The following is a 40,980-nucleotide window of genomic DNA, read 5'->3' as shown; positions in this document are numbered from 1 at the left end:
GATACCGAGGAGGAAGAGGAAGCGCAGCGGCTGTCCGACACGCTCGTCCGCGACCTCACCGCGCACCGAACGTTGGGACTGCGGCTCGATTTGAGCGAGCAGCCGGACGTCGCCATCGTGGCGGTGACCCATGCACTGGCCGCTCAAATCTTCTATCTCGGGGCCAATGCGCATGTGGTCGGCATCCAGCCGGTGAAGACGGATTTGGCCGTGCATGCGGTCGGAATCGAGGACACTCCGGCCGGAAAGGCGTGGTCGGATCGCCATACCAATTGGGCAAGACAGATGCCCAAGGACGTCGCCGGGCTATGGGAATTCGTGGCCGAACTTGACCACGACGGCCGCATGGCGTTGTTCGCGCATTGTGTCGCCTTGACCGTCAATGCGGTCAAACTGCCATTCGACCGGAGGCCGCGCGCCCTTGCGGCGGCCGGGTATTTGGCCGAGGCCGTGGCCCTCGACATGACCTCTTACTGGCGGCCGACCGTGCGCAGTTATCTCGGTCGCGTGACCAAGGCGGGTATTCTGGAAGCCGTGCGCGAAGGCGTCAGCGAGGAGGCGGCAGAGCGCATGTCGGACATGAAGAAGGCCGACATGGCGCAAACCGCCGAGCAGCTGTTGGCGGCAACCGGCTGGCTGCCGTCGTTGCTGCGGACGGCCACGCCAGAGAGCCAAATCGATCTGCAAAGCGAGGCGCAGGGCAGCGAACTTCGCTCGCAGGCTGCGGAGTAAAGGCAGTCCCGGGGCCGCATGAGCGGCCCCGGGAGGCTCTAAAATTTGCAGCCGCGCACCTGACGGCGCGCGGCCGGTTCAATCAGTGCACAGCGGCGACTGTGCACGCTGGCCCTTCTCCAAATGCGGGCCACGATCCGTCCGAGTCACGCCGTCTGCAGCAGCCGATCTGGTTGTACCGCGCCCTCTTTTTGCAGGGGCGAGGCTAGCAGGCTGGTAGCTTCGGTCGTGTCCAGAGCGCACGCGGCGAGAGCGCAAAGCGGGCGGACAGTCCTGGCGGCGACGTCGGTTACCCACGCGCAAATGCGCTCCGTTCGCTTTCGTTTGTTCGGCGCATCGTTCTTACGATTGATGATCAGACGTTGGCTTTTTTGATCGATCCCGCCGTTTTCCGATGCTGCGGGGGGCGCCGGCAGTCGCCATGATAATCCCCGTCAGTCGGGGCACAGGCTCGCGTCCAACGCACCCTCGATTGGGCTGATCAGGCCCGGGGGACGGAAAGAGCCTCGATCGCCTTCCCGCAACAGCTCGCGCCTGCTTTTTTCCCCTGCCGCGAAGCGCGGCATTCCTCGCGGGAAGACAAAAAAGCAGGCTTTCGCTGTCCTCCGCTGGCGCTGCGGGCCTTGCGGCTGCGGGCCGATCGCTCCCCGGGCGAGGGATCGCCATCGAGGCTGCGATGGGCGCGGCCCGAGCAACACAGACGGAGATTATCATGGCGACCATCGGCACTTTCACCGCTTCGGACAACGGCTACACCGGCTCGATCAAGACGCTGACGCTCAACATCAAGGCCAAGTTCGTCGTATCCGAGAAGGACAACGACAAGGCTCCCGACTACCGCATCTTTGCGGGTAGCACCGAGTTCGGCGCCGCCTGGAAGAAGACCGTCCGCGACAGCGATCGCGAATATCTCTCGGTCAAGCTCGACGATCCGAGCTTCCCGGCTCCGATCTACGCCTCGCTGGTTAGGATCGAAGGCGACGAGGGTTTCACCCTGATCTGGTCGCGCCGCGGCGGCGACTGATCCTGACGGATCGGAGGCCCCGCCTCTTCGGAGGCGGGGCTTTTTTGCGTTTGCCGCGCCGCTTTGGGAGGGAGCGGAAGGGCATTTTTGCGTCCGAAGAAGGGCTTCGCCGCACGAGAAAATGCGATTGATCGCATGGATTTTGGGACGGTGTTTGGGTCGAGCGCGCGGGATTTCGTATCGGATCTGGCTCCGATTTTTGATCTCCGGGAGCGATATTTCGTCGGCTTCTAGGGAGCGTCAAGGCCCTTTGCTGCAGCGAAATTGTGCCGTCGATGAGCGTGGAAACGAGCACGGCACATCAGGATTTGCGCGGTCGGCGACGCTGCGTGACGTCGATGCAATGACCTTGTCACGGCAGAGAGAGGAAGCGACAATGGGTGAGAGCAAGCAACCAAGACGACCGATTAAACCTGCAAGATAAAAGCACTGGCGCCTAAGAGCGGCTAAGTGGTTGTCTGCACGTCCAAGAATTGGTGACCTCGTTCTAGTGGGTGTCGCCAGAGCGGTCGTAACGTGATGGCGGCCTTGGCCGATTGCGTCTGTTGTGCCTACGGATCCGAGGCAAGCCCTTGAGTTTCTTGCAGCCGTGCCATGGCTTCCCTCACGAGGTTCACCGAGTGCTCAAGGCTTTGCAGCAGGGATCTCAGGTCCGAGCCCACCGCCTCTTCTAGGCGAAGGTTTTCCTCAGTAACCGCCTTGGCGACAAGGCCATCAATCGATTCATCTTCCAGGGCTCCTCCCGCAAATACCTGGATCCGTCCAGCTGCGGTCAGCGCAATCGAAATCCTGGACTCCTCGCGCCGCTGCACTTCAGCGTGGCGACCAGACAGCACCTGCGCGCTGGATCCAGGCGCCGGCCCAGTCGATGCGCCCTTGATTGATGATGTAGTGCGACCGGCAGGGCAGCCGCCCGCTGCCGATCGAGGTCCAGAGGCAAGATTGGCCGGATTGCCTTCGCGATACCGCGCTTTCCCGAGCCGAGCATTCTGCAAAATGCGTAGCCGCGCGCAGCGCATCTGGGGGCGGGCGTGGGGCTATTGTCGCCCAGGCGCTAGAACTGATCTCTGCCGGGAGCTCGGGAGCGACTTGGCGGAGGAGCACGATGGGGCAGAGCCCGGCGAAGATGGCGTGCCTTCGCTCGGCAGCCTTGGTGGCGATCAGCGGCGATGGGCTGCCGGCTATCTGTTGGATCGGGAGGTGGTAGCCGGCGTTGATGGCCTGATCGATCGACGACGAGGGATCGACCGGGCCGCCGTCAGCCCACATTTTCTCGTTCCAGCTCTGGCAGAGCAGGTCCTCCACCTCGCGGATAAGTGCCTCGCCCGCGGCACGCTTCTCTGCCTACTGGGTGGCGAGGATCGTTGTCACCGCACGGGCACGTGCCAGCTCCTTGGACAGCGCCTTGCGGTCGCCGCCGGAGAGCGGAGCGGGGTGGTGTTCTTTGTCCTGTGCTCCTCCAACGTGACCGGTGAGCATTCCGCGGAGCAATTCTCCTCCTGGGGAATTCCTGCCTTACTAGAGAGACAGAGCGAGGTGAACGACCTGCGGGTCCGTTCCGGGCCGGACCCGAAAGCCGAACTTGGCGAAAACCCTTCGCATCGCCGTGTTCTCTGGCAGGACCTCAGCCACCAGTTCCTTGAGCTCAGCTTTGCGTGCAAGGATCGTAAGGTCGTGCATCAGCAAGGTCGCGATGCCCTGTCCTTGATAGTCATCGATCACCACGAAAGCGACCTCGGCTATTCCAGCCGTCGCGACGACATACCGACCTCCGCCGATGATCACCTCGTGTCCGTCCTCTTCAGTAAGCGCAACTAAAGCGACGTGCTTGGCAAAATCGATGTTCAGGAAGTAGGCGACCTCGCTCTCCGAGAAGCGACGTTTGGGAACGAAGAAGCGGCGCTGAAGCGATTGGTCGCCGGTCCGGCCGATCGCGGACAGCATGTCGTCTTTGTCGTCGGGCCGTAAAGCGCGGATGGTGACAACTCGGCCGTCGCGCAGACGCTCGTTCGCTGCATAATTTTCGGGCATCGTCATCGACCTATCCTCCCGGCTTCAGAAAGAATGCAGGCTCCGCTCGAGAGTTGACCTAGGTCAACGCTCGCGAGCGCGCCAGGCGCTTCAATCCGGGCGTTGGCGGAGGGACCGAAACGATGTCGTTGGAAAACCCGCAAATCCCGGGCGGCCCCATGTCGGGCGTCGTCGCCAAGGCCGTGGAATACATGGTGGACGCCGGGCAGCGTAGCGTTCTGCTTTTGGACATCTTGCGCCAGCGCGGCGATCAGTATCGCGAGCACGTCGCCCAAACGGCCCCGCACGTTCTGAGCTATGCCGCCGAACTGATCTTGGACGGCCGCAAGCTCGAGCAACCTGTCAACTATGCGTTGGTGCGCATCATTCCGCCCCAGGGCGTGGAAATCGACCTTGAGCGCCGGCCGTTCATCATCGTTGACCCGCGCGCGGGTCACGGACCGGGCATCGGCGGCTTCAAGGCCGATAGTGAGATCGGCGTTGCGATGCGAGCAGGGCATCCCTGCTATTTCATCGGCTTTCTGCCTGAGCCGATCCCGGGCCAGACCATCGAGCGCATTGCACACGCTGAAGCCATATTCATCGAAAAGGTCATTGAGCTGCATCCCGATGCCGACGGTAAACCTTGTGTGATCGGTAACTGTCAGGCCGGCTGGGCGATCATGATCCTGGCTTCGCTCCGGCCGGAACTGTTCGGTCCGGTGATCGTCGCGGGCGCGCCACTGGCTTATTGGGCCGGTGTGCACGGCAAATACCCGATGCGCTACTCCGGGGGACTGCTCGGCGGCAGTTGGTTGACCGCGCTTTCCAGCGACCTCGGCGCAGGCAAATTCGACGGTGCCTGGTTGGTGCAGAACTTCGAGAGCCAGAATCCCTCGAACACATTGTGGACGAAGCAATACAACGTCTACAGCAAGGCCGACACTGAGGCCGATCGCTATCTGGAGTTCGAACGTTGGTGGGGCGGACACGTCAATCTCAATGCCGAGGAGATCCAGTTCATCGTCGATGAACTCTTCATCGGCAACAATCTTGCTGCCGGCCGCGTCAAGATGTCGGACGGAGTCGCAGTCGATCTGCGCAATATCCGGTCGCCAATCGTGGTGTTCTGCTCAAAAGGAGACAACATCACGCCTCCGCAACAGGCACTGCACTGGATCTTGGATCTTTACGCGGATGTCGATGAAATCAGGGCGCACGGGCAGACCATCGTCTACACCGTGCATGAGACAATCGGCCATCTCGGCATTTTCGTTTCCGGCGGCGTCGCCAAGAAGGAGCACGCAGAGTTCTCGAGTAACATCGACTTGATCGACGTCCTGCCGCCCGGCCTCTACGAGGCGACGTTCGAGGCTAGGGGAGCCGATACGCTCAATGATGGGCTTGCTGTCGGACAATGGGTGATGCGCTGCGAGGCCCGCACGCTGGACGACATCCGGGCGATGGGCGTGAATTCGCCCGAGGACGAGCGGCGCTTCGAGACTGCCAAGCGTGTCTCGGAGATAAATCTCGCCGCTTATCGGAAATACCTGCAGCCCTGGATCAAATCGATGGTGACGCCGCAAATGGCGGAGATGATGCGCAATTTGCATCCGCTTCGCCTGCAGTACGAGGCGTTCAGCAGCAAAAATCCATGGATGAAGATGGTCAAGAGCGCCGCGGACAAGGCGCGCGACGAGCGCAAACCTGTCGCCAAGGACAATCCGTTCCTGGCGTTTCAGGAGCAGGTTTCAAAGCAGATCGTCAGTTCGCTCGATCAGTGGCGCGATTCGCAGGAAGCAATGAGCGAGGCGATGTTTCTTGCCATTTACGGCTCGCCGGCGCTGCAAGCGGCAGTGGGGGTTGATCCGCAGTCGGCACCGTCGCAGCGCCGCAAGATGGATCCAAAGCACCGGGAGCTATTGCGGACGCGTAGCGCGGAACTGAAATCGAGGATCGACTCTGGTGGCTTGCGCGAGGCCGGCATCAGGGCCTTGCTCTATGTTGGATCAGCCCGCGGCATGGTCGACGAACGCAGCCTTGAGGCGCTGCGGCGACTTCGCCGGGCCGACGAGTCCGTGCGGATGACCCTTGCGGAGTTCAAGATGCTGGTCCGCGAGCAATTCTTCATGCTGCTGCTCGATCGGGAGGCTGCGCTTGCGGCCATTCCAAAGCTCCTGCCAAACAACATGGACGAGCGCCGCGGGGCGTTTGCCGCCATTCGGGACGTGTTGTCGGCAGCCTCGGAAATATCGGGTGAAGTGGCCAGCCGATTGAACCAGGTCTCCGGGCTGTTCGGGCTTGACGGTCAGGGGAATACGGTCCCTTTCGATCCAAAAGCCCGGGCTTCATAGCAATTCGAGGCGAAGCAATGAGTATCATGGCAGCCGGAGCGAGCGAAACCCAGCCGGGATCGAAGTACGATCGGCTCATCGTGGCAGCGAGGGGCGTTCCTTCGGTATCCACGATCGTCGTGCATCCCTGCGACGAGAGTTCGCTGCGCGGGGCGATCGATTCTGCTCAGGCTGGCATCATCAAAGCTGTTCTGGTCGGTCCTACCGCACGGATCAAGGATGTCGCAGCGAAGCATAATCTCGATATCGAAGGTTGCGAGATCGTCGATACGCCGCCCACGGAAGCTGCCGCGGCGGCCAAAAGCGTCGAACTTATTCACGAGGGCAGGGGCGAAGTCCTGATGAAGGGCAGCCTCCATACCGATGAACTGATGCGCAGCGTCACGGCGAAGGTCGGCGGGCTGCGCACCGACAGGCGCATCAGCCACGTCTTCGTCATGGATGTGCCGGCGTACACCGAGACGGTGTTCGTCACCGACGCCGCCATCAACATTTTCCCGGACCTGGATGCCAAGCGAGACATCATCCAAAACGCGGTCGATCTCTACAATGAGGCCGGTTTCGGTACGACCCCGCGGGTGGCGATCCTGTCGGCGGTCGAGACCGTAACTTCGAAGATCCCGTCAACGATCGAAGCCGCCGCGCTCTGCAAAATGGCGGACCGCAAGCAGATCACCGGTGCGCTGCTCGACGGACCGCTCGCCTTCGACAATGCGATCGACATGGAAGCGGCGCGGATCAAGGGAATCAAATCGGAGGTCGCTGGGCAGGCGCAGATCCTGGTCGTTCCCGATCTCGAGTCCGGCAACATGCTTGCGAAGAATCTCGCCTATTTTGCCAAGGCTGATGGCGCCGGCATCGTATTAGGGGCGCGCGTGCCGGTCGTGCTGACGTCGCGCGCGGATTCCGCGCGGTCGCGAATGGCGTCAGCCGCAGTGGCTTGCCTCTACGCGGATGCCCGGCGTCGCCGTGCCCCCATCGCGGCGGCGTGACGGTCATGGATACGATCCTTGTCGTCAATGCGGGCTCCTCCAGCGTGAAATTCCAGATCTTTGCGGTGGAAGGCGAGGGCCGGCTGCAGCGGCAGCTGAAGGGTCAGATGGATGGTATCGGCAGCCGGCCGCGGATGCGAGCCAGTGGCTCCGACGGCGCCCCTCTGGCCGATCGTGCCTATCCGATCGAGGCAGTTGTCGATGTTCCTGCCGCCATGGCCGTCGCAGGCTCTTGGCTGAGAGACGAGCTCAACATCAATCCTGTCGCCGTTGGCCATCGCGTTGTTCACGGCGGGCCTGATCATGCGAGCCCGGTGCTGATCGATCCCGCGATCGTGTCGCGGTTGGAACGCTACGCGCCGCTGGCGCCGTTGCACCAGCCGCACAATCTGGCGCCCATCAAGTCCCTGCTGGCGAATTTTCCGACGATGCCACAGGTTGCCTGCTTCGATACGGCGTTCCACCGCGATCACGATCCGCTCGCCGACCATTATGCCATTCCGCATCAACTGTACGCCGAAGGCGTCAGGCGCTATGGCTTCCACGGGCTGTCCTATGAATACGTGGCCAAACGGCTGCCGCAGGTGGCGCCTGAGGTTGCGGCCGGACGTGTGATCGTGGCCCATCTCGGCAGCGGCGCCTCGATGTGCGCGATGCGGGCGGGCCGGAGTGTCGAGAGCACGATGGGGTTCACGGCACTCGATGGCCTCGCGATGGGAACGCGGCCGGGCCAGATCGATCCTGGTGTCGTGCTGTACTTGCTTACCGAGAAGGGGATGTCTGCGCCCAAGGTTCAGGACTTCCTGTATCGCGATTGCGGACTGAAAGGCCTATCCGGCGTCAGCAACGACATGCGCGAGCTGGAGGCCAGCGCCGACCCGCACGCCGCATTCGCGATCGACTATTTCGTTTATCGCATCGGCCTCAACGCCGGCATGCTGGCGGCCGCGATGGCAGGGCTAGACGGGTTCGTCTTCACGGCGGGGATCGGCGAAAACTCCAATTCGATCCGTGCCCGGATTTGCGAAAGGTTGGCTTGGCTTGGGATCATGATCGATCCCGTCGAGAATGCGCGGCATGCGACCAGGATTTCCCGATCCGACAGTCGAATTCCCGTCTACGTCATGCCGACGGACGAGGAACTGATGATCGCGCGGCATACGCTGACGCTGCTCACGAACCAATCGTCTCCGAATTCCAGACGCGAGAGAATGTCATGAATATCCCGGTTTATCCTGAGACCAATATCGCGCTCAAGGGCAAGAAGGGGTTGATCGTCGGCATAGCCAATGACCAATCGATCGCCTGGGGCTGTGCCAAGGCGTTTCGGGCGCTCGGCGCAGAACTCGCTGTCACTTACCTGAACGAGAAGGCCAGGAAGCACGTCGAACCGCTGGCCAAGGCGTTGGAATCGTCGATCTTCATGCCGCTCGACGTGATGGCCGAGGGCGAGACTGAGAAAGTGTTCGAGCGGATCGAGAAGGAGTGGGGGCAGCTCGATTTCCTGCTTCACTCGATTGCGTTCTCACCGAAGGACGCCCTACATGGTCGCGTGGTCGATGTCGATCGTGCGGGCTTCCAGAAGACCATGGATGTGTCCTGCTGGTCGTTCATGCGCATGGCCCATCTCGCCGAGCCATTGATGAAGAACGGCGGCACGATGTTCACCATGACCTATTACGGCAGCCAAATGGTGGTGAAGAACTACAACGTCATGGGCGTCGCGAAGGCGGCGCTGGAGGCGGCGGTGCGTTACATCGCGGCCGAGCTCGGGCCGAAAGGCATTCGGGTGCACGCTATCTCGCCGGGGCCGCTTGCCACGCGCGCAGCATCCGGGATCCCGGAATTTGACGAATTAATGGACAAGGCCCAGTCACAGGCGCCGACACGCAGCCTCGTCAGCATCGATGACGTCGGCAAAGCTACGGCATTTCTCGCGCTCGATGGTGCCAAGCTGATTACCGGCAGCGTGCTCTATATCGATGGCGGATACCACATCATCGATTGAAGCACGGGCAAGTCAATTCAGCTATAGTGCAGGCCGATGACCTCGGCGACGCAGGCAGGGCGAGTACCGCTCTCCATCTCGATCACCACGCGGTAGTGAACCCTCAGCCCATTGGGCGGCACGTCTTCGGCTTCCGCAATGCCGACGCGCCCACGCAGCTTTGATCCTGCTGGCACCGGCGCCAGATACCGGATTCGATCAGCGCCGTAATTGAGGGTATTCTTCAGACCCTTGAGGCCCATCACCGAGCGAATGAACATCGGGGTCAGGCTCAGCGACAAGAGGCCGTGTGCGATGGTCTTGCCCCCAGGCATTTCGACCTTTGCCCGCTCCTGGTCGACATGGATCCATTGGTCGTCGCAGGTGGCATCGGCAAATTTGTTGATGCGTTCCTGGGTAATCTCGATCCAGTCGCTGACGCCGATTTCAGTGCCGACCGCCGACCTGAGCTCGTCGAACCCGTAGAAAATTCTCATGGTATCTGCTCGCTCTCGTCACAGCATCATTGCGGGTATTGCATCGGGAAGCGCGAGTTCGGCTTCCGTCACTTCCAGAACCTCCGCTACGGTTACGCCCGGCGCTGTTTCCAGAAGCGTTGCCTTGCCTCCCGGAAACGCGATGACCGCCATGTCGGTCACCACGAGGTCGACCGGTCGCACCGATGTCAGCGGCAGGTTGCACCTGGCCACGATCTTCGATTTTCCTCTTGCTGCGTGTTGCATGGCGACGATGACGCGCTTGGCACCTGTGACGAGATCCATGGCGCCGCCCATGCCCGGCACCATCTTGCCCGGGATCATCCAGTTGGCGAGATGGCCATCGGCGTCCACCTGCAAGCCCCCGAGCACCGTGATATCGACATGGCCGCCACGGATCAGGCCGAACGAAATCGCGCTGTCGAAGGTGGCCGCACCAGGCAATGCGCTGATCGGCTTGCCTCCGGCATCGGTCAGCAGCGGATGTGCCATGCCCTGTTCGGGAATTGGGCCGGTGCCAATCAGTCCGTTTTCGGACTGGAAGAACACGTTGAGCCCGGCAGGAACGTAGTTTGCAACCAGCGTCGGAATTCCAATGCCGAGATTGACGAGATTGCCAGGTCGTAGCTCTCTCGCGACGCGCCGAGCGATGATGGTCTGTGCATCCATGGCTCACCCATTCGCAACGAGATAGTCGACTAGTGGTCCCGGTGTCATGACGTGATCGGGAGCAATCACGCCGACGGGAACAATGTGTTCGGCGGTCACGATCACGGTATCTGCCGCCATCGCCATGACCGGATTGAAATTCCGTGCGGTGAGGGCATAGGACAGGTTGCCGGCGTAATCGGCCAGGAAGGCGTGCACGAGCGCGAAATCGGCGCGCAGCGCCTTCTCCAGCAGGTACGGTTTGCCGTCGACTTCGATCTTCTGCTTGCCATCTTCCACGAGAGTGCCGACGCCGGTGGGTGTCAGGACGCCTCCAAGGCCGCAGCCGCCCGCACGGATACGCTCGACGAACGTGCCCTGCGGAATCAAGTCGACCGTGATCTGCTTGCCCAGCATCTGCTGCTGTGCCTTCGGATTCAATCCTATATGGGTGCCGATCATGCTCGATACTTGCGCCCCCTCGAACAACTTGCCGACGCCTTTGCCAGGTGTGGCCGCATCATTGCTGATCAACGTCAGGCCCGACTTCTTTTGCCGGACCAATTCGTCGAGCAGGCGCTCTGGCGTGCCCACGCCCATGAAACCGCCAATCATGATGCGCGCATTGTTCGGGATCATCGCGACGGCTTCTTCGGCGGAAACGGACTTCATGATCAGACTCCGCAATCGATCCGAAGTGGGATGATCCTGCGGACACTGCCGTTCGGCGTGATAGCGAGGTTGATCTGGGTCAAGGCCCGCATCATTCGTCGTCGGCGCGGTGCTTGATCCCAATGCTATCCAGCGCATCCGCCCATAATTTGCGCACCAGTGGAGACCGGTCATTCACGGTGGCGCTGACGATGGTCCACGATCGCTCCCTTGACTTAAGTCAATGTCAATCACGCGCATCCGGCAGAAATCCTGAATTAGACGGCTGGCGTCTCAGATGGGATCTGGACTGGCGCTCTGGTCAATCTCACGCGCGAATGGGAGATTCACGAGCTCGAGCAGCGTATGTCCGAGATCGGGCACTCCCATCTCGTTATCTGGGGGAGAGCAAGATGGCTGGATTGCGCCAGCCGACCTTCAGAGGATGGCAGCGGCGACGCCTGACTGCCGGCTTGTGGTTATGCCGGGGCACTGGCCACTCAATGAATCTGGGAATGTCTCCACTCTACGCCGGCTATTTCGTCACCTTGTCTAGTCGAACAAGCGAGCGGAAAAAACTGAGGGCGCGTCCGCAAAGTCCCGGTTTACAGATTTGGGGGCCGATACGGCCGAACGGGAAAGGCGCAGGCCGAATGCATCCAGGGAGCCGAACTGTCGCCTCCGTTCAGGTTGCAATTGCCTTGCTAGTGGTCGCGACCTGCTGCTCTTGCACGATCCGGCCCCTGCAAGGCGTGCTTGTGCCAAGCGATGAGATAGTCGAAGCCGCCGCGCAAGTACCTATCCTTGTCGGAACGACGCGGGCCAGATCCAGCAGCGACGCTGGTGAGATGTTTAGCCGAGAGCCGTCGGACGAGCTGGCGTTTGGCCAAGTCACGATTTCCATTCCACCAGATGGTTCCCGTGCGGTCGGCGAAATACAGTGGCCGATATCCCCTCCAGGCGACCCACGCAAAGAGTTCGTGACGACGTCGGCAGAATATCTGGATCGCACCGCGTTCGAAAAAGCCGTCACTACTGTGGCAAGGTCAAAGCACCGCAGCAAGGCGATGGTCTTCATTCATGGATTTAACAATCGCTTCGACGACGCGGTGTACCGCTACGCCCAGTTCGTCGAGGACGGCAGGCTTCCGGTCATTCCGGTTCTCTTTTCTTGGCCGTCGCAGGGAGCGGCAAACCTCGGTTCATATGAGCACGACCGCAAGGTCGCGATGCAATCGGGCGTGTCGCTGTCCCAGCTCTTGGCTGTCGTGACCTCGAATCCCAGCGTTAACGAGATCACCCTTGTCTGCCACTCCATGGGCTGCCTGGTAACTCTTGATGCACTCCGTGTGAAAGTACCGCGCGGCGGAACGATGTCGAAGCTGAAGAACGTGGCGTTGGTCGCGCCCGACGTTGCATTTGACGAGTTTATCAAAGTTGTCGAAGGAATGGGCCCTCGGCGCCCCCGCATTGGCTTGTTCTTGTCCCAGGACGATGTCGCTCTGAAAATCTCAAAGTCGATTTCGGGAGGGACGAACCGTGTCGGAGATATCAATCCTGAGGAGGAACCATACAAGAGTGCGATTGCACGGCAGAAGATCTTGGTGTTCGATCTGACGCACCTGGGAGGAGACGACTCCCACTCGAGAGCGTTTGACGCAATAAACACCGTCATGGGCATGTTGGAGCGCAGGCTCGCTCAAGGACAGCAACTCGGTGAAGACACGTCACGAACAGTCTCCGCCAAATGAAACGTTCGACGACCCGGCTAGCGACAGCCGCGCCGCACATTACGGAGGTTAGTGGACCGGTGCTGTTGCACTCGGCGGTGGCGGCATGGCTCCGTGCATCGGCACTATCTCGTACATCGCGGGCATTCGAACGGGGGGCGCGGAGCAATCAGAGAGGGCATCACATGCCGGGCGCAGGGGCTATGCGCCCCCCGGATTGCCGCCCCAGGGCCTTGGGCTTGCAAGAAAGGACAACTCGATGAGCGATGACGACAAACGTTCAAAGGCGGAGGCTGAACTTGAACGCGAAATCCGCCAAGGGCGAAAGTTCACGGCGAACGAAGCTATCGGGCGGATGCTTGGTCCGGGCGCGATGAAAGGCGGCTCCGCGGTCTCCAAAGTGCAGGCGGCCGAGATAGAGATCGATACATGGTTGCGAAGCAATCTGTTGGATTCGACGGGAGCATTGCAGGCGCTGTTGCCACGCCAACTCAAAGGAAGCATGCTGCTGCTCAACAACCTTGATCAGCCGCTCCGCGCTTTGGCCGACTACTGCCAGCGAGTTCTCGCCTCAGATGATCGCCTTGAGGAACTTGTCCGCCAGGCAGACGTCGAATGGGGACGCAGAATGGACGAGCGGCCATATTTCAACAAGGACGGTTCTCCACCACATCCGGACGACCCCTATACGAATGATTCTGTTCGAACAGCGCTAAACAGGGTCTTGAGGCGCATTTCCGAGGTGACGGGTGAGCAATTCCGTTCGACGAAGCCTTGAGCGCTGTGCCCAAGCACGGACTTTTGAACTTGTTGCTCGGTAAACCAATGCTGTGCATCGGTAGGGCTAGCTGCCAGATCGCGCTTACTGCACGATCATCGCTATGCCGATCATGACGAAGGGGCAAAGTCCGAAAAGGACCTATGCAGACGCTCTTGAGGAGTTCACTGCCCATGACTCTACTCCTGCGTGTTGGAGCCAGAGCCTACGTCCAACGGAACCTAGTGTGATAGTGCAGTTTGTGCCACGTTTTTCCGATCCCGTCTTCCTACGGTGCCGACGCCACAAGTTGGCTCAAGTTGCGCGCTTTAAAGTCATTTTCCGATGAAGGTCCGTTGCCCGATCGAGCCCGGGCCGTGCTGAGTTCGCTGGGTATCGATACCGTGGCACCGGCGGGTTGAGCGGGATCACAAAAGTGCGCAGCCAGGACCCGAAATGGCTTGTCCCGTTGGCGGAATTTCAGGCGGGCTCCGCAATGCCGGCTTCCCGATGCTAACCGGACAATCGTCAGGAAGTATTGACGTGGTCATTAGAGCGGCAGCGCTATTTCAGCGAGGCCCGACAACTCCTGCTTCGCGGGCCGGAGGGTTTGAAACAGTCGCTTCTTGCTCAGCCTTTATAAGCACGACAGGCGGTTCAATCGGGCTTTCGGCGGCGTGCTTTTCGGGGGCTCCTGCTAGAACCGACTGCTTACGCCTGGCGGCCCACCGCTGCTCGCATTTACGTTCAACGTCTAAAGGGACAGTGCTCATGGCTCGACCTCGTCTTGGACCTGCCACATGCCCCGGTGCAGCGCGACAACTTACCACTTGTGCAAAGGCTCCTATTGATTTGCCGCAACTCCCTAGAAAGGACGGCGCCGGCCATAAAAATAAACGCCCAGCGGCGTTTCCTTCCTGAACTGAGACGCTGAAATCCCCAGCACCGAGTCAATGGCTGAACCCGTACCGCTGCTTCAGCCTGTGGGGGGCCTTCTTATTCCTAAGCTGCGGAAGGACACGAAGTTGCAATCAGACCGTTATGAGCGACGAGGCCAACCTGACCTCGTTTAGGGAAGGGCTCTTATTCAGCGGTTGGGCCAAAAGGCACTTTTGCCCACGAAACGCGCCTCGAGTCGTTCCTGGCCCCTGTAACCCATTGAAATCGCATCAAATGCGAACGCCCTCCGAGCGCACCTTGAACCCACGTTTGGTCTTGAATCGCTGCCGACCTAAGGCCGCGTCATAGAGGGAAATGGCCGATAGGTGCGATGAAAGTTCAGCTTGCTTTGGCCACCCGCTCGCGATCAGCCTTAACGCGGCGCTCGATCAGTGCCGAGCCTTGCTGAATAGCGATCCGCTGCGCTTCCGCGAGGTCCTCAAGGCCACCCGGGTTATCGCCGGATTGCAGGCGTAGTAGGCCGCGTAACCGGTGAAACTCGCCAGCTGTCCAGCGCTCGCCGGTATCGATCTCCCCGGCGATACCTGCCAAAGTCGCGAGCCCTTCCTCGGGGCGGTGTGCCCTGACACAGCCGCCGGTGAACACCACGCACCACGCAGACAGCGAGGGCAAGCGCTCGGCGATCATGCGTTGCATACCGTGCTGCGCCAGACGGAAGCCCTTTTCGACATATCCCCGATGAATGTCAGCCATGCCTGCAAGCAGATCGGCGTGCGGCCGCCAGTAGGGCAGGTCGTGCTGCAACGTGAGGTCCCGCAACCGCACGGCATGGAAGGCAAGATCGTTGGCGTCTTCCATCAAGGCGGCGAGCAGGCCGCCTGCGAAGGCGGTGGTATGACAGATCGTCTGGTAGTGGCCGCTCGCGTTGGAAGCGTCGAGCGCAGCTTTGCGCCAGATGCCGGCTCGCTCTATGTCGCCGAGCATAGTCCAGGCTTCGGCAAGCCCGACCTTGACGGTGACGGCATGGACGGTGGCGCCGACCTTGTTCAGCGCATCGTTGTGTTGTTCAGGAATGAACAATTTCTGGAATAGCTCGAACTGAGCGATCGCCGCGGCGAACTCACCACGGAACAGCAAAGTCGTGCCCATGCAGCGATGCGCGATCAGCTTGTCTAGCGTGCTGCCGTGCGCCGCCACCCGCATGATCTGGCGGGCCACTTCAATCCGAACATCGGTTTCATTGAAGCGGGCGATCCAATTCAGGAACAGCGCCGGAACGATGCGTTCGCCGCCGCCGATGCGCGCCGAAAGCTCGACGGCATGCGCGATCTGCCCCTCGACCTCGCCCGCGCCATAGCCACGTGCTGCGATCAGTGGCCCCAGAATGGCAAGCCGCAAGTCGAATTCTCGGACGTCACGTTCGCCTCCCGGTGGCAGGCGCGAGGTCTGCTCCAGCGCTGCGGTGAAATGTGCGACTGCCTCGACCGCCGCCGAACGACGCGCGGCGTCGCGTCCTGCTTTTTCCAGATAGATGATGGCGGCGGCATGGTCCCCGGCTTCCGCGAACTGGTGCGCCAGCAAGTGCGGCATGCTGTCAACGATTGCGGGAAAATTCGCCTCGATGGTGTCGGCAATCAGCTTGTGGACGCGCAACCGGTCGCGCCGAAGTAGCAGGTGATAGGCGGCGTCGCGCAGCAGGGCATGGCGGAAATCGACGACATCACCAAAGCCGCTGGGACGCGTGACGAAGATGCCGCTTCCGACCAACCCCTCGATGCTTTCCCGCATTGCGGCCTCGCCAAAGGACGATACCGCTATCATCAGATCGAGCGGGACGTCGCGCCCGATAGCCGCCGCGAGCTGCGCGGTCTCGCGGCCATTTTCGAGCAGGTCGAGCCGCGCCAGCAGGATTTCGTTCAGGGTTACCGGAATCGCGTTCGCATCCGTCGCGCCGGGAGAGCCGTCCCCCATCGCCTGCAGGCTGCGGGCCAATTCCTCGGCAAAGATCGGAATGCCATCCGAGCGCACCACGATCGCATCGATCATACTGGTCGGCATCTTGCGCGCGACGGCGATGGTATTGATTAGCCGCCTGATCTCGTCGGGCTGCAGCCGCGCCAGTTTCAGAATGCTTGCGCCGGAACGTTGTGCCCATTGCGGCATTTCCTCCGGGCGCATGGTCGCGACCAGCAATACCGGAAGGCCGCGGATCATTCCGGCCAGCTGCTCCAACCATTCGTTGGTCGAGGGATCCGCCCAGTGCACGTCCTCGATGACGATGATTGGGCTCTCGCGCGAGATCGCCTCGACTATGTCGAGCAGCGCCGCGATGGTGCGTGCCCTGATTTCTGTGGGCGCAAGCCGCACCAATAGCCTTCGGTCGCTGCTCTCGCGCCGCAACAGTTCGGCGATTAGCGCCAGCCGTTCGGGGTTCGCTTGGCCGAGCCTGCGCAGCATTGCGTCGAGCTTGTCGAGCTGGCGCACATCAGCATCCGGCGCTTCCACGCCCGTCATGTAGTCGAGATAGTGGGTGATCGGATGGAACGGGCGGTTGGTGTGGATCGGTGAACATTGCAGCACCACACGCTGTTCCGGTCTGATCTCGAGCCTGCGGTGCATCTCCTCGATCAGGCGCGACTTTCCGATGCCGGCCTCGCCGGTGATCACGACGATCTGGCCCTGGCCGAGCAGGGCCGTGGCGGCGCGGTCAACCAGTTGGGAGATATCGTGCTCGCGACTGATCATGGGCAAGCTGACTGCGCCGTGCACAGCGTCGAAGCGGGTCGCACCCCGCTGTTCCCCGATCACACGATAGGCCATGACCGGCGTGCTGAAGCCCTTCAGGCTTCGCATGCCGAGCTTTTCCAGGCGGAACTGTCCGCCGATAATTTTTGCAGTCGTTTCCGCGATGAGCACCTCGCCGGCCCCGGCTTCGCCTTGCAGCCGCGCGGCTAAGTTGGGTGCTTCGCCTACCAGCGAGTCCCGCTCAATGGCGGCATGGCCGACCAGGTCGCCGACGACGACCGACCCGGTGGCGATGCCGATCCGTACATGGAGTTGTTCTCCGCTTGGTGTCACCAGCTTGCCGATCTCCTCGGCGAGCATCAGCCCGGTAGCGACCGCGCGTGCCGCGTCGTCCTCGCGCGCGCGCGGATATCCGTAGGTCGCGAGCACGCCGTCCCCGATATAGCGCAGCACGTATCCGCCATACCGCTCGATCAGCGTGGCGCAGGCATCCTTGTAACTGGTGAGGAGCTCCAGCACGATCTCGGGGTCGAAATCGGAGGACAGTCTGGTGTAGCCGACGAGGTCGCAGAACATGGTTGTGACCTGTCGCCGCTCGGCGTTGGCGATCGGCCGGGGTGCAAGCGACCGAGGGGACGGGCTTTCCTTAGGCTCGGGCCGCTGCACCTCAACGGCAAGTTTTGCGATCGCGTCGAGTAGCCGGCGGCGATGCCCGACTGACGTGACGCCGAGTTCGACAAGATCGGTCGAGGTCAGATGCGCCACATTGCCGGCGTCGATGTCGTTATCGAGGAACGCCTGTAGGTAGCCGGACAGCCCTAGCTGTTCCAGCCAATCCTTGACAAAACCCGCGTTCGGTCCGTTCGGCTTGGGCATATGGTCTGCTACGCCTCACCGTTCTCATAAACGATCCGCGATCTCAATGCATCCGCCACCTTTTGTCGACCTGCTCACGGAGAGACCCTTGATCAGATGCGGCGTAAACATCGGCTTCGAAAGGAAGAAATCGTCCGTGAACCGCGATTACTTGACGTCAACACGGCAATATCGGCTGTCTTTGCCGCAATGCGTCAACGTGTCGATTTTAGCATGGCAGGTGGTGACCGCAGGCCTGGATGTCTGCAACGAATTGGCGACCGACTTCCGCCGGAATCTCGAACTGCTCTCGCTTCTCCGTGCCAGCAGTAAAGGTGTCGGGCGGACACTGCACAAACACGACGCTCAGCGAGGACCGCCGGGCGCAAGGCGAAATCCCGTGGTTCTACGGAAGTCTTTTGGCGGCCGCTTTTGCTTGGCCAGGAACCCACGTCGCGGCCCTCGGTTGACGAGCGGTCCTGGTGCCAATGGAGGCGGCCGGCACTTCGTGCCGTGCGCGCTCTTCGGCAAAAGCCCGGGAGCGTGGGCCTCCCGTGCGATGATTGCCGATGTCGCGCTGCCCGCTGTCTCCAAAAGGTTGAAGAACCTTAGGCTTGCAAAGGGCGAGCCCGTTCGGATCGGTGGTTGGGCGTTTCGAGGGCTGCTCAATTTGCCGGTGGTCTGGGATCCCGGCAACTGAGCGGCGAGACCGAGCAGGATTCCGACAGCCTTGTGCGATGCCCGATCTCCACGCTTCATAGTACTGAGCTTTTCAAGACCCATGCGTTCGACCGCATTCTTGACATTCGTCGATGAGTTTTCATCGGAGTTCCCAGCTCAATCTCGGACGGAGCATCGGTCTAGATTGCTGCTGGGACCTGTCGCGGCGATGACGGCTCTCTTCCTTCTCGGACAATGACTAGGCCTGGTCAAAGCCGTCAGTCGAACAGCTGGCATACCAAGATGATCCTTTAAGCTTAAAATAAAGCTGGCTCGCAGCCGGCGCCAGTGGCAGACTGTCTGCGGTCAAAACCGTCGGTGGGCCCCTACGATGCGCGATTGGGACGATGCCTATGCCAACTCGGCTCATGTGCCGGGCTCGGACAAGTTGCCTGCGCTGTGGGCGGAACGGGCCGCCGCGTACCGCGCCGGGCTCGCATCTTTCAAGGCCGATATCGCCTACGGATCACGCGACCGGCAATGCCTCGACTTGGTCCTTCCCGACGGCGAGACCAACGGCCTTGTCGTCTTCGTGCATGGTGGCTACTGGATGCGGTTCGACAAGTCGTTCTGGACGGACCTGGCCGAGGGAGCGCGGCAACTTGGCTGGGCGATGGCGTTGCCGAGTTACACGCTGGCGCCGACCGCGCGGGTCTCCGAGATCACGGCAGAGATAGCTGCCGCGGTCGCGACTGCTGCGGCGCAGGTCGCGGGGCCAATCCGGCTCGCCGGTCATTCAGCGGGAGGCCATCTGGTGACGCGAATCCTCTGCGATGACAGCCGCCTCGAGCCTTCCATCTATGACCGCATCGCCGGAACCCTGTCGATCAGCGGTCTGCACGATCTGCGGCCGCTTCTAAAGACCAAGATGAACGACACGCTTGGTTTGACGATCGAAGAGGCGACGATCGAAAGCGCCGCTCTGCACCTGCCGCGGGGCGGTTCGTTGCTCACGACCTGGGTTGGCGCTTGGGAACGCCCCGAATTCATCCGCCAGGGGGAGCTGATGGCGAATGTCTGGACTGGCTTCGACGTGCCGACGCGGTCGGTCGTCGCGCCTGGGCACAACCATTTTACGATTGTCGATGGGCTGAAGGATCCGTCTTCCGCCATCACGCGGAGTCTCGTCGGGCTTGATTGGCAATAGCTCGGAAAGGTCTGGAGGAGCCGTCATGAGCAACCAAGACTTCGATCCTGCAAATGAGGGCGCCGAGATCGATTTCGCGCGCAAGATGTCGTACGGCGACTATCTCAATCTCGACGTGATCCTCGGCGCACAGCATCCGATTTCGGATGCCCATGATGAAATGCTGTTCATCGTCCAGCATCAGACTTCCGAGCTGTGGATGCGGCTTGCGATCCACGAGCTCAGCGCGGCGCGCCGCGCGATAGCGCGAGATGAAGTGTCGGCGGCGTTGAAAATGCTCGCGCGCGTGTCTCGGATCTTCGAGCAATTGAACAACGCTTGGGATGTGCTCCGCACCATGACGCCCAGCGAGTACACGCACTTCCGCTCGCGGCTCGGACAATCCTCCGGCTTTCAGTCCTTTCAGTATCGACTGATCGAATATCTTCTCGGCAATCGCAACCATGCGATGCTCAAGCCGCACGCCCATGACGTCGCGGTGATGGCTCTGCTCGAAGCCGAGCTCGCCACGCCGAGCCTTTATCAAGAGGTCCTGCAGCTCGTTGATCGCTGCGGCCTCAAAATGCCGGTAACCGTTCTGGCTCGCGACGTTCGCGAAGCTCATCGCTTCGACGAGGGTGTTTTGCAAACGTGGCGTCGGGTCTACGTGGCGCCGGAGGCAAATTGGACCCTTTATGAGCTCGCCGAGAAGCTGGTTGACTTCGAGGACTATTTTCGCCGCTGGCGCTTCAATCACGTCACGACCGTCGAGCGCATTATCGGCTTTAAGCGCGGTACCGGCGGTACCGGTGGTGTCAGCTATCTCAAGCGGATGCTGGAAGTCGAGCTGTTTCCGGAACTCTGGCGCGTCCGCACCATCCTGTGAGAACGGCTATGTTCGAGAAACAACTCCGCGTCTACGACGACACCAGGGCTCTCTTCCATCTACCGGCCGGCGTCATCTATCTCGATGGCAACTCGCTCGGCGCGCTACCGCTCGGGGTCCCGCAGAGGGTTGATCGCGTCATCAAGGCAGAGTGGGGCGATGAACTTATTCGCGCCTGGAATACGGCTGACTGGTACGTGCAGCCGCGTCGCGTAGGTGATCGGATCGCACGGTTGATCGGAGCCGAGCGGGGCTCGGTCGTGATGGGTGATACGCTGTCGCTGAAAGTCTATCAGGCACTCGCAGCTGCACTCGATATGAGGCCAGGGCGCAAGATCGTTCTGTCGGATACCGGGAACTTTCCGACTGATCTCTATATTGCTGAAGGGCTGATCGCGACGATTGGGCGCGGCCACCAATTGCGGCTGACGGCGCCGGAGCTGGTCGAGATGTCGCTGTCGGACGAAGTCGCGGTTCTGTATCTTACCGAAGTCGATTACCGTACGGGCCGTCGGCACGACATGGCGAAGCTGACCGCGAAGGCGCGCTCACTCGGGATCCTTACGGTCTGGGACCTCGCACACTCCGCCGGTGCGTTGCCTGTCAATCTTGCCGGCGTTGGCGCGGATTTCGCCGCCGGCTGCAGTTACAAATATCTCAATGGAGGGCCTGGCGCCCCGGCCTTCGTCTACGTTGCGCCGCGCCACGCCGATCGAACACGTGTCGCGCTTTCGGGCTGGATGGGACACGCCAAGCCGTTTGCCTTCGATCTTGGCTACGCACCTGCCGCCGGCGTCGAGCGGATGCGGGTGGGCACACCGCCGGTGTTGGCAATGGCGGCGCTGGAAGCGTCGCTCGACATCTGGGACCGCGTCGATATTGACGAAGTTCGCGCGCGCTCATTGGCTCTGGCCGATCTCTTGATCGCCGAGGTCGAGCGCCGCTGCCCATCGCTGAAGCTGGTCACGCCACGTGCCCACGGCGAGCGCGGCTCGCAAGTCTCTTTCGCGTTTGATGGAGGCTACGCCGCGATGCAGGCTCTCATCGCCCGCGGCGTGATCGGCGACTTCCGTGCGCCGGATATCATGCGATTTGGCATTGCGCCGCTCTATGTCGGCGAGACCGACATCTTGCGTGCGGCCGAGATCATCGAAGAAGTTGTTGGCGGAGAGGTGTGGCGTCGGCCGGAATATCAGGTCGTGAATGCGGTGACGTAGGCGACACCACTTTCGACTGCAGCTTCGCCGCGTTCCGTGCAACCAACGCGAGGCTTATCATGTATTGAAGCGGCCATGCAATCCAAGAGGCCTCTCGATGAGGAAACGCGCCAATCACGTCGCACGGATAGCAAAAATATCGTCAAGAATTATAGGAGGCCTGGTCACATACGCGAGGTCGAATGACCATTGCGAGCTCAACTAGCAGATACCGTCGCCGAAGCCGACGTTAACCAAGCTTTCCGAAGTGCTCTCGAATCCAGCCAGGCGTAACGCCGAGCTGCCGATGAAACGCTCGTCGCATTTGCTCCTGTGATCCGAAGCCGCATCTTGACGCAACGACGGTTAGCGGAGCTCGCGTTGTCTCCAGCATCAAACGGGCGCGTGAAATCCGAAGGGTTTCGATCGCCACAGCAGGCGATCGACCAACGGCTTCGGTGAAGCGGCGCTGAAAAGTTCTAGGCGATTGTCCTGCGGTTTTTGCTAGTTCGTCGATAGACCATGAGCGATTCAATGTCGACTCAACCAGTTCGATCAACTTGCCGTAGTCGCCTTGGTTCGATCGCTGCTGCAAAGCAAGCGGCTCGCTGAATTGAGCCTGGCCGCCTGGCCGGCGCAAGTAAACCACCAAGTCCCGTGCAACCCGTGCAGCCATCGCCTGACCGCAGTCGTCCTCGACCAGTGCCAGAGCCATGTCTATCCCGGCGGTTACCCCCGCCGACGTCCAAAATCCGCCATCATGCACGAAGATCGGGTCGCTCAGAACCTCAATGTCGGGATATTTGGCCGCAAGGTCCGCGCAGCTTCTCCAGTGGGTGGTAGCCCGTTTTCCACTGAGCAAGCCGGTCTCCGCCAACAGAAATGAACCGGTACAAACCGTGCAGACCCTGCGGATCGATCCTGCAGTGCGGCGAAGGGCTTGCACGAGTTGCCGCTCTCGTGCCGCAGCCTCGACCCCGGGGCCACCTGGTATCACCAACGTGTCGGCAGACCCGAGGGCTTCAAGGCCGTGGTCAACGACAAGGCTGGGACCAGCCGAAGCATCCACACGGCCGCGCTGCATTGCGGCAACGATGATTTCATAACCCGGCGCGGCGCCTTCACGATTGGCGAGGGCGAATACTTGGAGTGGCCCGACCAGATCGAGCGGCTGGTGCCCCTCATACGCCAAGAATACGACGCGCTTCGGCGCGATTGGCGCAAAAGGTGGGCGCTTTGTCGTTCTTGCCATACTGCTCGATAGTAAACTCCACCATTGTTCGCAAGGTGAAGTTTGCGCGGATGTCAGGAGTACTCCTCCACGTTGGTCCCGTGATGGCTTCGGGGGTACCGAGCCTCTCGCATCTCGTCGGAGTGGTTGGTTCATTCAGTGCCAGCGTGGAGGGCCTGGCCGGTGGTCCATGCAGTGAGGGGCGCTGACAACCGGACATCATGCACGCAAGCTGTTGTCGACGTCGCTGGCTTGCCAGACGCGCAAGGCGTGCCGCAGCACCGGATATGCGCTTCTTTGCCTCCGCGAACGACGACGAGAGACGGTTTCGACAGCTGATATCGGCAGATCTCGCCGATCGGCAGCAAAGCTGTCTGGTGTTAGCTGTGCGCGTGCACAGAACCGATGATCTATCGCGCTTTTCATCGCAGGAAGGATTGTAAATGAAAGTATTGGCGGACGGATCGGCGGCGGAGGTCGGCAAGATCGAGTCACGAAGCGGGCTTGCAGGGCTCGACTGGAAGACGATCTCGCTGGCGAGCATCGGGGGTGGATTGGAATTCTACGATTTCATTGCGTACGGCGTCTTCGCGCAGTACATCGCCAAGGCATTCTTTCCGGCAGAAGACCCTGCTGTTTCTCTCGTCAATACGTTCGCGGTTTTTGCCGTCGGGTATCTGTCGCGTCCGTTTGGTGGTGTACTCTTTAGTCACGTCGGCGACACGTTCGGCCGCAGAAGAGCCTTCTTGATCTCGCTGATTACGATGACTGCCGCCACTATGGCCATGGCTGCTGTACCGGCTTACGAGACCATTGGATTAGCCGCCACTGTTCTGTTTATCTTTCTGCGGTTCATCCAAGGATGCTGCGTTGGCGGCGAACTTCCCGGCGCCATTACGTATGTCGTCGAAACCGCTCCCCGTCGAGCTGGATTGGCGTGTGGCGTCATGTTCTTCTGCGTCAATACTGGCAGCTTTATCGCAGTCTTCGTCAGCTCGATGTTGCATTCCTATCTTACAGCCGACGAAGTGCAATCGTACGGCTGGCGGATCGGATTCGCCGTTGGTGGCGTGCTCGGCGTGGTGGGATTCCTGTTGCGGAGCAAGATGCAGGAATCAGAACTGTTCAAGTCGCTCGGTGAAAGGCGGACTGCCCAAATCCCCGCGATGGAGGTGATCAGGTCGTACTGGGGGCCTGTGCTTCTCGGCGTGGGTATAGTTGGAATCAACCAAGCCTTTATCGCGATCCTCAACGTCGGAATGACCCCTTACCTCAGCCGCGTGGCAGGCTACGACGTCAAGATCGCGACCTCGGTAATCAGCTATGCAGTAGGCTTGTTGTCCTTCGGCATTGTCGCGGTCGGTTTCGTGAGCGACCTCTTGCCTCGCCGGAGGATATTTCAGCTCGGAGCACTCCTCCTCATAGTCGGCAGTTACCCGCTCTATCAGGCGATCCTAGGCAAGACCGTCGATCTCTATCTCCTATTCGCCGTTGCAGCAGTGGTGTGTGCTTTGGTGTCCGGTACCTTCGGAGCCTTGGCAGCTGAGCTTTTTCCCACGCGGCTACGATTTAGCGGTCTTGCCATTTCCTACAATCTCGCTGCGGCCTTGGCGGGCGGCTTTACACCCCTCATTACCTCATGGATCGTCGCTACGGGTGAAGACAAGGCAGCACCCGGGATCTACCTGTCGATCGTCGCTGCCGTCGGCCTCTTCTCGGCTCTGTTGTTAGGGCGTGTCAGCTCCGGCGAAGAGGCAAGAATAGATCGATAAGAAGGACCAAACGACCATGTTCGACAGCCTGGTAGACCAGCCGCCCGACAGCCTTCTTGGCCTTATAAAGGCCTATCAAGACGACAAGCGAACGAAAAAGCTGGATCTCGGCGTAGGCGTATATCGCGACGACGCCGGATTGACGCCGGTCATGTCGGCGGTGAAGTCCGCCGAGCGTATTCTATTGGAGAGCCAGCGCACCAAGGCATATCTCGGGCCAGAAGGGGACATCCTGTTTGTGTCTGCGTTACAGCCGCTTTTGTTCGGGGCGCGCGCTACCGGCATCACGGGCCTCCAGACCCCCGGTGGGAGTGGAGCGTTGCGGCTCGGTACTGAGCTGGTGGCGCTTGCGCAGCCGGGAGCGCAGGTCTGGGTCGGTGTTCCCACCTGGCCGAACCATGCTGCGATACTCGAGGCCGTCGGCGCCAAGGTGCGTCCGTATCGATACTTTGATACTGCGACCCAAACCGTCCTGTTCGACGAGATGATGGGCGCGTTGTCCCAGGCCGCACGAGGTGATGTCGTCCTGCTTCATGGATGTTGCCACAATCCAACCGGTGCTGACTTAGATGCCGATCAATGGTCGGAGACGGCTGGGCTGATTGCAGAGCGCGGCCTTTTCCCGTTCATCGATCTTGCCTACCAAGGGCTCGGCCGCAGCCTCGATGAAGACGCGTCAGGAATGAGGTTGGTGTTAGCTGCGGTCGATGAGGCGCTGGTTGCCTACTCTTGCGACAAGAACTTCGGCCTCTACCGGGATCGGGTTGGGGCACTGTTCGCGTTTAGTCGCGATACGACCAAAAGTGCTGCAATCGATAGCAACATGGCAAGGCTGGCTCGTGTTAGTTGGTCGATGCCTCCCGATCATGGGGCCGCACTGGTGCGGACCATCTTGGAATCGAGCGTTCTCCGGCTCGCCTGGCACGAAGAGCTCGTCCGGATGTGTGCACGGATAACCGACGTCAGGCGGACGGTCGCCGGATTGGAGCCCCAACTGAAGTTCCTGGCGAACCAGCGCGGGTTATTCGCAAACCTTGCACTTACACCGCGCCAGATCTCTACCTTGCGCCTCGATCACGGCATCTACATGGCGCCTTCGGGCCGAGTCAATCTTGCGGGCATGCGGGCCGCGGATGGCGACACGTTGGTGGCCGCTCTGGCCCACGTCGGAGCGTTCAAGGAAAGTAACGCGGAGCTATCGTGAACCCACGTCTGATCTCAAAGTAGCGGCGCCGCTGCGAGACAATTTTCGATACGTCGGAAAATCGTTGGTCGTTCCGACACGGCGTGGCACGAAATGCAGGCAATTTGGCATTTCCGCCTCGCGAGCCCCGGATAAGATTAAGTCAGCTCTGCCAAGGAAACCAAACATGATCCCGCTCGATACGCCTCTACGTATTGGCTCACTCGTTTTTGAAGGACTCGATCAAGTTGACCTGACCGCACCTCTTCAGGTTTTGGCGCAACTTCCAAACTCGACCTATCGTCTCTACGGAAAGACGACCGATACCGTTCGTGATCACAAGGGTTTGCGGCTGACGCCGGATGTTGCCATAGCAGACGCGCCACAACTGGATGTGCTGCACGTGCCGGGTGGAGCCGGGCAGGAAGCCCTGATGCACGACGAGGAAATCCTGGCCTGGCTACGACGGCAGGCTGCAGGCGCCAAGAGTGTACTCTCGGTCTGCACGGGCGCACTCATCCTCGGGGCGGCAGGCCTTCTCATTGGCAAGCGGGCCACCACGCATTGGGCGTCATTCCATCTCCTTGAAGAGTTTGGGGCAATCCCTGTTGATGAGCGAGTGGTCGTCGATGGAAAGTGGGTGTTTGCAGCCGGAGTAACCGCCGGGCTCGACGCAGCGATACGGCTAGCAGCCGAGCTTCGCGGTGATGAAGTAGCTCAGTCCATCACGCTTCTGATGGAATACTCGCCTGAGCCACCCTTCAAGACCGGTACTCCGGAGACCGCTCCTTCGCACATATTGGAAAAGGTACGTCAAGCTGTTCGACCACTGACAACGCGTCGCGAACATACCGCTCGCCGGGCAGCCGTGCGGCTCGGCGTTAAAGCGCCATCGAGCTAGTTCCCATATGCCTGCGCTTGACGAATCCACCCTGGCCGCAACAGCCATTGAGTTACTTGCAAAGCTAGTTGAGTTCGATACGACGTCGCGGCATTCGAACTTGAAGCTGATTGCGTTCGTCGAGACCTATTTGGCGCGGCTGAATGTCTCTTCGGTCCGAATGATCAGTGAAGATGGCAGAAAGGCGAACCTCTACGCGACGCTCGGACCTCTTTGTGGAACCGGCGTGATACTGTCGGGGCACACCGATGTGGTGCCCGTCGATGGACAGAATTGGTCAAGCGATCCATTTCGGATGGTGCGGCGAGGTGACAGACTATTTGGTCGTGGCACGTGCGACATGAAGGGCTTTATCGCTTGCGCGTTGGCTGCCGCACCGCTCTTTGCGTCGCCCGAGCAACTGAAGCGACCGATACATCTCGCTTTGTCATACGACGAAGAAGTCGGTTGCGTCGGAGCTCCGGCGATGATCGGTCGACTGTCAAAGTTGATGCCACGACCGTCCGTGGCGATCATCGGTGAGCCCACGGATATGGCCGTGGTCGGCAGTCACAAAGGCGGCGTCTTGTATGAGGTGAAGGTACGAGGGCATGCCGCACATTCGAGCCTGCCTCATCTCGGTCTGTCAGCCAACATGATGGCTGTCCGTTTGATGCGACGGTTAGTGGAGATCGCGCAGCACGAAGAGGATGCGTCTGATCGAAACTCAGCGTTTGAGCCGCCGTTCTCCACGCTGAGCATCGGCAAGATACACGGCGGCACAGCTTCCAACATTCTTGCTGAAGAGTGTGTATTCTCGTTGGATCTGCGGACCATCCCTGGCCGCGATCGAAACGCGCTGCTGAAGCCCTTCTTCACGGAGATGGCGGTCGTTGACGCCGAGGCAAGGCAGCGGTTCCCCCTTGCCGGAGTGACGTGCAGGCAATGCGCTTTGGTGCCGGCGCTCTCATTCGAGGACGGCCGACCTGCAGAACCGCTTGCACGTATGCTAACCCACGACAGTGGCCCCCGTCGCGCAGTAGCCTTTGGCTCTGAGGCAGGTCAATTTCAAGAAGCCGGTTTTTCCACCGTGATCTGCGGCCCAGGTTCAATAAACCAGGCGCACCAACCTGATGAGTTTGTGACCATCGATCAATTGCATCGCTGCGCGGCGTTCATGTTGCGCCTCGCGGAGAGCCTTGGTTAGGCGCGCGACGTGACAGGCTCGACAGCGGATGCATCCGCGCGATCGTGCAGTGGCGAAGATCATCGATCTAGGGTTCTTTTGTGAATTGATCGCGGTCGAGCCCGATGGCTTCGTCCGCGTTCTAAGGATTCATGGAGAGAGGGTATGAGTGCAGAGCACAGTTCGGAAGGCGCCGAACTCGCGATACGAGCATTGCGCATGCGGTCCAATGCTGCGATTGCGTCCCGAGAGGTCGGTCCTATCGTCGCAATCCTCTCTGCAGATGTGAAGATCGTAGCAAGCAATGGCAGCGTTATTGATGGCGCCGAAGCGATGGCTCGAGCGGTTCAGCAAAGCTTCGCTGACCCGGATTTCGTCAAGTATCACCGAGAACCTGTCACGGTCGATGTCGGCGGGTCGACCGCGGCCGAAACTGGAATCTGGGAGGGGCGTTGGCGACGCAAGGTGATCCGCGGAAGTTATATGGCGAGATGGCACTACTCCACCAGCTGGAACATAACTGCTGAGCTGTATGTCCCGCTCGATTGGGGTGATGAGTGAGGCGCGAATTGGCCGTTGTGCTTGCGCATGTGCGGCATAGAAGTCGAAGGCCCAAAAGAAGCTGATTGGCAGTCGGACTGTCGTTCCTGAGATCTCTCAGCGCGCTGAATTCGCGTGAACGCCGTCGGCGCTGCTTGGCACGAAAGGTGGGCGATTTGGCATCTTCGTCATGGAAAGGCCGGCTACGATACCGTCGCTTGTGAGCTCAACGTATGATTACCGGGGGGCAATGATGAAGCAGCAAGGTGTCCATGCCGTATCGAAGAATGGGCTCTTCCATGAAGACGGCATCGATCTAGATACTCCGTATCTGTCGCAGTCAAACGTCGACGGAAATCCGATAGTTTGGGGTGACCGCGCCGCGCCGAATTTGGATAGAAGTGAGGGGCCGCGAAGCGGAAGCGATAACAACACGGCGCCGCATCAGATTCACTTCAACGTCGAGCTCGGCTCCGGAAACCCTCAGGAAGTACAGATCTGGGGAGAGCAATCGCAGCCCCATCACGCTGGTGCGACTGGTGGAACGCTTCTCATACTGCTCAGCGGCGCCACCTACGATCACGATTATTGGAACATGCCCGATGTATCGGGCCGCTATTCATTTGTTCAGGCAGCGAAAGAGGCTGGATTCGCCACGCTAAACTTGGATCGCTTGGGATTAGGCCAAAGCTCGAAGCCGTCAGCTGACCAAGTGTCGTTGGTAAATGAAGCATTCGAAACCCACCAAATCATTGATCAGATCAAAGCCGGCGCTCTCGGACACATCTACGACAACATCATTCTGGTCGGGCATTCCCTCGGCTCAGGCCTTGCGGTTCAGGAGGCTGGAACATTCAACGACGTGGATGGCGTCGTGCTCACCGGATTTACACATTACGCTGGTCCTAACTTTCCGATGGTACCGGCCAGCTTGGTCCCTGCATCGACTGACTCGAACTTGCCTTTGGATCAGCAGCAGCCAGGTTATCTGACCACCGCTGCAGGAGACCGATCGCTGTTCTACAACGTCGCGGACTCTACTCCGCGAGTCATCGCCACGGACGAAGCCAATAAGCAAACCGTAACAACAGGGGAACTTGGCGACTTCGTGCGAATCTTGAGCGATTCGGCGATTTCAAACGCCATCAAAGCGCCCGTTCTCTCGATCTTCGGTGCTCAAGATCTTTTGTTTGACGATCCCGGTGGAGTGCGCCAGGCGCTTGACGAACACGCGTGGTTCAATGGCGCGTCATCCTATCAAGCGATCGTTGTGCCAGCGGCCGGGCACGACCTTCAGCTTCAGGAGAATGCGCGCTACAGCGACAACGAAATATTCAACTGGTTGCATGATGTTACACAGACGGAAGGGCTAGTTGTCGCTGGAGGAAATGGGAGCGACGTCTTGGTCGGCGGCGACCAACCCAATCGGATCGTTGGTGGAGCTGGCGCTGACATCTTGGCGGGCGGCGGCAACGATGTCCTTACCGGAGGTGCGGGTGCCGACACTTTTGTCTTCGGCTCGGGTAGTGGCAAGGACGTCATTACGGACTTCAACGGTAGCCAGGGAGATCGAATCGAGCTCGACGGTGGCTTGCACTCCACGGTCGGTCACGATGCATCCGGCAACACTGTGCTCACGTTTGATGGTGAGGCTTCTTCCGTAACGCTATCGGGCGTGTCCGAGCATCAATTTCACTCGGATTGGATTGTCTGAGGCAAGCGTCCGATTTGTTGCGGCTGGCGTCGCCGGCCGGCTGCGTACGTTAGTTCTTTCTGCAGCGAGGCCCTCCGGTGATTAGGTCGATCACCTTTCCAATCTTTTCCGCATTCTCCTCGCTCCACTCGACCGATAGATTGAGGCCGATAAAATTGTGAAAGGAATTGGTCGCCGAAAAGATCGGGCCGGGTAGGATGCTGATGCCGGCCGAGAGTGCTGAGTGCGATGCAGCAAGTGAGTCGAATTCCTTCGGACCGCGTAACCAACACATGTAGCCACCACCAGGGTTTGAAATCGCGCAGTGACCCGGCAGTCTCTGCGAGACCAAGGCGAGGCCTTGGCGCATCCGCGTAGTCAAGGTCTCGCGCAGGCGGCGCAAGTGACGATCGTAGTTGTTGGCTAGCAGATATTCGGCGACTGCGCGCTGAGCCAGCCCTCCGCTAAACAGATTACCGAAGAATTTTTGCTCGGCGAGTACGGCGCGGTGGCTGGCGTTAACGATCCAACCGATGCCGTAACCGGGCGCGAGCGACATTGAGAAGCTGCCGAGCTGAAAGACCAGATCACTGGTGTCGTACTTCTTCAGCGACGCCGCCGCGTTGCCAGTATAGGTCAATTCGCTAAATGCGTCATTCTCGATGATGGGAATTCTTGCACGGGTTGCGCTCGCCACCACGCGACGCATGACGTCGTCGGGATAGGTAACGCCGGTGGGATAGTGATTTACCGGCATCAGGACGCAAGCTTTGACGGAATGACGCTTGATCAGATGGTCGAAATGATCGGGATCGATGCCGCCTCGTGGATGGGACTGAATTTCGACGGCAACCAAATGACGACGCTGCAACGCAGCAAGCAGCGGAAAAAATGTTGGGCTTTCCACGAGCACGAGATCGCCTGGCTGGGTCAGCGCATCGAGACAAAGGTTCATCCCATGCATTGCGCCTTGCGTGACAAGCACATCGTCGGCGTCGACAAAGACGTGGCGGAGCGCTGCACGCTTGGCGATGGCCTCTCGCAGCATGCTGTCTCCCTCCGGCGCGAGGCCTGATAGGGTAATCGAGTTCGCCCGTGTTCCCTGGCGCAGCACGCGGCACAGATGCTTATTGATCTCCGCGTGCGGATATAGGTCTTGGCTCGGGTAGAGTGCGCCAAAGGCGGCGCCGCCACCGGCGTGCCAAGACGACATCACGGCGTAGGTGAGTGCTGGCACGGTCACAGGCGTTGCCGCGCTGTGGACGGCGCGCGTTCTGAGTGGCGAGTCGGCGAAGGGCCGGGGGGAGCGCGCGACGTAAAAACCCGATCGCGGCTTTGCCTCAATTACTCCTTCGCTTTCCAAAAGAGCGTAGGCGTGATGCACGGTGACAATCGAGTACCCCGATTGCTCGCTCATGGCGCGCACCGACGGCAGCTTCTGGCCAAGTGCCAAGGCGCCCGATTCGATGCGTTGGTGAACGATGCGAACGACTTCCTGATAGCGCTTCATCGCAATTGGCCTACGGCGGTCTTCGTCCGCTGTCATTATCATATTTGCGGAAAAGTGACACTATCAGTACAGCAGCGGTTTTGGTCTAGTCCGTCATCGCACCCTGCGATCTATCCGGTTCGACACTGACAACAACCCATCCAAGGAAACGCCATGCCGACCATTATTCCAGTCGATGAATTTGTCAGCGCCGACTGGTATCCAGGTTTCAAGCCTGAATATCTCTCGGCTCCCTTCTATTTCGAAGCGCCGCGACCGTTTCGCAAAGAAGACGAAAAGCGTTTCTGGTTCGTCGATTTCCATTGGCCGAGCGGGTTCTGCCCGCTCGGAACGGTCTATCTCGAGGACTGCTACGCTTGGGGCACGCAATTTGCTGCGGCAAGCTTGCCTCTACCTCCCGGTAACGGTCTTGTGCCCCGGCTGGCCGGGATTCACGCGTACGGATCGGAGGCGATCGGTCCGTCGCCCTACGAGATTCAGCAGCGAGCAATGCGTATCGCTAAGACATTGCCACCGTTCCTCAAGAACTTCCCGCAAATCTGGGCAGATTGTGTCGAGGAGCTCGAAAGTGGGTCACGCTATTTTGAAGCCTATGACACGAACGGGAAGACGCTCGTTGAGCTTGGTCAGTTTTTGATCGATGCGCGAAGCTTTCACAAGCGCGCCTGGGAAATCCATTTTGGGATTATGTATCCCCTGCTGGCCAACTATCTCGGCTTCTACGGGCTCTGCGGAGAACTCAAGATTGCGCCAGGGGAAATTGCCAAGTTTCTTCAAGGCTACGACACCAAGATGATGGAATGTGATCGCGTTCTTTGGCAGCTCGCCAAGGCAGCCCGCGGCACGCCAGTCGGAGCCAAGATCGCGTCGGTGCCCGTGGAGCGCCTTGAGCAAAGTCTGCGCACTGACCCCGCATCGGCAGGTTGGGTCAAGCAGTTCGACGCGATGATCGCAACTTACGGCATGCGTACTGAAGGGATCGCCGATCCGATGCTGGCTCCTTGGTCGGAAAACGCCGTTCCGGCCTTGGGGTCGATCAAGAGTTTCCTCGCCAAGGGTAAGGACTTTGATTTCGACGCCAGCGCTGCAGCATCCGCCGAGGAGCGACAGACCGCAGTCGATCGAGCCCGCGGCCGGTTGACGCGCAGCGAGCAGGAGGCCTTCGATGGTGCCTTGGCAAGCTGCCAGCAAGCGAACTTCCCGTGGTGGAACGAGGACCATAATTATTATATTGACCTGCGTGCAACTGTGCCGCTGCGCAAAGCAGCTCTAGCGATAGGTGCTGCGCTCGAAACCGAACGACCGGATGACTGTCTGTTCTCGTTCCATGCCGAGTTAGCGGCAGTCGCCCGCGGCGATCTTGCCTGGTCCGCTGTTCGCCAAACCTGCCGTGATCGACGTGATTACTATAACCACTGGCTCGCCCGCCGGGGCAAGATGCCGAAAGTGCTCGGTACCGTGCCGGACGAGGTCATGGATCCGGTGATGATTGAAATCTTTGGTATTCATCACCATTTCCTTTCGGCAGTGCGCGGCGACGGCGCGAGGACGACCGAGCTTACAGGCGTTGCTGCGTCGGCCGGCCGTAGCCGCGGCGTTGCGCGAGTGCTGCATGATGCCGCCAATCTGCATCTCGTCGAACCCGGCGAAATTCTCATCTGCGAAGGCACGACGCCGAGCTGGACACCAGCCTTCACGAAGATTGCCGGCTGTGTTTGTGACGGCGGAGGTACGCTGACCCACGCATCGATCATCAGCCGAGAGTATCGTGTTCCCTGTGTTGTCGGTGTCGGCGTCGGTACGACCGTGGTCAAGACCGGCGATGTTATCGAAGTTGACGGGGACACCGGCACCGTGCGGATCATCTCGAGCGTCGCGCCGCTAGCGGCCGAATAAGGTGCCGTGATGGACCAGGCTATCCTTTGGCTAGACGAGATTGATGGCGGGGCCACCGCCTCCGCCGGACCCAAAATAAGCAGACTAGCTGAATTGCGTCGTATCGGCTTACGTGTACCGGACGGTTTCGTCGTTACGACTGCCATGTTTCGCAAATTCTTCGTTCAAGCGGGGCTGGATAGAGCAATTGAGCGACGGATTGCCAGCCTAGATCCGGCCCGGCTCGCTGATCTACGGGAGGCGGCCGCCGAGGTCGAGCGTATGGTGCTCGACGTCGATCTCCCGGCGTCGGTTGTCGAGGCCGTTAGCGAGGCCTACGAGGAGCTCTGCTACAAGCGCGGTGAGATCGACATAGCGACCGCGGTGAGAAGCTCTGCGACGGACGAAGACTCCGGAACAGCGAGCTTCGCGGGGCAGTACGTGACTCATCTCGGCATCTCGAGTGTGGAGGATGTCATTGCAGCGACGCGTTCTTGCTGGGCGAGTTTCTTCAACGATCGCGCTCTTGCATATCGGCTCGCAAACCGCCTATCGCATTGGGACCGGCCTATGGCGGTTGGGATCATCGCTCTCGTGCCAGCCCGCAGCTCGGGTGTCGCCTTCTCGGTTCATCCCGTAACCCACCAGCCATCGCGAATTGTCGTCGAGGGTTCGTGGGGCTGGGGCGAGGCCGTCGTGCAAGGGTTGGTTACGCCGGATCGAGTCGAGGTCGACAAAGACGATGGCCGAATCCTGGATTACACGATTGCCGACAAGAAGATCGTATCCGTCTTCGATCATCGTAAAGGCCGTGTGGTCGAGCGGCCCATGCCAAGCCGCTTTCGCAATTCGCGCGTGCTCGAAGCCGCAGAGATTGCAGCTCTCGTCCGTAGCGTTCGCACGATTGAGGCGCACTATGGTGTGCCGGTCGACGTTGAGTGGGTGATGGATCGGACGTTGCCACACGATCCAGTGACGATCGTACAGACCCGACCGATCACCACCTTGGCCAATAAGCAGGTTCAGGAGCCACAATGGGATCCCATGGCTTACGCCGGCCGCTACGCCATGAGCGGCAGCGGAGTTCGGAAATGAGCATCGACGTCAGTTCCGGGAGCCCAGCGGCCCGCGCGGTGCCGATCCAGGGGGTAGTATTCGATTTTGGCGCCGTACTATCGATGACCCCGTTCGAGACAGGCTTGTTGATAGAGCAAAGGCTCGATCTGCCGAAGGGGTCCATCAGTTGGTGCGGGCCGCTCGACCCCACGCTCGATCACCTTTGGCGCGGCATGTTGGCGGGCGAGATCAGCGAACGTGAATATTGGCGCCGGCGCGCCTCGGAGGTAGGCCGTCTTTTTGGGGAGGACTGGACGCCGCGCGACTTCTACCGGCGTGTCTGCGCGGCGCTGGGCGACGACTGGATCAGGCCTGGCATGGCCGATCTTCTGGATGAAATTCGATCGCACGGGCTCAAGACGGGAGTCTTGAGCAACGAGCTCGAATTGTTTCATGGCCCGGAATGGGTCGCTTCGCTGGAGATCTTGCGAAAGGTAGATGCGATGGTTGATGCGAGCCACACCGGCATCCTGAAGCCGGATTCGCGGGCATATCAGGCAATCGCCACGGCGCTCGATCTGCCTCTATCTGACTTGCTTTTTGTCGATGATCAGGCGCGCAATGTGGCCGGCGCCAGAGCCGTCGGCATGCAAGCCGTTCATTTTGAGATCACTAACACGGCTTCTGCAATCAACGTCATACGAGCCGCGATCGGCGATGCGCGTGGTGGTGCCGCTCGCAGGACGACAACATCCTGACACTTCTCCTGATGCCGTTGGCGTCGGATCACCTTGAAGGAAGTTCGCATGTTCATACGCAACAATTGGTATATCGGTGCCTGGAGCCACGAGATCGTTCCGGGTAAGCTGTTTGGCCGTGTAATCTGTGACGAGCCGATCCTGTTCTATCGTGACACGACCGGCGCGGTTGTTGCGCTGGAGGACCGGTGTTGCCATCGCGCGGCACCTCTCAGCCTTGGTCAGCTCAAGGGCGATGTCGTGCAGTGCGGCTATCATGGACTGGAGTTTGACCGGAAGGGCCGTTGCGTCAAGATTCCAGGTCAGGGCAAGATTCCGGAGCGTGCTTGTGTTCGCGCCTATCCTCTGCAAGAGCAGGACCGGCTGGTCTGGATCTGGATGGGTGACCACGCCCGTGAAAGCGACGAGGCGCCGTCACGGATGGCCTGGCATGTGGATCCTCATTTCGCCCACAAGCCGGGCTTGACCCTGGTCGAAGCAAATCATGTGCTGATCTCCGACAATCTGCTCGATCTGTCACATGTCGGCTACGTCCACAAACGCACCCTCGGCGGCGATCCAAACGATCACTCGGCGGCTGAACTCAAAACCAAGCGTGGTAAGGACCATGTCAAGGTCATCCGGATCATGCGAGCCACCGATCCCGGTCCGTTTCACATCTTGAACGGCGGCTTCAAGGGCAAGGTCGATCGCTATCAAATCATCGAGTTCAGGCCGGGATTTGTCGTTATCGACAGCGGTATGACCGAAGCGGGCAAGCTTGGTCCGGATGCGGAGGTGCCGGACGATGCCTTCAATCTGCGCAAAATTGTCTTCAACGGAATCACGCCGGAAACCGAGCACAAAACGCACTATTTCTGGTCGGCTTCGCATGTCCACGGCATTGACCGTCCTGAGGTGATCGAAAGCGTCTTTCGGGACTTCAATGTCACGTTCGCCGAGGATATTGCGTTCATGGAAGGCCAATACAATCGACGCCGCCTGGCACCGGAACGCGAGCTCTTTGACATCAACAGTGATGTTGGCAGTATTCAGGCCAACCTAATTATTGCACGACGGCTTGCTGAAGAGAGTGGGTCGGCCGTATCGGAGGCTGCGGAATGAGCGGCGAGACGAGAAAGCGGCCGCAGCATGAGGCCGACGGCTGGCTGCATGCCTGTGCTGTAGCCGCGGTCAGTGAGGACGAAGGGCACGCCATAGTACTAGATGACCGTCACATTGGGTTGTTCAAGATCGACGGCGAGATCTATGCGCTCGACAACATCTGTCCCCATGAATTTGCGCTGTTGACCGGCGGCTTCGTCGAAGATGGCTTGGTCGAGTGTCCGCTGCATCAGGCTTGCTTTGATATCAAGACGGGTCGGAAAGTGTCCGGTCCGGCGGAGCGCGATGCAAGGGCGGTGCGCGTCAAGGTCGAAAACGGACAAGTCTATGTCGATCCGCGCGATTGATCGGCGCGTGATGGACGCCGCTGCCCGGCGATTGTCGAAATGAGTGAGCGGCAGCGTTTGGTCATCGTCGGGGCGGGCCTTGCGGGCTGGCGCGCGGCGACTGAGCTGCGCCGCCTGACGCCGAGAGCCGAGATACACCTGTTCGGAGACGAGCCAGAGCTTCCGTACGACAGGCCGCCATTGTCGAAGAGAGTGCTTCTCGGCAACGATACGCCGCGTTATCTGACGGATGGCGCCGCGTTAGCGGCGGCGGACATCGACTTTCATTGTGGCATAGCCGTCACCAAGCTCCACCCCGATGATCGATCTGTACGGTGCGCAGACGGCATGAGCGTGCCTTACGATCTGTTGTTGCTCACAACGGGATCGCGTCCGCGCGTGCTGCCGCAAGCCGTCGCCAATGATGTGCCTATTCGTTATCTCCGACGACGCATTGATGCGATCAGATTGCGTGATGAGATCACCACCAAGAAGGAGTTGATCATCATAGGCGGCGGCTTTATCGGTTTAGAGGTCGCGGCAGCCGCAGCCATGCGCGGCTGCCGCATCAAGATCTTCGAAGCCGGCGAGCATATTCTCGGCCGTGTGGCGCCGGCTCAGGTCGCCAAGTTCATCCAGCATGTGCACGAATCGCACGGCAGTACGATCGTCACGAGTGCAGTGATTCGACGTTGCCTGTCGGATGGCCGCCGAGTTGGCGTCGAATTGGCGTGTGGTGATATCCATTGGGCCGATATCATCGTGGCCGGAACCGGCATCGTCCCCAACGTTGAACTTGCTGCTGCCGCAGGTCTCAAGTGCGACGACGGCATTGTCGTTGATGGCAGCTGTCGCACCTCGAGGCCCGAAATATTTGCTGCGGGCGAAGTAACGCGACATCCTATCGCCGGCTACGCAGGCCTGCGACGCGTCGAATCGTGGAAAACCGCATCGGAACAGCCGCGCGTCGCAGCCCAAACCATGCTCGGCATGGTTGCCCAGTATAACGAGCTGCCGTGGGCTTGGTCAGACCAGTTCGATACAAACCTACAGATATTGGGCTTTCCGGATCTTGCTATCGAGTATCGGCTCGATGGCGATCATAATGCGCAGCGCTTGTGCGCGATGGGTTTGGATGCAGCTGGGAAGGTTGTCGCTGCGTTCGCAATCAATGACGGCCGAGCGATCTCGCGTCTTCGGCGGCTTGTCAGCATACCGATCTGCGAGCAGCAGACCAAGACGCCGTCGACCTGTGGCTAATCGAAGATGCCAGACGAGGCACCGGAACGCGGGAGGACGCTGGCCTCCGTCGTCGCCCCAAGTTGGCTGTAGACCCAAGCGCCCCCGTCAGGCGCCCAGATGCAGTAGACCTCTTCGTTTGGCGGCTATGGTTGCAAGCTCCTCTGGCATAATTTGAGCTGCCATCTGTTTGGCGATCGAGAGAGTCTGCGCGTCGACAAGCTCTGGGCGACCGGTATTGAAGGGAGGTTCTGGAGCGTATTCCATAATCAGTTCTATTAGACGTGCAGTATCCTCACCGACCCATTCCGCCGCCATCCTCAGGCCAAAATCAATACCTGCGGTTACGCCGCCGCCGCTTGCTCGATTTCGATCGATAACCACGCGTCGGTCGTCGGGAATTGCGCCGAATTTCTCGAGGTAGGGGCGTGCGTACCAGTGACAGGCAGCGCGATAGCCTTCAAGCAGCCCGGCTGCGCCCAAGATCAGCGACCCTGTGCAAACGCTGGTGATCCATTTTGCCTGTGCGCCAGCCCGCGCGATTGCGTCGAGAAATGCATCGTTCTGCATTGCATCGAATGTGGGGCGGCCAGCTCCGGGTACAAAGATCACATCGGGATTAGGCGTAAAACTATCCAAGCTATGTGTCGCGAGGACGCTTAGTCTCGAGTCGGTAGCCATCGGCCCTTTGTTTGCCGCGACGAACTCCAGCTCTACACCCGGTATGTGACTCCAGGGACTGAGCGGGCCGACGAGATCGATCGTGGTAAAGTCAGGATAAAGAAAGCAGGCGATCTTCATTGTTCGTTCCTTTCCCAGCTAAGAGCACTTCCCACTTTGGCCGGACGCTTGGTTTTGGTTAGGCTCACCCAACGTTTGCCAGATAAGATGCATTTCGGCCGGCTGCCGTATCGGACCAGACAAATTGACCTGGTCGAAGTACCGATACCAGTCGGATGCCGCGATTGCCGCAAACGTCATATCCAGGCTTTCCTGGTCCGCGAACTTGAAGACACAAAAGAAGTCGTACGGAGCGCGTTTGTCGGTCTCTGGATCGTTCATGCCAAACCCGACGACCTCGAATTTTTCGTCTGGAAGAGACGACGATTGGGCAGAGACCCATTCGAGAAATGCCGTCCGCTTCTCAGGTCCTTCATTTCGCCAAGCGTCTCTGTAGTTGAATAGCTCTACGTACATGAATGTCATTGGTATCCCACATTTCGCGGCCTTTGATCGCCGCTGACCGAACATGGATCGATCCGGCGGCCGCGCCCGAGCGCGTTTCCTAGCCGAACCGAATTGCGGTTGCAGCATCGGCCCCGCTCACTGTGGCGTAAAGGGCATAATTCGCGCTAATTCGGACATCCTACGCGATTCAGGGTGTCTGCGATCGTAAACGACTGCTTCGCATTCATTGTCTGCGGGGCGTGTTGTTAACGAACCCCGCATCGTCGCCTTTGTCGGAAGAATGCCGCGCGCCGTTCTTTTTGTCTCGTGCTAGGCGTCTTACGCTCTGCGGGGTCTCACCTGAAGCCCGGATGAAGCTCTGCCGCATCCGGCCTGCGTCCAAGAAGCCGACCGACCTGGCAATCGTTTCGAGCGTCTCGCGACCATCTTCGACTCGCAGGCGAGCTGCTTCCACCCGAATTCGTTCGACGGCTCTTGCGGCTGTTGTCCCTGTGGCGGCAGAGAAGCTCCGTCCGAATTGCCGTACACTAAGATTTGCGACGCGCGCCAGAACCTCTACCGACAATGTAGAGTCCAAATGCTCGCGTATGTATGACAAGACACGTCGGATCCTATCCGTATCAGCGTCGTGTTCGAGGAGGGAAGAGTACTGGAGCTGACCTCCGCCGCGTCGATGATACATCACAAGGAGACGCGCAATCGTTCGGGCGGCCTCTCTTCCGAGATCATCTTCAATCATAGCAAGTGACATATCTATCCCTGCGGTCACCCCAGCCGAAGTCCATATGCCACGATCGCTCGTGAATATTCTGTCTCCGTCGACGCGGATCTTCGGATAGAGCGTCTGAAGCCTGGCCGCCGAGCCCCAGTGCGTGGTCGCCACCCGTCCATCCAGCAGACCGGTGGCCGCAAGTGTAAAGGCGCCGACGCATACGCTCGCGATGCGGCGCGACGAGCCGCTCGCGCTCCTGATATACCTTACGTCGTCAACCGACGGAGCGTCGATCGTCGATCTCCCGCCAACGACGATAAGAGTATCGAAGCCGCCGGAAGCTAGCGGCTCAGTCATGATTGGAAGGCCCGAAGCAGCCTGAGTCAATCCGCCGCGTTGGGACATAATCGTGAAGCGGTAGCTGTCGGGAGCTACGTCATTCGCCAGGAAGAAAGTTTCCAGCGGCCCGCTCAAATCGAGAAGATCGAAGGACGAGCCGACGAGGAGTCCAATATGTCTTGGCATATTGACGGCAACAATGTGTTCGTTGTCCGGTGCCACTCCAGCCGACGCAACCATATTGGCCCGAACAGGCGAAAGTGATCCTAGCGGCGGATCGTAGTCAATACGAAGTAGGCGCGGTAGCTCACGCGGTTTCGAAGATGGCCGATTTTGAAGGCTAGTTGTCCGTTCCGGAGCGGCACGGGCGGCATAGACTTTCAGTGAATCGTTAGCTCGAGGGGCCAAGAAGTGATCGACAAGCAGGAGTATTCGAGAGCCCGCCGTTTATCGTTCCGTGGTTGCTCGGTTGGATGCAGTTGCCATCCGAGACCGGATCGCTTTCTGGAACTCTTGGTCGAGTTTGCCCGGACGACCTCAGGGGATCGGCCCTGGAAGGTGCCAATTCAGCTCACGCA

General features: G+C 59.9%; 34 protein-coding genes and 3 pseudogenes (1 of these 37 cut by a window edge). 25 read left to right on the top strand and 12 right to left on the bottom strand.

Annotated elements, in window-relative coordinates; translation table 11 throughout:
• Together JQ616_RS17680 and JQ616_RS17675 are read left to right on the top strand one after the other, a co-directional pair.
• Nucleotides 1-732 (top strand): annotated as a pseudogene (locus JQ616_RS17680) (chromosome partitioning protein ParB); the annotation flags it as partial.
• Nucleotides 733-1,444: 712 nt separating this feature from the next.
• Nucleotides 1,445-1,756 (top strand): DUF736 domain-containing protein, encoded by a 312-nt coding sequence (locus tag JQ616_RS17675; RefSeq protein ID WP_212016254.1) that lies wholly within the window; start codon nucleotides 1,445-1,447, stop codon nucleotides 1,754-1,756.
• Between the two features lie 551 nt (nucleotides 1,757-2,307).
• Here JQ616_RS17675 and JQ616_RS17670 read toward each other — a convergent pair.
• From JQ616_RS17670 to JQ616_RS17660, 3 genes and pseudogenes are all read right to left on the bottom strand, one after another.
• Nucleotides 2,308-2,592 (bottom strand): hypothetical protein, encoded by a 285-nt coding sequence (locus tag JQ616_RS17670; RefSeq protein ID WP_212016252.1) that lies wholly within the window; start codon nucleotides 2,590-2,592, stop codon nucleotides 2,308-2,310.
• 367 nt (nucleotides 2,593-2,959) lie between these two features.
• Nucleotides 2,960-3,235 (bottom strand): annotated as a pseudogene (locus JQ616_RS17665) (hypothetical protein); the annotation flags it as partial.
• Nucleotides 3,236-3,274: 39 nt separating this feature from the next.
• Nucleotides 3,275-3,793 carry a GNAT family N-acetyltransferase gene (locus JQ616_RS17660; RefSeq protein WP_212016250.1) on the bottom strand — a complete coding sequence of 173 codons (519 nt, stop codon included), beginning with the start codon at nucleotides 3,791-3,793 and terminating at the stop codon, nucleotides 3,275-3,277.
• A gap of 116 nt (nucleotides 3,794-3,909) precedes the next feature.
• Between JQ616_RS17660 and JQ616_RS17655 the strand changes: the two genes are divergently transcribed.
• From JQ616_RS17655 to fabI, 4 genes are read left to right on the top strand one after another with little or no spacing between them, the layout of a single operon-like run.
• Entirely contained in the window at nucleotides 3,910-6,120 is a 2,211-nt protein-coding gene (locus JQ616_RS17655) for a DUF3141 domain-containing protein (RefSeq protein ID WP_212016248.1), read from the top strand.
• Nucleotides 6,121-6,146: 26 nt separating this feature from the next.
• Nucleotides 6,147-7,112 carry a phosphate acetyltransferase gene (locus JQ616_RS17650; protein WP_212016397.1) on the top strand — a complete coding sequence of 322 codons (966 nt, stop codon included), beginning with the start codon at nucleotides 6,147-6,149 and terminating at the stop codon, nucleotides 7,110-7,112.
• 5 nt (nucleotides 7,113-7,117) lie between these two features.
• Nucleotides 7,118-8,332: an acetate/propionate family kinase gene (locus JQ616_RS17645; RefSeq protein ID WP_212016246.1), complete on the top strand. Its 1,215-nt coding sequence runs from the start codon at nucleotides 7,118-7,120 to the stop codon at nucleotides 8,330-8,332.
• Nucleotides 8,329-9,120: an enoyl-ACP reductase FabI gene (fabI, locus tag JQ616_RS17640; RefSeq protein ID WP_212016244.1), complete on the top strand. Its 792-nt coding sequence runs from the start codon at nucleotides 8,329-8,331 to the stop codon at nucleotides 9,118-9,120. Before JQ616_RS17645 ends, fabI begins: the two co-directional genes overlap by 4 nt.
• A 17-nt stretch (nucleotides 9,121-9,137) precedes the next feature.
• Here the strand turns inward: fabI and JQ616_RS17635 are convergent, their stop codons facing one another.
• Genes JQ616_RS17635 through JQ616_RS17625 form a run of 3 tightly spaced genes read right to left on the bottom strand, consistent with a single transcriptional unit; the run spans nucleotide 9,138 to nucleotide 10,916 of the window.
• Nucleotides 9,138-9,596, bottom strand: a complete 459-nt coding sequence (locus tag JQ616_RS17635; protein WP_212016242.1) for a MaoC family dehydratase — start codon at nucleotides 9,594-9,596, stop codon at nucleotides 9,138-9,140.
• Between the two features lie 18 nt (nucleotides 9,597-9,614).
• Nucleotides 9,615-10,265, bottom strand: coding sequence for a 3-oxoacid CoA-transferase subunit B (locus tag JQ616_RS17630; RefSeq protein ID WP_212016240.1), 651 nt, complete (start codon nucleotides 10,263-10,265; stop codon nucleotides 9,615-9,617).
• Between the two features lie 3 nt (nucleotides 10,266-10,268).
• Nucleotides 10,269-10,916 carry a CoA transferase subunit A gene (locus tag JQ616_RS17625; protein ID WP_212016238.1) on the bottom strand — a complete coding sequence of 216 codons (648 nt, stop codon included), beginning with the start codon at nucleotides 10,914-10,916 and terminating at the stop codon, nucleotides 10,269-10,271.
• A 392-nt stretch (nucleotides 10,917-11,308) separates the two neighbouring features.
• Here JQ616_RS17625 and JQ616_RS17615 point away from each other — a divergent pair, with 392 nt between their 5' ends.
• Nucleotides 11,309-12,646, top strand: coding sequence for an alpha/beta hydrolase (locus JQ616_RS17615; RefSeq protein WP_249136842.1), 1,338 nt, complete (start codon nucleotides 11,309-11,311; stop codon nucleotides 12,644-12,646).
• A 238-nt stretch (nucleotides 12,647-12,884) separates the two neighbouring features.
• Nucleotides 12,885-13,403 (top strand): hypothetical protein, encoded by a 519-nt coding sequence (locus tag JQ616_RS17610; RefSeq protein ID WP_212016236.1) that lies wholly within the window; start codon nucleotides 12,885-12,887, stop codon nucleotides 13,401-13,403.
• Between the two features lie 1,257 nt (nucleotides 13,404-14,660).
• On the opposite strand, the gene JQ616_RS17605 is transcribed toward JQ616_RS17610, so the two are convergent.
• Nucleotides 14,661-17,903 (bottom strand): adenylate/guanylate cyclase domain-containing protein, encoded by a 3,243-nt coding sequence (locus tag JQ616_RS17605; RefSeq protein ID WP_212016233.1) that lies wholly within the window; start codon nucleotides 17,901-17,903, stop codon nucleotides 14,661-14,663.
• 463 nt (nucleotides 17,904-18,366) lie between these two features.
• Between JQ616_RS17605 and JQ616_RS17600 the strand changes: the two are divergent.
• The 4 genes and pseudogenes from JQ616_RS17600 to kynU all read left to right on the top strand — a co-directional run.
• Nucleotides 18,367-18,582 (top strand): annotated as a pseudogene (locus JQ616_RS17600) (cytochrome P450); the annotation flags it as partial.
• 351 nt (nucleotides 18,583-18,933) lie between these two features.
• Entirely contained in the window at nucleotides 18,934-19,749 is an 816-nt protein-coding gene (locus JQ616_RS17595; protein ID WP_212016231.1) for an alpha/beta hydrolase, read from the top strand.
• A gap of 25 nt (nucleotides 19,750-19,774) precedes the next feature.
• Nucleotides 19,775-20,614 carry a tryptophan 2,3-dioxygenase gene (kynA, locus tag JQ616_RS17590; RefSeq protein WP_212016229.1) on the top strand — a complete coding sequence of 280 codons (840 nt, stop codon included), beginning with the start codon at nucleotides 19,775-19,777 and terminating at the stop codon, nucleotides 20,612-20,614.
• Between the two features lie 8 nt (nucleotides 20,615-20,622).
• Nucleotides 20,623-21,831 (top strand): kynureninase, encoded by a 1,209-nt coding sequence (gene kynU / locus JQ616_RS17585; RefSeq protein ID WP_212016227.1) that lies wholly within the window; start codon nucleotides 20,623-20,625, stop codon nucleotides 21,829-21,831.
• Nucleotides 21,832-22,060: 229 nt separating this feature from the next.
• Here the strand turns inward: kynU and JQ616_RS17580 are convergent, their stop codons facing one another.
• Nucleotides 22,061-23,062, bottom strand: a complete 1,002-nt coding sequence (locus JQ616_RS17580) for a GlxA family transcriptional regulator (RefSeq protein ID WP_212016224.1) — start codon at nucleotides 23,060-23,062, stop codon at nucleotides 22,061-22,063.
• Nucleotides 23,063-23,484: 422 nt separating this feature from the next.
• Here JQ616_RS17580 and JQ616_RS17575 point away from each other — a divergent pair, with 422 nt between their 5' ends.
• The 6 genes from JQ616_RS17575 to JQ616_RS39655 all read left to right on the top strand — a co-directional run bounded on the left by JQ616_RS17575 (nucleotide 23,485) and on the right by JQ616_RS39655 (nucleotide 30,316).
• Nucleotides 23,485-24,813, top strand: a complete 1,329-nt coding sequence (locus JQ616_RS17575) for an MFS transporter (protein ID WP_212016222.1) — start codon at nucleotides 23,485-23,487, stop codon at nucleotides 24,811-24,813.
• Nucleotides 24,814-24,829: 16 nt separating this feature from the next.
• On the top strand, nucleotides 24,830-26,017 hold the full coding sequence (locus JQ616_RS17570; RefSeq protein ID WP_212016220.1) for an amino acid aminotransferase: 1,188 nt from the start codon (nucleotides 24,830-24,832) through the stop codon (nucleotides 26,015-26,017).
• A gap of 166 nt (nucleotides 26,018-26,183) precedes the next feature.
• On the top strand, nucleotides 26,184-26,897 hold the full coding sequence (locus JQ616_RS17565; RefSeq protein WP_212016218.1) for a DJ-1/PfpI family protein: 714 nt from the start codon (nucleotides 26,184-26,186) through the stop codon (nucleotides 26,895-26,897).
• Nucleotides 26,898-26,904: 7 nt separating this feature from the next.
• Nucleotides 26,905-28,083 (top strand): acetylornithine deacetylase, encoded by a 1,179-nt coding sequence (gene argE, locus JQ616_RS17560; protein ID WP_212016216.1) that lies wholly within the window; start codon nucleotides 26,905-26,907, stop codon nucleotides 28,081-28,083.
• A gap of 144 nt (nucleotides 28,084-28,227) precedes the next feature.
• Nucleotides 28,228-28,623 (top strand): nuclear transport factor 2 family protein, encoded by a 396-nt coding sequence (locus JQ616_RS17555; protein ID WP_212016214.1) that lies wholly within the window; start codon nucleotides 28,228-28,230, stop codon nucleotides 28,621-28,623.
• A gap of 232 nt (nucleotides 28,624-28,855) precedes the next feature.
• On the top strand, nucleotides 28,856-30,316 hold the full coding sequence (locus JQ616_RS39655) for an alpha/beta fold hydrolase (RefSeq protein WP_283812641.1): 1,461 nt from the start codon (nucleotides 28,856-28,858) through the stop codon (nucleotides 30,314-30,316).
• 49 nt (nucleotides 30,317-30,365) lie between these two features.
• On the opposite strand, the gene JQ616_RS17545 is transcribed toward JQ616_RS39655, so the two are convergent.
• On the bottom strand, nucleotides 30,366-31,805 hold the full coding sequence (locus JQ616_RS17545) for a PLP-dependent aminotransferase family protein (protein ID WP_212016212.1): 1,440 nt from the start codon (nucleotides 31,803-31,805) through the stop codon (nucleotides 30,366-30,368).
• A 153-nt stretch (nucleotides 31,806-31,958) separates the two neighbouring features.
• On the opposite strand from JQ616_RS17545, the gene JQ616_RS17540 reads away from it, so the two are divergent.
• The 6 genes from JQ616_RS17540 to JQ616_RS17515 are packed head-to-tail and all read left to right on the top strand — an operon-like array spanning nucleotide 31,959 to nucleotide 38,184.
• Nucleotides 31,959-33,701, top strand: coding sequence for a PEP-utilizing enzyme (locus JQ616_RS17540; RefSeq protein WP_212016210.1), 1,743 nt, complete (start codon nucleotides 31,959-31,961; stop codon nucleotides 33,699-33,701).
• Between the two features lie 9 nt (nucleotides 33,702-33,710).
• The gene (locus JQ616_RS17535) at nucleotides 33,711-34,775 is read left to right on the top strand and encodes a PEP/pyruvate-binding domain-containing protein (RefSeq protein ID WP_212016208.1); all 1,065 of its coding nucleotides are present in this window, start codon (nucleotides 33,711-33,713) and stop codon (nucleotides 34,773-34,775) included.
• Nucleotides 34,772-35,494: an HAD family hydrolase gene (locus JQ616_RS17530; protein WP_212016207.1), complete on the top strand. Its 723-nt coding sequence runs from the start codon at nucleotides 34,772-34,774 to the stop codon at nucleotides 35,492-35,494. The genes JQ616_RS17535 and JQ616_RS17530 overlap by 4 nt, the downstream gene beginning before the upstream one ends.
• Nucleotides 35,495-35,542: 48 nt before the next feature.
• Nucleotides 35,543-36,598: an aromatic ring-hydroxylating dioxygenase subunit alpha gene (locus JQ616_RS17525; protein ID WP_212016206.1), complete on the top strand. Its 1,056-nt coding sequence runs from the start codon at nucleotides 35,543-35,545 to the stop codon at nucleotides 36,596-36,598.
• The gene (locus JQ616_RS17520) at nucleotides 36,595-36,945 is read left to right on the top strand and encodes a non-heme iron oxygenase ferredoxin subunit (protein ID WP_212016204.1); all 351 of its coding nucleotides are present in this window, start codon (nucleotides 36,595-36,597) and stop codon (nucleotides 36,943-36,945) included. The genes JQ616_RS17525 and JQ616_RS17520 overlap by 4 nt, the downstream gene beginning before the upstream one ends.
• A gap of 39 nt (nucleotides 36,946-36,984) precedes the next feature.
• Nucleotides 36,985-38,184, top strand: coding sequence for an NAD(P)/FAD-dependent oxidoreductase (locus tag JQ616_RS17515; protein ID WP_212016202.1), 1,200 nt, complete (start codon nucleotides 36,985-36,987; stop codon nucleotides 38,182-38,184).
• Between the two features lie 87 nt (nucleotides 38,185-38,271).
• Here the strand turns inward: JQ616_RS17515 and JQ616_RS17510 are convergent, their stop codons facing one another.
• The 3 genes from JQ616_RS17510 to JQ616_RS17500 all read right to left on the bottom strand — a co-directional run bounded on the left by JQ616_RS17510 (nucleotide 38,272) and on the right by JQ616_RS17500 (nucleotide 40,624).
• Nucleotides 38,272-38,964: a DJ-1/PfpI family protein gene (locus tag JQ616_RS17510; protein WP_212016200.1), complete on the bottom strand. Its 693-nt coding sequence runs from the start codon at nucleotides 38,962-38,964 to the stop codon at nucleotides 38,272-38,274.
• Between the two features lie 18 nt (nucleotides 38,965-38,982).
• On the bottom strand, nucleotides 38,983-39,369 hold the full coding sequence (locus JQ616_RS17505; RefSeq protein ID WP_212016198.1) for a DUF6616 family protein: 387 nt from the start codon (nucleotides 39,367-39,369) through the stop codon (nucleotides 38,983-38,985).
• Between the two features lie 205 nt (nucleotides 39,370-39,574).
• Complete coding sequence (locus tag JQ616_RS17500) at nucleotides 39,575-40,624, bottom strand: GlxA family transcriptional regulator (protein WP_349630013.1); 1,050 nt, start codon at nucleotides 40,622-40,624, stop codon at nucleotides 39,575-39,577.
• A 189-nt stretch (nucleotides 40,625-40,813) separates the two neighbouring features.
• On the opposite strand from JQ616_RS17500, the gene JQ616_RS17495 reads away from it, so the two are divergent.
• On the top strand, nucleotides 40,814-40,980 hold the 5' portion of the coding sequence (locus tag JQ616_RS17495; protein WP_212016195.1) for an amidohydrolase. It continues 1,708 nt past the right edge of the window; only the first 167 of its 1,875 coding nucleotides appear in the window; its start codon is at nucleotides 40,814-40,816; the stop codon falls past the right edge of the window.

The sequence above is a fragment of the Bradyrhizobium tropiciagri genome (genome assembly GCF_018130545.1).
Lineage (GTDB): Bacteria > Pseudomonadota > Alphaproteobacteria > Rhizobiales > Xanthobacteraceae > Bradyrhizobium > Bradyrhizobium tropiciagri_A.
Note: the sequence above shows the minus strand (reverse complement) of the source record. Positions and strands in the feature narration are given on the sequence as shown.

Excerpts from the sequence above, each read along its gene's own strand:
- JQ616_RS17675 (WP_212016254.1), top strand. The coding sequence starts at position 1,445 with ATGGCGACCATCGGCACTTTCACCGCTTCGGACAACGGCTACACCGGC.
- JQ616_RS17660 (WP_212016250.1), bottom strand. The coding sequence starts at position 3,793 with ATGACGATGCCCGAAAATTATGCAGCGAACGAGCGTCTGCGCGACGGC.
- JQ616_RS17655 (WP_212016248.1), top strand. The coding sequence starts at position 3,910 with ATGTCGTTGGAAAACCCGCAAATCCCGGGCGGCCCCATGTCGGGCGTC.
- JQ616_RS17650 (WP_212016397.1), top strand. The coding sequence starts at position 6,147 with ATGGCAGCCGGAGCGAGCGAAACCCAGCCGGGATCGAAGTACGATCGG.
- JQ616_RS17645 (WP_212016246.1), top strand. The coding sequence starts at position 7,118 with ATGGATACGATCCTTGTCGTCAATGCGGGCTCCTCCAGCGTGAAATTC.
- fabI (WP_212016244.1), top strand. The coding sequence starts at position 8,329 with ATGAATATCCCGGTTTATCCTGAGACCAATATCGCGCTCAAGGGCAAG.
- JQ616_RS17635 (WP_212016242.1), bottom strand. The coding sequence starts at position 9,596 with ATGAGAATTTTCTACGGGTTCGACGAGCTCAGGTCGGCGGTCGGCACT.
- JQ616_RS17630 (WP_212016240.1), bottom strand. The coding sequence starts at position 10,265 with ATGGATGCACAGACCATCATCGCTCGGCGCGTCGCGAGAGAGCTACGA.
- JQ616_RS17625 (WP_212016238.1), bottom strand. The coding sequence starts at position 10,916 with ATGAAGTCCGTTTCCGCCGAAGAAGCCGTCGCGATGATCCCGAACAAT.
- JQ616_RS17615 (WP_249136842.1), top strand. The coding sequence starts at position 11,309 with ATGGCTGGATTGCGCCAGCCGACCTTCAGAGGATGGCAGCGGCGACGC.
- JQ616_RS17610 (WP_212016236.1), top strand. The coding sequence starts at position 12,885 with ATGAGCGATGACGACAAACGTTCAAAGGCGGAGGCTGAACTTGAACGC.
- JQ616_RS17605 (WP_212016233.1), bottom strand. The coding sequence starts at position 17,903 with ATGCCCAAGCCGAACGGACCGAACGCGGGTTTTGTCAAGGATTGGCTG.
- JQ616_RS17595 (WP_212016231.1), top strand. The coding sequence starts at position 18,934 with ATGCGCGATTGGGACGATGCCTATGCCAACTCGGCTCATGTGCCGGGC.
- kynA (WP_212016229.1), top strand. The coding sequence starts at position 19,775 with ATGAGCAACCAAGACTTCGATCCTGCAAATGAGGGCGCCGAGATCGAT.
- kynU (WP_212016227.1), top strand. The coding sequence starts at position 20,623 with ATGTTCGAGAAACAACTCCGCGTCTACGACGACACCAGGGCTCTCTTC.
- JQ616_RS17580 (WP_212016224.1), bottom strand. The coding sequence starts at position 23,062 with ATGGCAAGAACGACAAAGCGCCCACCTTTTGCGCCAATCGCGCCGAAG.
- JQ616_RS17575 (WP_212016222.1), top strand. The coding sequence starts at position 23,485 with ATGAAAGTATTGGCGGACGGATCGGCGGCGGAGGTCGGCAAGATCGAG.
- JQ616_RS17570 (WP_212016220.1), top strand. The coding sequence starts at position 24,830 with ATGTTCGACAGCCTGGTAGACCAGCCGCCCGACAGCCTTCTTGGCCTT.
- JQ616_RS17565 (WP_212016218.1), top strand. The coding sequence starts at position 26,184 with ATGATCCCGCTCGATACGCCTCTACGTATTGGCTCACTCGTTTTTGAA.
- argE (WP_212016216.1), top strand. The coding sequence starts at position 26,905 with ATGCCTGCGCTTGACGAATCCACCCTGGCCGCAACAGCCATTGAGTTA.
- JQ616_RS17555 (WP_212016214.1), top strand. The coding sequence starts at position 28,228 with ATGAGTGCAGAGCACAGTTCGGAAGGCGCCGAACTCGCGATACGAGCA.
- JQ616_RS39655 (WP_283812641.1), top strand. The coding sequence starts at position 28,856 with ATGAAGCAGCAAGGTGTCCATGCCGTATCGAAGAATGGGCTCTTCCAT.
- JQ616_RS17545 (WP_212016212.1), bottom strand. The coding sequence starts at position 31,805 with ATGAAGCGCTATCAGGAAGTCGTTCGCATCGTTCACCAACGCATCGAA.
- JQ616_RS17540 (WP_212016210.1), top strand. The coding sequence starts at position 31,959 with ATGCCGACCATTATTCCAGTCGATGAATTTGTCAGCGCCGACTGGTAT.
- JQ616_RS17535 (WP_212016208.1), top strand. The coding sequence starts at position 33,711 with ATGGACCAGGCTATCCTTTGGCTAGACGAGATTGATGGCGGGGCCACC.
- JQ616_RS17530 (WP_212016207.1), top strand. The coding sequence starts at position 34,772 with ATGAGCATCGACGTCAGTTCCGGGAGCCCAGCGGCCCGCGCGGTGCCG.
- JQ616_RS17525 (WP_212016206.1), top strand. The coding sequence starts at position 35,543 with ATGTTCATACGCAACAATTGGTATATCGGTGCCTGGAGCCACGAGATC.
- JQ616_RS17520 (WP_212016204.1), top strand. The coding sequence starts at position 36,595 with ATGAGCGGCGAGACGAGAAAGCGGCCGCAGCATGAGGCCGACGGCTGG.
- JQ616_RS17515 (WP_212016202.1), top strand. The coding sequence starts at position 36,985 with ATGAGTGAGCGGCAGCGTTTGGTCATCGTCGGGGCGGGCCTTGCGGGC.
- JQ616_RS17510 (WP_212016200.1), bottom strand. The coding sequence starts at position 38,964 with ATGAAGATCGCCTGCTTTCTTTATCCTGACTTTACCACGATCGATCTC.
- JQ616_RS17505 (WP_212016198.1), bottom strand. The coding sequence starts at position 39,369 with ATGACATTCATGTACGTAGAGCTATTCAACTACAGAGACGCTTGGCGA.